General features: G+C 39.8%; 43 protein-coding genes. 23 read left to right on the forward strand and 20 right to left on the reverse strand.

Annotated elements, in window-relative coordinates:
• The coding region (locus E4661_RS17470) for a BspA family leucine-rich repeat surface protein (protein WP_136468760.1) at positions 1–1008 on the forward strand (1008 nt) is incomplete at its 5' end.
• A gap of 115 nt (positions 1009–1123) precedes the next feature.
• Here E4661_RS17470 and E4661_RS17475 read toward each other — a convergent pair.
• Genes E4661_RS17475 through E4661_RS17490 form a run of 4 tightly spaced genes read right to left on the reverse strand, consistent with a single transcriptional unit; the run spans position 1124 to position 4994 of the window.
• Positions 1124–1870, reverse strand: a complete 747-nt coding sequence (locus E4661_RS17475; RefSeq protein ID WP_136468761.1) for a succinate dehydrogenase/fumarate reductase iron-sulfur subunit — start codon at positions 1868–1870, stop codon at positions 1124–1126.
• Positions 1871–1909: 39 nt separating this feature from the next.
• A complete protein-coding gene (locus E4661_RS17480) occupies positions 1910–2287 on the reverse strand; it encodes a four helix bundle protein (RefSeq protein WP_136468762.1) in 378 nt (125 codons plus the stop codon).
• A 32-nt stretch (positions 2288–2319) separates the two neighbouring features.
• Positions 2320–4323, reverse strand: coding sequence for a fumarate reductase/succinate dehydrogenase flavoprotein subunit (locus tag E4661_RS17485; protein WP_136468763.1), 2004 nt, complete (start codon positions 4321–4323; stop codon positions 2320–2322).
• 2 nt (positions 4324–4325) lie between these two features.
• Positions 4326–4994, reverse strand: a complete 669-nt coding sequence (locus tag E4661_RS17490; protein WP_136468764.1) for a succinate dehydrogenase cytochrome b subunit — start codon at positions 4992–4994, stop codon at positions 4326–4328.
• A 196-nt stretch (positions 4995–5190) separates the two neighbouring features.
• Between E4661_RS17490 and E4661_RS17495 the strand changes: the two genes are divergently transcribed.
• The 3 genes from E4661_RS17495 to E4661_RS17505 are packed head-to-tail and all read left to right on the forward strand — an operon-like array spanning position 5191 to position 7624.
• On the forward strand, positions 5191–6081 hold the full coding sequence (locus E4661_RS17495; protein ID WP_136468765.1) for a RimK family alpha-L-glutamate ligase: 891 nt from the start codon (positions 5191–5193) through the stop codon (positions 6079–6081).
• Positions 6059–7030 (forward strand): succinylglutamate desuccinylase/aspartoacylase family protein, encoded by a 972-nt coding sequence (locus E4661_RS17500; protein WP_136468766.1) that lies wholly within the window; start codon positions 6059–6061, stop codon positions 7028–7030. Before E4661_RS17495 ends, E4661_RS17500 begins: the two co-directional genes overlap by 23 nt.
• 6 nt (positions 7031–7036) lie before the next feature.
• Positions 7037–7624: a 3-keto-disaccharide hydrolase gene (locus E4661_RS17505; RefSeq protein WP_136468767.1), complete on the forward strand. Its 588-nt coding sequence runs from the start codon at positions 7037–7039 to the stop codon at positions 7622–7624.
• On the opposite strand, the gene E4661_RS17510 is transcribed toward E4661_RS17505, so the two are convergent.
• The 8 genes from E4661_RS17510 to E4661_RS17545 all read right to left on the reverse strand — a co-directional run bounded on the left by E4661_RS17510 (position 7544) and on the right by E4661_RS17545 (position 16113).
• Positions 7544–8071: a hypothetical protein gene (locus E4661_RS17510; protein WP_205728979.1), complete on the reverse strand. Its 528-nt coding sequence runs from the start codon at positions 8069–8071 to the stop codon at positions 7544–7546. The two genes, E4661_RS17505 and E4661_RS17510, sit on opposite strands and share 81 nt — an antisense overlap.
• Before the next feature lie 111 nt (positions 8072–8182).
• Positions 8183–8704, reverse strand: a complete 522-nt coding sequence (locus E4661_RS17515) for a hypothetical protein (RefSeq protein ID WP_136468768.1) — start codon at positions 8702–8704, stop codon at positions 8183–8185.
• 35 nt (positions 8705–8739) lie between these two features.
• Positions 8740–9861: an acyl-CoA dehydrogenase family protein gene (locus E4661_RS17520; RefSeq protein WP_136468769.1), complete on the reverse strand. Its 1122-nt coding sequence runs from the start codon at positions 9859–9861 to the stop codon at positions 8740–8742.
• Between the two features lie 121 nt (positions 9862–9982).
• A complete protein-coding gene (locus tag E4661_RS17525; protein ID WP_240751522.1) occupies positions 9983–10843 on the reverse strand; it encodes a helix-turn-helix domain-containing protein in 861 nt (286 codons plus the stop codon).
• Between the two features lie 48 nt (positions 10844–10891).
• Entirely contained in the window at positions 10892–12070 is a 1179-nt protein-coding gene (locus E4661_RS17530) for an acetyltransferase domain-containing protein (RefSeq protein WP_136468770.1), read from the reverse strand.
• Positions 12071–12202: 132 nt separating this feature from the next.
• Positions 12203–12820 (reverse strand): hypothetical protein, encoded by a 618-nt coding sequence (locus E4661_RS17535; RefSeq protein ID WP_136468771.1) that lies wholly within the window; start codon positions 12818–12820, stop codon positions 12203–12205.
• 60 nt (positions 12821–12880) lie between these two features.
• On the reverse strand, positions 12881–13270 hold the full coding sequence (locus E4661_RS17540) for a DUF2721 domain-containing protein (RefSeq protein ID WP_136468772.1): 390 nt from the start codon (positions 13268–13270) through the stop codon (positions 12881–12883).
• The gene (locus tag E4661_RS17545) at positions 13270–16113 is read right to left on the reverse strand and encodes a beta propeller repeat protein (protein WP_136468773.1); all 2844 of its coding nucleotides are present in this window, start codon (positions 16111–16113) and stop codon (positions 13270–13272) included. Before E4661_RS17545 ends, E4661_RS17540 begins: the two co-directional genes overlap by 1 nt.
• A 177-nt stretch (positions 16114–16290) precedes the next feature.
• Here E4661_RS17545 and E4661_RS17550 point away from each other — a divergent pair, with 177 nt between their 5' ends.
• The 5 genes from E4661_RS17550 (at position 16291) to E4661_RS17565 (ending at position 22001) form a co-directional block, all read left to right on the forward strand.
• On the forward strand, positions 16291–16572 hold the full coding sequence (locus tag E4661_RS17550) for a hypothetical protein (protein ID WP_136468774.1): 282 nt from the start codon (positions 16291–16293) through the stop codon (positions 16570–16572).
• A gap of 95 nt (positions 16573–16667) precedes the next feature.
• Positions 16668–17960 carry an aminopeptidase P family protein gene (locus tag E4661_RS17555; RefSeq protein ID WP_136468775.1) on the forward strand — a complete coding sequence of 431 codons (1293 nt, stop codon included), beginning with the start codon at positions 16668–16670 and terminating at the stop codon, positions 17958–17960.
• A 67-nt stretch (positions 17961–18027) separates the two neighbouring features.
• Positions 18028–18201 (forward strand): DUF4448 domain-containing protein, encoded by a 174-nt coding sequence (locus E4661_RS19170; RefSeq protein WP_168796416.1) that lies wholly within the window; start codon positions 18028–18030, stop codon positions 18199–18201.
• 63 nt (positions 18202–18264) lie between these two features.
• Entirely contained in the window at positions 18265–20529 is a 2265-nt protein-coding gene (locus E4661_RS17560) for an amidohydrolase family protein (protein ID WP_136468776.1), read from the forward strand.
• 344 nt (positions 20530–20873) lie between these two features.
• Positions 20874–22001 (forward strand): leucine-rich repeat domain-containing protein, encoded by a 1128-nt coding sequence (locus E4661_RS17565; RefSeq protein WP_168796417.1) that lies wholly within the window; start codon positions 20874–20876, stop codon positions 21999–22001.
• Positions 22002–22170: 169 nt separating this feature from the next.
• Here E4661_RS17565 and brnQ read toward each other — a convergent pair whose 3' ends face one another.
• A complete protein-coding gene (brnQ, locus tag E4661_RS17570; protein ID WP_136468778.1) occupies positions 22171–23442 on the reverse strand; it encodes a branched-chain amino acid transport system II carrier protein in 1272 nt (423 codons plus the stop codon).
• 270 nt (positions 23443–23712) lie between these two features.
• Between brnQ and E4661_RS17575 the strand changes: the two genes are divergently transcribed.
• Positions 23713–23967 carry a hypothetical protein gene (locus tag E4661_RS17575; RefSeq protein WP_136468779.1) on the forward strand — a complete coding sequence of 85 codons (255 nt, stop codon included), beginning with the start codon at positions 23713–23715 and terminating at the stop codon, positions 23965–23967.
• Positions 23968–24092: 125 nt separating this feature from the next.
• On the opposite strand, the gene thiL is transcribed toward E4661_RS17575, so the two are convergent.
• Positions 24093–25139 carry a thiamine-phosphate kinase gene (gene thiL, locus E4661_RS17580; protein ID WP_136468780.1) on the reverse strand — a complete coding sequence of 349 codons (1047 nt, stop codon included), beginning with the start codon at positions 25137–25139 and terminating at the stop codon, positions 24093–24095.
• A gap of 64 nt (positions 25140–25203) precedes the next feature.
• Here thiL and E4661_RS17585 point away from each other — a divergent pair, with 64 nt between their 5' ends.
• Complete coding sequence (locus E4661_RS17585; protein WP_136468781.1) at positions 25204–26463, forward strand: choice-of-anchor B family protein; 1260 nt, start codon at positions 25204–25206, stop codon at positions 26461–26463.
• Between the two features lie 11 nt (positions 26464–26474).
• The gene (locus E4661_RS17590; RefSeq protein WP_136468782.1) at positions 26475–27812 is read left to right on the forward strand and encodes a hypothetical protein; all 1338 of its coding nucleotides are present in this window, start codon (positions 26475–26477) and stop codon (positions 27810–27812) included.
• A gap of 3 nt (positions 27813–27815) precedes the next feature.
• On the opposite strand, the gene E4661_RS17595 is transcribed toward E4661_RS17590, so the two are convergent.
• On the reverse strand, positions 27816–28226 hold the full coding sequence (locus E4661_RS17595) for a DUF302 domain-containing protein (RefSeq protein WP_136468783.1): 411 nt from the start codon (positions 28224–28226) through the stop codon (positions 27816–27818).
• Positions 28227–28399: 173 nt separating this feature from the next.
• Here E4661_RS17595 and E4661_RS17600 point away from each other — a divergent pair, with 173 nt between their 5' ends.
• The 9 genes from E4661_RS17600 to E4661_RS17640 all read left to right on the forward strand — a co-directional run bounded on the left by E4661_RS17600 (position 28400) and on the right by E4661_RS17640 (position 35462).
• Positions 28400–28729: a HesB/IscA family protein gene (locus tag E4661_RS17600; RefSeq protein WP_136468784.1), complete on the forward strand. Its 330-nt coding sequence runs from the start codon at positions 28400–28402 to the stop codon at positions 28727–28729.
• Between the two features lie 33 nt (positions 28730–28762).
• A complete protein-coding gene (gene sufB / locus E4661_RS17605) occupies positions 28763–30208 on the forward strand; it encodes a Fe-S cluster assembly protein SufB (RefSeq protein ID WP_136468785.1) in 1446 nt (481 codons plus the stop codon).
• Positions 30209–30222: 14 nt separating this feature from the next.
• Positions 30223–30975 carry a Fe-S cluster assembly ATPase SufC gene (gene sufC, locus E4661_RS17610; RefSeq protein ID WP_136468786.1) on the forward strand — a complete coding sequence of 251 codons (753 nt, stop codon included), beginning with the start codon at positions 30223–30225 and terminating at the stop codon, positions 30973–30975.
• A gap of 77 nt (positions 30976–31052) precedes the next feature.
• Entirely contained in the window at positions 31053–32369 is a 1317-nt protein-coding gene (gene sufD, locus E4661_RS17615) for a Fe-S cluster assembly protein SufD (RefSeq protein ID WP_136468787.1), read from the forward strand.
• A gap of 35 nt (positions 32370–32404) precedes the next feature.
• Positions 32405–33631, forward strand: coding sequence for an aminotransferase class V-fold PLP-dependent enzyme (locus tag E4661_RS17620; protein WP_136468788.1), 1227 nt, complete (start codon positions 32405–32407; stop codon positions 33629–33631).
• A gap of 71 nt (positions 33632–33702) precedes the next feature.
• Entirely contained in the window at positions 33703–34125 is a 423-nt protein-coding gene (locus E4661_RS17625) for a SufE family protein (protein WP_136468789.1), read from the forward strand.
• A 6-nt stretch (positions 34126–34131) separates the two neighbouring features.
• The gene (locus E4661_RS17630; RefSeq protein WP_136468790.1) at positions 34132–34461 is read left to right on the forward strand and encodes a DUF59 domain-containing protein; all 330 of its coding nucleotides are present in this window, start codon (positions 34132–34134) and stop codon (positions 34459–34461) included.
• A 91-nt stretch (positions 34462–34552) separates the two neighbouring features.
• Positions 34553–34930 (forward strand): four helix bundle protein, encoded by a 378-nt coding sequence (locus tag E4661_RS17635; protein WP_168796418.1) that lies wholly within the window; start codon positions 34553–34555, stop codon positions 34928–34930.
• 28 nt (positions 34931–34958) lie between these two features.
• Entirely contained in the window at positions 34959–35462 is a 504-nt protein-coding gene (locus E4661_RS17640) for a DUF2480 family protein (protein WP_136468792.1), read from the forward strand.
• A gap of 62 nt (positions 35463–35524) precedes the next feature.
• On the opposite strand, the gene E4661_RS17645 is transcribed toward E4661_RS17640, so the two are convergent.
• From E4661_RS17645 to E4661_RS17655, 3 genes are all read right to left on the reverse strand, one after another.
• Positions 35525–37051: an IPT/TIG domain-containing protein gene (locus E4661_RS17645; protein WP_136468793.1), complete on the reverse strand. Its 1527-nt coding sequence runs from the start codon at positions 37049–37051 to the stop codon at positions 35525–35527.
• A gap of 205 nt (positions 37052–37256) precedes the next feature.
• Positions 37257–37622 carry an IPT/TIG domain-containing protein gene (locus E4661_RS17650; protein ID WP_136468794.1) on the reverse strand — a complete coding sequence of 122 codons (366 nt, stop codon included), beginning with the start codon at positions 37620–37622 and terminating at the stop codon, positions 37257–37259.
• Between the two features lie 125 nt (positions 37623–37747).
• Positions 37748–38110 carry an Ig-like domain-containing protein gene (locus tag E4661_RS17655; RefSeq protein ID WP_136468795.1) on the reverse strand — a complete coding sequence of 121 codons (363 nt, stop codon included), beginning with the start codon at positions 38108–38110 and terminating at the stop codon, positions 37748–37750.
• Between the two features lie 154 nt (positions 38111–38264).
• On the opposite strand from E4661_RS17655, the gene E4661_RS17660 reads away from it, so the two are divergent.
• The gene (locus E4661_RS17660) at positions 38265–39197 is read left to right on the forward strand and encodes a DUF3078 domain-containing protein (protein ID WP_136468796.1); all 933 of its coding nucleotides are present in this window, start codon (positions 38265–38267) and stop codon (positions 39195–39197) included.
• Positions 39198–39466: 269 nt separating this feature from the next.
• On the opposite strand, the gene hflX is transcribed toward E4661_RS17660, so the two are convergent.
• The gene (gene hflX, locus E4661_RS17665) at positions 39467–40678 is read right to left on the reverse strand and encodes a GTPase HflX (protein ID WP_136468797.1); all 1212 of its coding nucleotides are present in this window, start codon (positions 40676–40678) and stop codon (positions 39467–39469) included.
• A 94-nt stretch (positions 40679–40772) separates the two neighbouring features.
• Between hflX and E4661_RS17670 the strand changes: the two genes are divergently transcribed.
• Complete coding sequence (locus E4661_RS17670) at positions 40773–41717, forward strand: endonuclease/exonuclease/phosphatase family protein (protein WP_136468798.1); 945 nt, start codon at positions 40773–40775, stop codon at positions 41715–41717.
• Positions 41718–41853: 136 nt separating this feature from the next.
• Here the strand turns inward: E4661_RS17670 and E4661_RS17675 are convergent.
• Positions 41854–42930 (reverse strand): BspA family leucine-rich repeat surface protein (locus E4661_RS17675; protein WP_136468799.1); only part of this gene is annotated, 1077 nt, incomplete at its 5' end.

The following is a 42930-nucleotide window of genomic DNA, read 5'->3' on the forward strand; positions in this document are numbered from 1 at the left end:
AACATAGTTGTACAGATCAGCGACGGGGAGCTTACCGCGGATATCGGTGTGGCCATTACCGTTAAGAACATTGTTGAAACCCTGGCAGAAGACCCAAACTCCTTTGTCACCACTTGGGAGACCACTATGGCCAATGAAAAAATTGCTATTGGCATAGACCCTAATTACACTTATGATTTTACGGTGGATTGGGGCGATGGTGAGATAGAGCAAATAAGCATCTCAGGAGAAATTGGTGTTTCCCATTTTTACGAAACTTCTGGTGTTTATACGGTAGCCATTTATGGTGATTTTCCTGCTATTTATACGACACCAATTCAAACAACGCCATCCAACCTTAAGAGCATACAGCAGTGGGGCACTATTGAATGGAGGAGTATGAACAGTGCATTCCGTGGATGCGTCAACATGGTCTATAATGCCAAGGATGTACCCGACCTTTCACAGGTTTCTTTCTTTAATCAAATGTTTCAAAGTTGCTATAACTTTAATGGTGACCTGAGTGGCTGGAACCTAAATGGCCAAAACATAGGTATGGGCAACATGTTCTTTGATGCATCTTCTTTTGAGGGCATTGGGCTGGAAACCTGGAATACTGAGAATGTGATTAATATGCTGGCTATGTTTAATTTAGCCAAAGCCTTTAACGGTGATATCGGCAATTGGAAGACCCAAAATGTGACGACCATGCAAAATATGTTCACTGGTGCAACTGCATTTGACCAAAACCTGGGCAATTGGGATATTTCAAGTGTGACCAATATGGAGAATATGCTGAACAATACGGCAATGTCCACGGATAACTATGGCAACACCTTGATAGGCTGGGCCACTTTGGATCAAGGCGAGGCACAAATACCAACAGGTATTGAATTGGGAGCTGTTGGGCTCCAATATTCTTGCGACCTTACCCCAGGGGCAGAAGATGCTCATGATACTTTAAGCGCCGACCCCTATAATTGGAATATTCAAGATGAAAGTCCTGTTGATTGTGGAGGGGGACTCTAATTAAGAGCACATATATACTATTAAAAACAGCGTAGGCCTAGGTTTGCACATGAATTTAAAAGCCCAAACTCCATTCGAGTTTGGGCTTTGGTATTTGTTATTTAAGCTTTGGTTTTTATCCTTTCATCGAAGCGGAAAGATATTCCCTGTTCATACGTGCAATGTTCTCCAAAGAAATGCCTTTAGGGCATTCGATTTCACAAGCCCCGGTATTGGTGCAATTTCCAAAACCTTCCAAGTCCATTTGGCGCACCATGTTTTGTACACGATCCACAGCTTCCACTTGACCTTGGGGCAACAAAACAAATTGAGAAACTTTTGCTGAGGTAAACAGCATGGCACTTGCATTTTTACAAGCCGCCACACAGGCTCCACATCCAATGCAAGTGGCAGCATCCATGGCTTTGTCTGCATCTTCTTTTCGAATTGGAATGGCATTGGCATCCACCGTATTTCCAGAAGTGTTCACCGAAATATAACCCCCAGCTTGTTGAATACGGTCAAAAGAGCTTCTATCTACAATCAAATCTTTGATAACCGGGAATGCTTTTGCCCTAAAAGGCTCAATAACAATGGTATCTCCATCATTGAATTTTCGCATGTGCAACTGGCAAGTGGTTACCAATCTATCTGGGCCATGAGGCTCTCCATTGATTTGTAATGAGCACGTTCCACAAATACCTTCCCTACAATCATGGTCAAATTCCACAGGCTCTTCTCCTTTGGAGATAAGCTCCTCGTTTAGGATATCGAGCATTTCCAAAAAAGACATATCTCCTTCAACGCCGTCGAGGGTATAGTCTACCATCTGTCCTTTTGAAGAAGCGTCTTTTTGACGCCATATTTTTAATGTTAGCTTCATAACTTCGTTATTCTTAGTTATAGGTTAATGGGTTAAATGTTATTTGGAATTATCTGCTTTTACCAAATAATTGATATACCCATTTAAAATTTTGAGACAATCAAAAATCATAACTCTTAACTCATTATATTTTTCTTTGTCGATGTATTCTTCATCAAGTGCGACCAATATTTGGTCCAATAATTCATAAACTGAACCTCTGGAAGTTCTGCAAAATTGTGCGTTCTCTTTAAAATGAAAACGACCATAGCCTTCGGCGATATTATGAGTAACAGACCTAGAGGCTCGTCTCATTTGAGAGGTTAACTCATATTTTTCATAATCTGGGAACACTTTGATGACTTTGGAGATTACTTTTCGCAACTTTGTGCCAGATTTCCAGCATTCCAAATCTTCAAATGTTTTTATGTCACTCACCGTTAACATTTAGCTTTTAACGAATAATCAAGTTACTTGTAACTTCTCGTTTTTAATTCAATGTTTTCGTAAACCAAATCCTCCTTGTGTAATTCAGCATCTTTAGGTTCACCCTTAAACTCCCAAGCGGCTACATACTTAAAGTTTTTATCATCACGAAGCGCTTCTCCCTCTTCGGTCTGGTACTCCTCACGGAAATGTCCCCCGCAAGACTCGTTTCTGTGCAATGCGTCTTTGGCGAACAGCTCGCCAAGCTCCAAGAAATCGGCTACCCTTCCGGCTTTTTCTAATTCTTGGTTCTTTGAATCCACGTTGCCCGGAACTTTTACGTTTTCCCAGAAATCCTTTCGTAACGCTGCAATCTCTTTGATCGCCTCTTTCAATTCCTTTTCATTTCTGGACATACCGCATTTGTTCCACATGATTTTACCAAGCTTCTTGTGGTAATGGTCAACGGAGTGGATTCCAGTGCCGGACATCAATTTTTCCATACGGTCACGAACGGCTTTTTCTGCAGCATCGAATTCAGTCGAATCGGTAGAAATCTCCCCAGTTCTAATATCGTTGGATAAATAATCACCAATGGTATAGGGTAATACAAAATAACCATCAGCCAAACCTTGCATCAAGGCCGAAGCACCCAAACGGTTAGCTCCGTGATCACTAAAATTTGCCTCGCCGGCACAGTAACAACCTGGGATGGTGGTTTGAAGGTTATAATCCACCCAAAGTCCACCCATGGTATAATGTACCGCAGGATATATCATCATTGGGGTTTTATAGGGATTTTCATCCACAATTTTTTCATACATCTGGAAGAGGTTTCCATATTTGGCCTCAACCACTTCTTCTCCCAATTTGGTAATGGTTTCCTTGTCGGGGTCTTTAATACCAGATGTTAGGGCCTTTTCCTTTCCATAACGTTCTATTGCCGAGGCAAAATCCAAATAAACCGCTTCTCCGGTCTTGTTCACACCAAAACCTGCATCGCATCGTTCTTTGGCGGCTCTTGAAGCTACATCCCTTGGAACAAGGTTACCAAATGCCGGATATCTTCTTTCCAAATAGTAATCACGTTCATCTTCTGAAAGCTGGGTTGGTTTCAACTTGCCTTCTCGAATGGCAACGGCGTCTTCCATGCGTTTGGGTACCCAAATACGACCGTCGTTCCTCAGCGATTCGGACATCAAGGTCAATTTGGACTGATGCTCTCCTGAAACCGGAATACAAGTTGGGTGGATTTGCGTATAGCATGGGTTTGCAAAGAATGCTCCTCTTCGGTGAGCTCTCCAAGCTGCCATCACATTACTTCCCATTGCGTTAGTGGATAGGAAGAAAACATTTCCGTACCCTCCCGTAGCCAAAACTACTGCATGGGCACTATGTCGTTGAATTTCTCCTGAAACCATATCCCTCGCGATAATTCCCCGAGCTTTTCCATCGACCAAAACTAAATCCATCATTTCATGACGGTTGTAGGCTTGAATTTTACCACGATTTATTTGACGGTTCATGGCTGAGTAAGCTCCTAATAAAAGCTGTTGTCCAGTCTGTCCTTTGGCATAAAAGGTTCTGGAAACCAAAACCCCTCCAAAAGAGCGGTTGTCCAAAAGACCGCCATATTCGCGGGCAAAGGGAACCCCTTGAGCCACACACTGGTCAATGATGTTTGCCGATTCTTCAGCCAAACGGTACACGTTGGCCTCCCTAGATCTATAGTCACCACCTTTTATGGTGTCATAGAATAAACGGTATGGGCTGTCCCCATCACCTTGATAATTTTTAGCAGCATTAATACCTCCTTGCGCAGCAATAGAGTGTGCACGCCGTGGGGAGTCTTGATAGCAAAAGGTCTTTACGTTATAACCCAACTCGGCCAATGTAGCCGCAGCAGCTCCACCTGCCAAACCAGTTCCAACTACAATAACATCTATGTTACGTTTGTTGGCTGGGTTGACCAGGTTAATATCATTTTTATGTTTGGTCCATTTATCGGCCAAAGGACCGGATGGGATTTTTGAATCCAATATGCCCATAATTAATGTGTTATTGGGTTAAAGTGGTGATATAATGCAATAAAGGCAAAAGCTAAAGGCACTACCACAGCAAATAGCTTTGTGAATGTTTTTAAAGCGGGGGTATACTTGTTGTTTACTCCCATACTCTGAAGTGATGAAGAAAAGCCATGCCATAGATGCAAGCTCAACAGTACAAAGGAAATTACATAGCCAATGGTACGTACAGGGTCTGCAAATTTTTCAACTGTTTCAGCGTAATAGCGCGTTGGATTTTCTGGTTTTGCCTCGATGTATTTGTAGGTCATTTCATGAATCCAAAAATCATAAAAGTGCACTAACAAAAAAGCCAAAATCACAAGCCCGGAGTAAATCATATTCCTTGAAACCCACGAAGCATTTGCACTTCCTTTATATTTTACATAGCTGACTCCTCTTGCCTTTTTGTTTTGGATTTCAAGAACAAAACCCATAACAAAATGAACAATAACACCTACAATCAAAATAGGTTGCATAATGTACTGTACCAAAACATTGTATCCCATAAAATGGGAAGCTTCGTTAAAAAAATCAGGTGAGATAACAGAGGCAAGGTTTATGGTAACATGTAAAACAAGAAAAGTAACTAAAAAAAGACCCGAAAGTGCCATCACTACTTTACGGGCTATCGAAGATTTTATCAATCCACTCATTAGCATTGGTTTTATCCACAAATTTACGGCACAATGAGTTTTTAACAAACTTTCAACATTCCAAAGAAGGTTATTTAGATTGATTTTAAGCTGTGGCGCTTTTCTTTGATTTTTATCATTTAAAAATTTGAGTATCAATCCATAGTTTGGGATTTTTAACCGATATTAAGGTCGTTTTTAACATAAACCAAACTAAGTGGATATCGCCATATTATCTGTAAGCCTTAACGTGCATTCCACAAAAAGAATTGTTGAGGAAGCACAGAACGCGGGACACTACGTGGAACTGATAGACCATACCAAATGTTCTGTAAAATTGGGAGAGGGCAAACCCCAAATTTATTTGGGAGAAGAAAATGTCACTGACGAGTTTGATGCCATCATCCCACGAATTGGGGCAAAGGTGACACGACATGGTGCCGCCATAGTGAAACAATTTGAAATGAACAATGTTTTCAGTACGGCAAGATCGTTGGGAATTACCCGGGCAAGAAACAAGGTTCGAACATTGCAGATTATGGCGCGAAAGGGGATTCCAATTCCGGAAACTGTTTTTTCCATTAACCCAGATAATATTGGTGAGCAAATCAAACTATTGGGCGGGCCACCGGTAATCATTAAACTTCAAGAAGGAACACATGGAAGCGGAGTGATTCTCGCAGAGACGCAAAAATCTGCTAAATCCATTATAGACACTTTGTATAAAATGGACACCAGTATTTTACTTCAAAAATATATTGAAGAGGCCAACGGAGAAGATATTCGAATCATTGTGGTGGGCAACAAAGTGGTAGCGAGCATGAAGCGAATCAGTGATTTGGACGATTTTAGGTCCAATGTGCATCGCGGCGCTAGTACGGTAGCCATAAAACCTACTGCCAAAGAGCAGTTTATTGCCTTAAATGCAACAAAATATTTAGGTTTGGGAGTGGCAGGTGTTGATCTAATGCGCTCTAGAAAAGGCCCTGTTTTAATAGAAGTTAACGCTTCTCCCGGACTTCAAGGGATTGAGGCCGCTTCAGGTGTTAATGTGGCCAAACACATCATACAATTTGTGGAAAAAAATGGACGTAGACGAAGAAAATAAAACCATAACCATAAATGGCGAAGTTATTTCCCCTGGACAGAATAGCCTGGTTCGAATAGGAATATCACGCTTGCCCACCGGAACACTTATCGATATTCCGGTACATGTGTTTAATGGAAAAAAAGCGGGCCCAACGGTTTTGGTTCAGGCGGGATTGCACGGTGATGAGATCAATGGGGTGGAGACCTTGAGACGAATGCTCCAAGAGAATGCGTTCAACATTAAAAAAGGAGCGGTCATAGTGGTGCCCATTCTTAACATCTTTGGCTTCATACATTTTTCAAGGGATGTTCCCGATGGAAAGGATGTAAACCGGAGCTTTCCTGGCACTCGTGCAGGTTCTTTGGCTAGCCGGATTGCCCATACATATACTTCTGAAATTCTGCCTCAGGTTGATTTTGGCATTGATCTACATACTGGTGGAAGTCAGCGACACAATTTTCCACAGATTCGATATTCGGCTGAAGATGCTAAAAGCAAGGAGTTGGCAGAAGTTTTTAATGCACCATTTCATTTTGCTTCTCGACAAATCAATGGCTCATTCAGAAAAACGACATTCAAAATGGGAATCCCTACAATTGTATTCGAAGCAGGGGAAAGTATGCGGTTTGATGAAAATTCCATCCAAAAAGGGATGGAAGGCATCCAAAATGTGATGGGGGAGTTTGGAATGATATCCAAAAAAGGACTGGCAAAACAAAAGCCGTCCATACATTTAAATCATACCAGATGGATCCGTGCTCCTAGAGCTGGAATGTTTGTTCCCGAAGTTGATAATGGAAAGCTCGTTACCAAAGGGCAAATTTTGGGGCTGGTAACCGATACCTATGCCAAGAAAAACAAAAAGATAAAGGCCCCTTTTGAGGGCTACGTTTTTTGTATCAATAATCAAGCGGTCGTTAACCAAGGCGACGCCTTGTTTCATATAGGAAGTTTAAACACAAAATAAAAACAAATGAAAAAACCAATCCTTTTTATGGGAGCGCTGCTTGTTGCGGCTTCCGTTATTTTTTCTCATGGATGCAAGTCTAAAGAAGCCAAAACAATATCACTTTTTGAAGAAAATAGTGACGCATGGTTTGTAGACGGAGATTCAAAATGGGAATTTGTGAACAACGAACTTATTGGAGTAGCTGATAGTACTTCTGGATTTGTAATTACCCATGATCGATATAAAAATTTTGAATTGAGTTTGGAATTCCAACCCGATAGTACTATCAATTCAGGGGTATTTGTGCAATGCGCAAGACCGGAAATGTCGGCCGAAGATTGTCATGAACTCAACATCTGGGATTTGCACCCCAATCAGGATTTTAGAACAGGATCTATTGTGACCAAGGTGAAACCCTATGAAATTGTTGAAACCTTAAACAAATGGAACAGCTACAAGGCGGTTACGGACAACGGAAATATAAAAGTCTATGTGAACGATGTGCTCACCTCTAGCATAGAAAAGGATACCTTAATGGAAGGACACATTGGGCTTCAGGCCATGGGGAACGGGACTATTAAATTTAGAAATATAAAGCTTAAAAAGAAGTAGATTTCTTTTACTTTTCAACCAAAAGTCTTTTTTCTTAGCTATTTTGGCCATGCTCCATTCAATGGCATCCTCGAGCTTGGAAAACTGTTGGATGCCGTTGCGAAAGAATATCTTTTCCAAAATAAGACTGGCAAACCCACTTTTATTCTGGCTTACCACGGAATAAAATTCCAGCTGATGTCTGTGTATATAGAATTTTAACCAGTCAGCGGGCACTACAGAGTACGTGTTGATCCTATTCGAAATGTAGGCAATAGGAACATCCTTTCCTATTACCTCATAAGCAACAGAGATAATTTTTTGTGCCATGGACCAATTAAAGACCACCCCTTCCTTGACTTCAGAAATGACCAGACCATCAAAAAAATAGAAGACTCCAAATTCGCACTCCCTAACTTCTTTGATATTCTTAAAAAACGCTATGTCTCTTACCGATTGCACACTCAAAATAACATTCCGATGTTGTTTCTACAATCGGAAGGGGTTAAGAGTATTAAAGATAGGAAATTCCATTAAAGAAATCGCACATGACCTTGTACGGCCACATGCGATATCATTTTATACGGGTAATTTTAAAACCCTTTTTTTACTACTATTTAAGATTTGAACCTTAAAAGCTATATTGATTTTTCCTTTTTTTCTGTATTTGATGATTAACGTACTATTTTTAAAAGACCACCCAGGGTATCGAATGGCAATTTCACGACCTAGATTTTGAGGGACTTTTACATTTGTATGACGTTCGATAGTACTTATTAAATTGCCAAAAGCGTTATACTTTGCATAAATCGAAGAGTTCTTTTCACGAAAAACCACCGTATATGTTGATGGCTCATTTACATCATATTCATCCAGTTGGGTAATGTCAAAACGTGCTATTCTTTGTTGTAGTGAACCTACTTGGTTGGAATGCGAGATTGGGCCAACTTCTTTCCAATAGTGATTACTCTTATGCCTTTTTACTATTGCTTTTTCAACGTTAAAATTAGTATGATAGGCTAACAGGTTCTTTTCCTGGGCATTCAACCCTCTTGCTAGGCTTAGGCAAAAAAGAGATGCGTATAAAATGGTACTTTTCATAATTTCTGATTTTTTTAATGCTTGTTTTTGTATAATTAATCTGTGCTGATAAGCTGTTTTCCTGTAAACTCATACTGGTTCCATTTTGGTAGCGAGTGAAATTGAGAGGCTTGAACATCTCTAAACAATCGTTCTAGAAGATGCTTCTTGTAAAAACTTTGGCCACCTGTAATTTCCAGAGCTTGGCTTACCGTTTCTCTTGCTAAATCGGATACATTGGTTTTTAGGGAAAGTATATCCGCTGTGCTTTTCGATGAAGGAGTAAAATCAAAATTATTGGTCAGGGCTTGCATTGCTAACCACTGCGATTTACACCCCAAAAAGGTGTTGTGAAGCTTCCCTATGGCATAGGGCAAATGGTTTTGACCGGCTTTTTGTGCAGCAGTAATGGACAACGCTTCTGCTTTTTGGGCAATTCCAACGTAAGCGGACATAATTAAGGGCATGGCCACCGTTAGTACTACATTCCAAACCGGATGAAATTCGTTTCTTTCCCTTTTTAAGGCAATAGCTTCTTCAGGAACAAAGACGTCTTCAAAAACAATGGTCTGTGAGCCCGTTGCGCGCATGCCCAAAGTGTTCCAGTCATCTAATAAAGAAACTCCATCTTGCTTTAGCGGTGAAGAAAAATGTAATACCGATGAACTTCCATCTGCATTAGCAAGTACGGAGCTGGTCACTGCAACATCTCCCACAACCGATTGACTTGCAAAATATTTCTTGGCAGAAAACAAATATCCGCCATCGACCTTTTTTAAAGTTCCATTGGAACCCAACCAATCTTTGGCTCCGGTACTCACCAAAACCAATTGATTTGCTGCAATCTTAAGGAGTGTTTCGGCTGCTTCCCCTTTGGTTTTGTATTTCCAAACGGCGGCGGCCACCAAATGCTGATGCATAGAGAAAGCCAAAGCAGTTGAGCCACAATATTGTCCAAAAACGGAGATGATCTGGCACATTTCGGAATAAGAAATACCTGCTCCGCCAAGTTCTGTTGGAATTAGGGCTGAAAAAAAACGTTCAGCCTTTAACTGATCATAGTTTTCATGAACAAATGTGGCCTGATTGTCATTTAAGCTGGCTCTTTGGGCAAAGTCTTTACCCAAAGTATGGGCAAGCTGAATCCAGTTTTTTGTTTTGATAGTTGTTGTTTCCATGGTTTTGCTTTTTGATTACATTGCAAAATTGGAACAACCATGCTGCACTGGGTTTTCTTAAAAGTTCAAACTATTTGTTTTGAAGCTCACATTATAAACTAATAGTCAGTAGGATAAATGCTTATTGAAGTGAAGCCCTGAACTGCTGGGGAGGCAGATGATATTTTTCTTTAAAGGCCTTGTTAAAGTGAGAAGGGTTCTTGAACCCACTTTCGTAACAGATTTCGTTGATGGTAAGCGATGATTGGTTGAGAAGTGTTTTGGCACATTCAAGGCGCTTGTTCCTAATCCAATTCCCAGGAGTTTCCTTAAAATGTGCCTTAAAATCCCTTTTGAAAGTAGACAGACTTCGCCCGCATAACCGAGCAAATTCATCCAGTCCAAGATCATACTGAAAATTTTTTAGCATTATGTATTCCATATCTGTCTTTTCCCTATTGTAAAGGGAAAACAGATATTCTGCCAACAATCTGTTCTTTGGATTCAAGAAGATGTTGAACATGAGCTCACGAAATTTGATTTCCACCAAGCTCTTGGGAATTTCCCCTCCTTGTTTAAAATAGGAGAATAGACTTTGAATCAAAGATTCAAATGAATCATTTACATCAATGCGATAAATCTGATTGAAGTCGCTGTTTTGACTGTTAAACTTAAGTGTAGGATGCTCTTGTAAAAAGTTGGCCACAAAGTCGTCATTGATAAAAAAAAGGATGACACAATAATCCACTTCTAAATACTGTCGTGTTGTATAGACGCCCTTTCTAACAAATAGTGCATCCCCTCCTTGTATTTCAAAAGTTTCATCCGGGCCAAACCAATCTTTTTTTCCACTTATGACATAATTAATGATATGATGGTCTGTAAAAAGTTGAAATTTTTCAACATCAATAGGACACTTATATTCCACAAATAAGTAATCGTCCCCAACCAGTTTGTTAAACCTCGGATGTCGTTTAAAATAGTTTTGAATATCGACTATCATCAACTAAAAATACAAATTAAAAAATGGTAGTCCCTGAAAAATAGAGCGTTACAAATAGGTGAGCCACCACTTTTCGCGATGGGCCGTCTTGTAATCATTATACCAACTACAAATGGGATATAGTGCAATCACCAAAACAATCCAAACGAGATAAACCACCCAAAGCTGAAAACCATATCCTTGAAGTTCAGGTTGCAGTGTTATCCAGAGATCTATAACCATATCTGAAAAGGTAAATCCGGTCAGTATAGCGGCAATTGCTCCCAATAAGTGAATTACATAAAGATGTAGTATGTAGAAAAACATGGGCACTCGACCAATGACCACTAATTTTTCGGTCAACCAGTTTTGCCAGTTTTCGGCCCAGGCCAAAAACATGATGGAAGGCCCCAAGGTTATTAGCAAATATTGTAAAGACGGAGGGTATTTGGCAACGTTAAAAAAGGAAGCGATGGTCATTCCCATGGATTCTTGTTCTGACCAAGGGACTAGGTCACCATAAATATTGATGGCGCGAAATGCGAAAAACAATAAGGTTATTCCCAATCCCATTTGGAACAATCGCTTGATTCTTAATTTTGAATCTACCGTGGGCCTATAAAGTTCACCAAAATAATATCCAAGGGGCATTACAAATATCCAGGGAATCATAGGATAACCCACAAAAACTTGAAAACTGCCAAAATCCACAAGGTTAAATACATGCAAAAAGGTCCAAATACCAGAAGTAATCGGGTCGCTTGGCGCTACTCCATCCAATAGGTTATGTCCAAAAACGGCAATCAAGGATAGGCCGATCACCAGTTTTTTAGGTAGATGGATAAACCCTGCTAAAAAAATCATACTTATACCCAATACCCAAATCACCTGGAGTACAATCGAGGTGTAGTCCAGTTTAAACATCCAGGCCAATTTGATGATGGTAAGTTCCGCAATTACCAGCCAAACACCTCTCTTGAGCAACCAAATGGACAAGGATTTCTTATTCCTTCGCTGTCCCACAAAGAAGGCAGAGGTTCCCGCCAAGAAAACAAAAACCGGGGCACAAAAATGGGTTACGAAGCGAGTCCAAAAAAGCGCCACATTGGTTTTGGTCATATCTGCTGGGTCAAAAAAGTAAGCGTCAAAATGAAAATAATCGCGGACATGGTCTAGGGCCATAATGACCATGACCAGCCCTCTTAACATATCAATTGATTTGATACGATTTCTTCTGTTGGTTTGCATAACAAAAAATACAGTTGGTGTATCTAAATGCGGTCTTTCATATGGACTTATTCAATGTCCAATGCAGTGGTCAACTTCTCCAAGTTAAAATTATTAAGAAAGAACCGTTTGTATTGTACGGATTCTTACGCTTTATTCTTCAATAGGGTAACCGTAAACCTCAACCCAATCCAATCTTGAGCAAGCATCTGAATTGCCTCCTGTCATCAAATCGGTCCAGCCTATCGCTTCTACTTTGGTCAAATCTGGTTTTTTTACTGCTTTTGTTTCTGCAATTAGTTTCATATCCAGAGCCTTCCATTTGATATCCGAAATATTGAATTCCCGAATTCTCCAATCTGTTGACGGACCATCTGAAACGTCGCTTACCAACCAAGAGCCATCTGCAAGTTTCAGCACAATATGAAGTTGACGAAAACCAGATTGTTTGGACCTCCATTTTATTTTTCCAAATTTGGAAAGGTCGACAAATTTTGAACGATGCTTTAAGGTGACTGCCCAGGTGCTTCTGCATAATCCTGACCAAACATAGTAAGGGTCATCCTTTGGGGTGTCATGATGGCTTTTTTTGAGCTGGCCCGAATCTTCTCCAAACAATTCGATAACCACTTCTGCATTATTGATGTGCTTCTGGCTTACCGGAATTTCGGCTGGGGTTTCCTTAAAATCTTCACGAAAGAAAAGTTGGGGTCGTTCTTGCGCGTAAAGGGCACACTGAAAGAATGCGAAAATCCATAAAAAGTATCTCATTACTCTATTTTAAATTCAATCTTTATGCTTTTTGGCCAGATTAAATGTATTTATAAAAAGTCATTTTTCCATATTGCTTAATTGAATCCCCAAAGCTTTTGTTGAAAGTTGTACTTCGATCAATGAGAGTATCAAAGAAATCATAAGGAAAACCAAGCTTATCCCAAAAATCACATTGGCCCAGACCATGAGCTCCACATAAATGAGAAACATTGTAACAGCAGCAAGCAAGAAGCTGACTATGGCACTGGCTTGCATATTTTTGATGATGCTCAATCTTTTGCGAAGTGAATGGATTTGTTTTTTTAATGGGGAAGCTTCGGTCTCTTCAAATTGTTTATGCAATTGACGAATTAGCGCTGCAATGGCCAAATACCTGGCGTTATAGGCCAGCATGGTCAATGAGATTGCTGGAAAAAGGAGTGCGGGAATACTAAGGGTCAGTTCCACTATTCTATCTTAAATTCGATGGTTTCACTACTTCCGTTGCTGGAAATTTTTACCTCATAGTTTCCTTTGGGTAAATAGGTTTTTCCGTTTTTGGCTGTTTCCAACTTCATTTTATTCTTTTTGAGAAAGTTACTTTTTCCTTTTTTGGAAAAGGCTAGGTCATAAGACAAAATGTTCAACCCTTTGTCCGCTTGTATTTCTGTTGAACTTACTTCAGTGCCATTTAAGGTCATCACTTTAGCAGTGCAAGGTCCGGCGGCGGAACAATAAAAATTGACATCCAATCCTGGAGTGTTGGGTTTGGACCAAGTGTACGACGTATTTCCCCAATTTTTGGAATGTTGAATGTTTTCCACATCAAAGACTACTAAATCCTTCGAAAGGACATCGGATTTCATCTGCTGCAGGGTTGAAATATCTGCTTTATAAATACTTCTACCATGTGTGCCCACCAACAAATGCTTCGCTTCGGGTTGAATTACCAAATCATGAACCGCCACATTGGGAATCCCATTTTGGAACAATTCCCAAGATTGTCCCCGATTAAAACTTGCATATAGGCCGTTATCCGTTCCCACAAACAACAAATTTTCATTTTCAGGATCTTCTACCAATGCGTTAACAGGAGATGTTGGGATATTGGCAGAAATATTCTTCCAATTTTTGCCATAATCCTCACTAACATATATATAAGGAGTAAAATCGTCCCAGCGGTAACCGTTCAATGTTACGTATACCCTTCCTTTTTTGTGCTTAGAAGCTGCGACCTCACTGACCCACAAATCTTTCGGAAAGGAGTTGGATATTTTTTCCCAACTACCTCCTCCGTTTTTTGAAATGTGGACCAATCCATCATCACTACCGGTATAGAGCAAACCAAACTTAAATGGAGATTCTGAAATAGAGGTCAAGGTGCCGTAGGCTACATTTCCTTTTCGCCCACCCTTGGTCAAATCATTGGAAATGGCTTCCCAACCATCGCCTTGGTTTAAGGAACGATGCAATTTATTACCTCCCAAATACAAAATGTCTTGATTGTGTTGGGAGAGCAAAATAGGCGTCTGCCAATTGAATCTGTAAGGAGATTCGCCTAATTCATGTTTGGGTTGAATATACTTTTGACTACCATCATCAAGATTCAATCGGTAATAATTTCCAAATTGAAAACCGGTGTAAACGATATCCGAGTTTCTATTGTCAATCTGAACCTGCATGCCATCACCACCCATAATCATCTTCCACGGATTTTTCCCGGTTTGGTGCCATTGCCTGTTTTCTTTGCTGTTATGGGCTCCTTTCCATACACCATTATCCTGTAACCCACCATACACATTATATGGTTTTTCATTGTCTATGTTGATGGCATAGAATTGGCCTACGGTCGGGGAATTGTTCTTCATCCAATTATCACCATCATCATACGTAATGTTGACCCCACCATCATTTCCGTTAATAAGATGACCTGCTTTATTGGGGTTTATCCAAAGTGCATGATGATCCGCATGCACATTCTCCTTGCCAATGGATGTATAAGTATTTCCTCCATCCTCGGATTTGATCAAGGGCACGCCGGCCAAATAAATACGGTCTTTGTTATTGGGATCAACCCTAATCTGTGCAAAATAATATCCATAGCTATAAAAGAGGTCGTCTATGTAGTCTTGGTTCATTTTTTGCCACGAAGCGCCTGCATTGTCGCTACGGTATACTTCTGCTCCAACCACTGGAGTATCAAACAAAAGTGAATTGGCATTTTCCAAGTATTTGGCCAAGTCAATGGGTTTTACAGCCCCACTTCGGACCATCTGTTTTACATTTTGCGCTCTGTATTTTTCCTGAAATCCATTTGTTTTCAGATAATCATTTAGTTTTTTATCCTCCAAGGCGAGAAAAGTTTTGGTGCTCATAGATTTAAAATCATCCTTGGTCAGGCCGTCCTCCTTCTTTTCCGATTTTTTGTCCCGCCTAAATTGACTGTCATGTACGGCATAAACCGTATTGTCATCAAAAACTGCCAACCCAATTCTGCCAACACCATCTCCGGTTGGAAAACCACTTCCTTCCTTTGTCATTAAAGTCCAATTGGCACCTCCATCAACACTTTTGTAAATACCGGAAGTGGCACCATTGCCTGAAAAATTCCACGCCTTTCTATCTTTTTCCCAAGCTGCTGCGTACTGGATATTGAAGTTGTTGGGAGAATTGGCAACATCTATGATTCCGGTGCCATCATTTACAAAAAGGGTTCGGGTCCATGTGTTTCCACCGTCCATGGTTTTGTAAACTCCCCTTTCCTGGTTTGGGGAATACAAATGACCTGTAACGCCCACCACAATATCATTAGGATTGTTTGGGTTGATTAAGATTCTGCCAATGTGGTGGGAATCATGAAGACCCATATTTTGCCATGTTTTTCCTCCATCTGTGGATTTTAAAATTCCTATTCCAGCGTAAGAAGAACGGGAGGAATTGTTTTCGCCTGTCCCCACCCAAATTGTTCCAGTTTTCCAATCGACAGCAATATCTCCAATATTTTGAGTGTTCGAGTTATCTAAAATCGGGTCGAACGAGATCCCATTCGAAGTCGTATGCCATAATCCACCAGAAGCATAGGCTACATAGAACTCCGTTGGATCGTTTGGATTTACCTCCAAATCAACCACACGTCCGCTCATCACAGAAGGTCCAATGTTTTTTATGGCAACATTCTTCACTAATGAAGTCTTGGCCATTTCAGCCTTTTTGTTTAAGGCTTGCATAACCTTGCCGCCGGCAGTTGCGGATTGCTGTGAGATTGCATTTTGGAAAAATAAAATGAAACAGAAAAAGAAGAGTTTTTTCATCAAAATCAAGGTTTATTTCTTTTGGTCAAGGTATGAATAAGTAACCGCAAGGGCAAACTGCGGAAACAGAATCATTTAGGATTCAAAATTGATAAAATGAAATTTTATAGCTTCTTATTTTACCATATTCATAAAAAATTGACTATTTTTTATGGATTAACCATTTAAACTATAAATATGGAAGAGTACTTACCGTTGATTATTCAACTTATTTCAGGTGCCGTTGGTGGTAACTTAGCAGCAAAACTTTTACCTAAACTTAATCTGGGGACACTTGGCAACTCCATTTCGGGAATCTTGGGTGGTGGATTGGGTGGATACCTTTTAGGTATGCTCAATCTCGGCACCGATGGAGGAATGGATGTATCAGGAATTATTGGTAGCATTGCTGGTGGTGGCGTTGGCGGTGGTGTTATTATGGCCATTGTTGGGGCGATAAAAGGTGCCATTTCCAAATAAGTGAATTTTTAAAGTATAAAAGGAGCCATAATGGCTCCTTTTTTGTTTGTAGCCGATATTCAAATTTTTACATTTGAAACAAATAGCTTATTTCTATGAAGTATCATCCAATCAGCAACGAACTCTTTATCAAAAACCGCAAAAAATTTGTGGCCCAAATGAAGCCCAAAAGCATTGCGGTATTTAATTCCAATGATATTTATCCAATAAGTGCAGACAGCACCATGGCTTTTGAACAGCACCGAGATATATTTTATTTAAGTGGAGCTGATCAGGAAGAGACCATGCTATTGCTCTTTCCCGATGCTATCGACAAAAAGCATCACGAGATTTTGTTTGTACGAGAGACTAACGAGCATATTGCTGTTTGGGAAGGGGCTAAACTGACCAAAGATCAGGCTACCCAGGTTTCAGGAATTGAAACGATTTATTGGTTGACGGATTTTGACAAAGTGTTTTTTGACTTGATGACGGAAGCCGATACGATTTATTTCAATACCAATGAACATTATCGTCAGGCTGTGGAAACCCAAACCCGCGAAGATCGTTTTATTGAAAAATGCAAAAAAGAGTTTCCGGCACATCAATGGGCAAAGAGCAATCCAATACTTCAAGAAATCAGAGGCGTAAAAGAGCCTGAGGAAATCGCGCTGATGCAACAGGCTTGCGACATTACCGAAAAAGGATTCCGAAGAATTTTGAAGTTCACCAAGCCAGGGGTTTGGGAGTACGAAATGGAAGCGGAGTATTTGCACGAATTTGTTCGAAATAGATCTAAAGGCTTTGCCTATACCCCAATTATTGCAGCAGGGAACAATGCCAATGTATTGCACTACATTGAGAACAACCGACAGCTAAAGGAGGGAGATTTGGTCTTGATGGATGTTGCCGCAGAATATGCGAACTATTCGAGCGACATGACCAGAACCATTCCGGCAAATGGTAAGTTCACCCCTAGGCAAAAAGCAGTTTATAATGCTGTTTTGCATGTAAAGAATGAAGCTACAAAAATGCTTGTTCCAGGAACCCTATGGGCCGAATACCATAAAGAAGTGGGCAAAATAATGACTTCGGAATTATTGGATTTAGGACTTTTGGATAAGGCTGATGTTCAAAATGAAGACCCCAATTGGCCCGCTTACAAAAAATATCTTATGCATGGCACCAGTCATCATATAGGTTTGGATACCCATGATTACGGAGCGTTGAAAACTCCTATGAAGCCCAATATGATCTTTACTGTGGAACCTGGAATTTATATTCCAGAAGAAGGATTTGGCATTCGTTTGGAAGATGATGTGGTCATTCAAGAAAGCGGAGAACCTTTTAACCTGATGCGCAATATTCCGATTGAGGCCGAGGAGATTGAAGAATTGATGAATGGTTGATGGTTCTTAGGGTCATTTCGAACGGTCAGACTGAGCGAAGTGGAGGTAAGAAATCTAAATTTACGTAATGAATAAATTGATTGTTCTTTTACAACAACCCGACATAGAGCAAAAAATGCAGGAAGCGCCGGACAGCGCCTATGAAATTGGGGTTGTTATTGGCTCGTATCTTCCTTTTGTAGTTTTAGTGGGGGTTGCCTATGGGATTTACCATTATAATAAAAAGAAACGAGGGTCTTGACCAATTTATCTGGCCTACATTTTTGGATTAAAAACCTGTTCGCTTATAGGTGCATATGAAATAATGAACAGCATACTCAAAACAATATCACTACTAGCTCTTTTTATTGCCACACAAGGCTGTGCTCAGAAACAAGAACCGACCATACAAGCCTCAAAAGTTGATTTATCAGACTATACCCAAAGTTTTGTTTCTCTTGATACTTCAAAAGTTGCCCTTCTAAATGTTAAGGTATTAGATGGAACGGGAAATCCTTCCAAAGATTCCCAAACTGTACTTATAGAAAATGGAATAATTGCAGCTATAGGAAATACCAATGACATTCCTGTCGAAGTTGATTTTTATCAAATAGATTTAACAGGCAAGACCATCATCCCTGGAATTGTGGGAATGCATAACCATATGAGAATTCCAAGGTCGGCAATGCTCTCAACATCACCAAAGCTATATTTAGCATCCGGTGTAACCGTCATTCAGACATGCGGAACCGGAAATCCTTATGAAGAATTAGCAATTGCAACATCAATTAACAAAGGAGAACAACCAGGACCGGAAATCATTAATTCAGGTCCTTATTTTACTGGACCGAAAGGCAAAACAAATTTTATAAGATTTACTGATGAGGAAACGGTTAGAGACACCATTCGGTATTGGGCAAAAAAAGGAGTGAAATGGTTGAAGGTGTACCGTAATACTAGACCATCAGACTTACAGGTCATTGTTGACGAAGCACACAAAAATAATTTGAAAGTAACTGGGCACCTTTGTGCTACAACGTATTCCGAAGCGGCCGAAATTGGCATTGATGCCATAGAACACGGCTTCATTCACAATTACGACCACGCAACAGAAAGAGAAACTGATGTTTGCTCTGGCAATACCGATTTCAGGACAAATCTTGACATCGAAAGCGATGATGTGAAAAAAGTGCAACAAATACTTATAAAAAACAAAGTTGCTTTAGGTTCAACCCTAGCTATTTTTGAAGCTCAAGCTAACGTCAGGGCTGATGCCAGAGACCTAGAGGTGATGGCCCCATTTCATCAGGATGCATACCACCAACGTAAGATACGTAAACAAGAGCAAGGTGAAGATTGGTACTTTAAAAAGGAATGGTTAACCAAAGCGATGGCATATGAACTTCAATTTTTCAGAAAGGGAGGACTACTGGTAGCAGGTCTCGACCCCGGTCTTCATAATATGCCCGGATTTGGGGACCAAAAGAATTATGAATTATTCATAGAAGCGGGATTTAAACCGGAAGAGGCCGTACAGATTATGACATCTAACGGTGCAAAGCTTTTAGAAAGAGCGGATATCGGTACGATTGAAATGGGCAAAACCGCAAATATTGTAGTCCTTGATGGAGATTTGGAAAGTAACCCAAAAGTTATTCGGGAAGTAGAAACGGTTTTCAAAAATGGAATTGGTTACGACCCAAATAAGCTGATCAATTCGGTAAAGGGGAATGTAGGTTCGGAAACGGACAATGCGATGACCTATTTTGGGCAAAAGCTACCTTTTACAAAACCAGAATTATTTGCACCTAATATTATTTCAAAAGCCGATAGACATGAGTTCGGATGCACGTTATCCAATGATGGAACAGAATTTTATTTCGGGGTAGATAACAATGGGATTATGGAAATCTATTTTTCTAACTTAATAGATGGTGTATGGTCGCCTCAAAAAAAGCTTTTTGAATCCGACTCCATAAGTTATAATGACCCAATGTTATCACCTGACCAAAAAAGATTGTACTTCATATCCAATCGGTCACTTGATGGAAAAAAAACAAAAGAGGATATAGACATATGGTACATAGAGAGAGAAAGCAAAAAATCGGAATGGTCTGAACCCTTTAACTTGGGATTACCCATCAATGGTCCGTTGAACGAATATTATGCTTCTTTCACAAATGATGGCACACTATATTTCTCATCAAAAGATAAATCGGAAGCTGCGCCACGTTATGCTTTTGATATATATCGTTCCGAATTTAAAAATGGACAGTTCATACAGCCAGAAATTTTACCCGAATCCCTAAATACCAATAGATACGAAGCGGATGTGTATATCTCGCCCCAAGAAACTTATATGATTTTTTGCTCCATTCGTAAAAATGGGCTAGGACGCGGTGATCTATACATTAGCTTTAAGGATGAAGCAGGAAATTGGTCCGAAGCCGTAAACATGGGGGAATCCATAAACACGGAAAAGCACGAATTATGCCCTTTTGTAACTGCCGATGGGAAGTATCTTTTTTACACGAGCAATCAAGATATATATTGGATTAGTGCGAGTATATTAGAAAATTACAGAAAATAAAAAATAACATGAGCTATACGCTATGCGGATAATTCGGCATTATAAACTCATATCTAAAACCCCGTGCTTAGCTCAGCCAAGACCTAAAATGCACTCTAAAAACTTACCTTCCCATTTGTCCACTTAAATTACCCAACACAAAAACCTTTAATGCCGGCAACACCCAACCGATGCGATATTCCCTTAAGGGAATACTACGCAGGTCAATTGCAGATAGGGATTGATCAAGCCAAAAGAGGCATTCATTAATTTGCGTTGAATTTTTAAACAGAATTTTCCAAACTTCACTTATCGGACGATATAATTCATTAAAAACAAATCATATCTTAAACGTTACCACACATTTGAAAAAAACGATATTGAGTAAAACAAACTACATACTAATTGTTCTTTTGACTTTAACAAATCTATCAATAGGTCAAAGTATAGAAAGTATTTTTGAAAAGGAATATTCAGATTTCAATGCTAATCCAAATCTTGAAAAACTTGAGGACAGCATAAACGTAAAGTTAAATTCATTAGATAAAGTCCTAAAATATGGAGAGAATAGTTCGCAGGCAAACTTAATCCTTTTTCAATCAAGAATTTTTGAATTGTCAGAAAAGCATTTTACTGATAAAAAAGGTTTAATTCTGACTTGGGGAACGAATGGTAATTGTGGCAGATATGGAGAATGGTTTGATGAAATAACATCAAAGTTTGGTTTCAAATATGCAAGTGTAAATTGTTCGTGCATTGTTGGGAATATTCCAGAGTTAGTTGAAAGTTATAATAAATATTCAACTGAATATCTTAATACAAAATATGGAAAGGATTGGCTGAAAAAAATAGAAAATGAAATACTTACTAAAAAAAGAAAAATTGAATTTGATTACACCGAGGAGGAAATAAAGAAATTGACAGAACTACATCTTGAGGCGAGAGAATTAATCGAATACCCAAAAAAAATAGAGCAATTCTATAATCTGGAAATTTTGTACTTTAATATTAACAATTTAACAGAAATTGATGAATCTATATGCCAACTTAAAAAATTAAAAACTTTAGGGTTACATAGTAATAAATTCAGGGAGTTTCCAAAGGAGATTACTTGTTTAGAAAATCTGAAATATTTAGGAATAGATTTGAATGAACTTAAAAGCATTCCTTCTGAAATAGGAAAATTAAGAAAATTAGAGAAGTTAGTAATCTCACAAAACAAAATAAAAGAACTTCCTATAGAATTCTGTGAATTAGAAAATTTGGAATGGTTCGATATTCGAGAGAATGAACTCTCTGATTTACCAAAAGGTTTTGAAAATTTGAAAAACCTAAAAACCCTAATTCTCTGGGAAAATAAGTTTGAGACAATTCCAAGTTCAGTTTATAAAATGAAAGAACTGGAAAAAATTTCTATAAAATGGGGAAATAATATTTCAGAAGAAGAAATTTCTGAATTACAAAAAGCATTGCCTAACACGAAAATCAAATAAAAACATGTGGTAACAACGTATATATCTCATAGCTATTTAGTTGCTTAATCCAAGTTAAGGCGTATTTGGAAATTGCCAAATTTAAAAATCTGGCTTGTGCTTAATCCGAAAATGATTTTCTAATTTACACACTACAAGCCATATACAAAACCGATAAGTGCACTAGAAATCACTCCCTATTTTGCTGACTGAAATTACCCAACACAAAAACCACCAAAGCGGGCAACACCCAACCCATATGATATTCCCTTAAGGGAATCCAAGAAGTAAAAGAAGCTATTACATCTCCATAACCTATGCTGCCCAAAAAGTCAGGAATACTAAACACAATAGTTGTCAGCACCACCCATTTAAAGATTTTGGGTGAAGCGTATTGCTCGGGAACCACGTTCAAAAGAATCAATACAATTGTGATGGGATAGATGAACATCAAAGCCGGAATGGCCACTGCAATAATATAACCCACATTAAATTGGCCCATTAGTACACCAAGTACGCAACCGATAATTGCGGTTATGACATAAGCTCGTTTGGAATCATTGAATCGGCCTTTTATAAAATCTGCGGTTCCTGTCACTATTCCAACGGCGGTGGTAAAGCATGCTAAACTCACTAAGATACTGAGCAAAAGGGTAGCGGTATTGCCCCAAGTTTTTAAACTGATACCACTTAAAAGTGCTGTACGGGAAACATCTGCATCAAAAGAATTTCCGAACAACGCTCCGGTGAGGATCAATCCTGCATAAATCAAGAATAATCCAAGCCCTGCAAACCAGCCGGCTTTTCTAATCAAGCTTTTCTTGGTTTCATAAGATGCCTTTGTATCTTTTATATTGATGGAAATAATGATCACACCACCCACTACCACGGCACCAATAGCATCAAAAGTCTGGTAACCTTCCAAAACACCATGCGTAAATGGGTTTTTGAATTCGGCAGCTCCAAAATTGAAATCAATATTAAAAATTGCAGCCCCAATAATTAATAGGAGAACTATTAAAATTCCGGGAGTAAGGAACTTGCCAATAACATCAAGAATTTTGGATCGATTAACCACAAAAACATAGACCAGAGCAAAGTAAATGATACTGGTCAACAAAGAAGAGGAATTCCAAATTGGTTGAATCGCCATTTCATGAGTGACCGAAGCAGTTCTTGGAGAAGGCAGTGCAATGGAAATAGCATATATAATATAACAATATACCAAGCTGAATGTGGGAGAGACCTTTTGGGCAAAATCGAACATAGTTCCCTGTAGTTTGGCATGTGCCAATATTCCCAAAATCGGTATTAGAACAGCAGATAAACAAAACCCAATGGCAACCAGCCACCATAAATCACCGGATTTAAAACCTAGCTGAGGTGGAAGAATGAGGTTTCCTGCGCCAAAGAACAACGAAAAAAGTGCGAAAGAAGTAACCGCAATGGTTTTTTTACTCATAAATTGTTAATAAATTTTTGGCAAGATAAATCAAAGTGTTATATTTCAAACAAGTATTTCAACCAGTGAAAATGGCTTTTTGCCGAATATTGTGCATTTCATCGAAAAATGGCATTTCAAAAAAAGTTTGTAAAATAAAAAGTTATTAACACTCGTTGCTTAAGTGATAGTCTAAATGTAAATATTAAAAATTATAAAGTAGAATTACAAAATTTTAGGCATTATCGATCCCCAAATCGTACCAATGCTCCATCCAAACAACACCGGCTTATGAAAACAACCACTACTCCCCATGGCAACAAATTCTCTTCTTTCTTCTGTAACTTGTTCGGGCATCACTACGTAGTATCAAAAAAGGTGACCAAACACATTAAGGAATACAAATGTGTTCATTGTCAAAAACAGGTTACCACCGATGTAAGTGGAAAACTCTCAGCACTGACACCTCAAAGGCGTGACATTAACAGTACTTTGGAGGATATGTACAGAAAAAGACGAGGCAGACAAGTACAACATGTAGCCTAACTCGTTTCTTGTATTCCCTTAAACGATATTTAAGATTATCCCGGAGATTAAGAAGCTGCTAGCTCTATTCAGTCCAGTGCCCCAAGACCGTTTAGGAAGAAAGCTCTTGTTTTCGGGATTTTGTTTTATTCTGAAAACGAATTCCAGCCCTGCGCCGTCAACCCAATTTTTGTATCTCCCCTTGTTATTAAGTGGGCGCCTTCCTGCTTGTCAACCATGTGCCCAATAACCGTTAAATTAGGGTTGGCCTTGATTTTTGGATAATCTGCCTGATCTATAGTAAATAATAGTTCATAGTCCTCACCACCACTAAGAGCAATGGTTGTGGAATCCATTTTAAATTCTTCTGAAGTCGAAATTACCGTGGGGTCTAACGGGATTTTGTCTTCGAACAGATTGCAACCCACTGAACTTTGTTCGCATAAATGCAAAATTTCGGAAGAAAGCCCATCACTTATATCAATCATAGCTGAAGGTTTCACTTCCAATTTTTCAAGAAGTTCCACAATATCTTTTCGGGCTTCAGGCTTCAGTTGCCTTTCCACGATATAGGAATAAGGTTCAAGGTCTGGTTGGCTGTTAGGATTCACTTTAAAAACTTCTTTTTCCCGTTCCAAAACTTGAAGTCCCAAATAAGCACCACCCAAATCACCGGTCACCACCAAAAGATCATTGGTTTTTGCACCACTTCTCATTACTATTTCATCTTTCTCAGCCACTCCAATGGCCGTAACGCTAATCAGCATCCCTTTGGTTGAGGAGGTAGTATCCCCGCCGACCAAATCCACATTGTACATTTTACAGGCCAAAGCCATTCCGGCATAAAATTCTTCTAGAGCCTCTAAGGGAAATCTGTTGGAGACCGCAATCGAAACCGTAATCTGGGTAGCTTTTGCATTCATTGCATATATGTCCGAAAGATTTACAACAACCGATTTATATCCCAAATGCTTTAAAGGCATATAGCTTAAATCGAAATGCACACCCTCCACCAGTAGATCTGTGGACACCACAGTTTTTTTTTCGCCAAAATCCAAAATAGCGGCATCGTCTCCTATGCCATGCACTGAGGATTCATGTTTCAACTCAAAATGCTGGGTCAGGTGTTTGATCAATCCAAATTCCCCCAAATTTTCCAAGGAAGTCCGTTGCGGACTTTTATCTTCTAACATTCCGCAAAAATAGCTAGGATAATTATAAGTTGTATCTTTAGTTAAAACTTAAAATTGCTATCATATGCCAAGAGTTGTTCTTCAAATAGTTCTTGTGGTGTTCATAGCTTTTGGATGCTCCAGCGATAATGGTGACGGTAATAATCCAGGAAATAGTAATGGCAACCAAGGCCAAGACATAGGAACGGGAGAAGTTGCCCGAGGAGCTACTCCATGTGAAAGTGGAATGGCGGCCATTTACCCTTGCGATGGATATGATCTTTTATTTCAAATGGATTTAACCTCGTTCGCGGCTGATGGAGGAAATGATATTTGGGGTTGGACTGACTCCTCAACCAATAACGAATATGCTGTTGTTGGCCTTGATAATGGAACCGCTTTTGTTGACATCACTGATGAAGAAAACCCAGTTTACCTTGGCAAATTGCCAACGGCTACTGTGCCCAGTGGATGGAGAGATGTTAAAGTATATGGAGATTTTGCTTTGATAGTCTCAGAAGCTGCTGGTCATGGCATGCAAATTTTTGATTTGAAAAGATTGAGAAATGTCACCAATCCGCCACAAGAGTTTACTGCGGATGCTCGCTATACAGGAATTGGAAATGCACATAATGTGGTGGTGAACGAATCAGTAGGATTTGCATACCCTGTGGGAACTGCTAGAAACGATGCTTTCAACGGAGGAGTTCATTTTGTGGATATTCAAAACCCCACGAGTCCTAATGGTGTTGGGGGATATGGAACCAATGGTTATACACATGATGCTCAAGTCGTAACGTATAATGGGCCTGATACTGATTATACGGGGAGTGAAATTTTCATCGGAGCGAATGAAAACCTGATAGCCGTCGTGGATATTACAGATAAGTCTAACCCTAGTCAAATCAGTACTATAAATTACAGCAATATAGGGTATACCCACCAAGGATGGTTCACCGATGACCACAGGTACTTTATACTTGGAGATGAATTGGATGAGACCGACTTTGGATTTAATTCTCGAACCTTGATTTTTGATATGACCGATTTGGACGCCCCGCAATTGCATACCACGTACACTGGCCCCACAGCAGCAATAGATCATAATGGCTATGTGGTTGGCGATGAGTTTTTTCTTGCAAACTATACAGCTGGGATGAGGGTCTTGGATATTTCGGATATTGAAAACCAAAACATTACTGAAAAAGCTTTCTTTGACACTTACCCATCAAACAACACGGCCAGCTTCAATGGGGTTTGGAGCGTGTATCCATTTTTTAGCAGCGGTAAGATTATCATAAACGATATCAACTCGGGATTGTTCGTAGTGCAAAAATCAAATTAACCAAATCTTTTATGAAGCATATATTGAGGTTTCTGCTATCTGTTGTTGTCCTTTCATGCTCAAATGACAAGGATCAAGATATGATGGAGCCTATCACCTTCTTGGGAGAAGTGGATTGGGTCAAAAACTATGGCGGCTCAGGGGAAGACACTGCTCAATCAGTCATTCAAACAGCAGATGGGGGGTATGCAGTTTTAGGGTTCAGTAACAGTATGGATGGGGATATCGTTGGAAAGACCACAAACGTAAATGACTATTGGTTGCTGAAACTGGATACCGAGGGCAATTTAATATGGAACAAAACCTACGGAGGAAGTAAGGATGATCGTGGGCAGTCTGTTGTCCAAACCAAGGATGGAGGATATGCAATCGTAGGATATGCGATGAGTGATGACGGTGATGGAAGCAATAATGAAGGCTTTCATGATAATTGGATTTTGCGGTTAGATGCCAATGGCAACATCCTTTGGGAAAAGAGTTTTGGCTTTTCGGGACATGACCATTCCTATGATGTGGTGCAGACCGATGATGGTGGATTTTTCTTTTCCGGCTTTTTGGATGTAACCTCTTCCGGTGGAGAAGGAAACACGGGTAAAGGAAGTTACCTGACTCGGCACGGTGTTGGGGAGTTTTGGGGAACAAAATTGGATGCAAACGGCAATCTGCAATGGCGAAGATATTTTGGAGGCACAAACAATGACCGTTCGTATGGAGTGGTTCAATCCGATGATGGGGGGTTTGTTCTTGCAGGTTCTTCGGAAAGCGACGATTTTGACATTACTGACCCTAAAGGGAGTTATGATTTCTGGGCGCTTAAAGTAAGCGCTTCGGGTGTGCTTCAATGGCAGAAATCTTTTGGAGGAACGGGAATTGACAAAGCATATGACATTGCCAAAACCAATGACAATGCTTATGTGATTGTTGGAAATACCTTCAGCACCGATACTGATATTACAAAAAACAATGGCGAGTCGGATGTTTGGCTCATCAAAATTGATGACAATGGAAATCTGATTTGGGAAAAGAACTATGGTGGCACATTGTTCGATGCAGCCAGAGGGGTTAATCTGACAGCAGATGGCGGCTTTGTCATTGCTGGGAATTCTAAAAGTATCGATGTTGATGTTGCCGAAAATCTAGGTGAAAACGACCTTTGGATTATCAAAACAGATGCCCAGGGAAATGCTGAATATCAAAAAACATTTGGAGGGTCAGGCATTGATTTTGGGTTTGATGCCATTCAAAACGACGAAGGAAGCCTAATTTTAGTGGGTGAAACAGCCAGTAATGACTTTCCCGAACTCCAATCCAAAGGGTTGACCGACCTTGTGGTCATCAAAATCAAATAATTGCTACTGGGTCGCCTTTTGGCTTATACTTGATAGTGCTTTGGATACCAATTCCGCAATGTCATCCTTATTGGTAATATGATGTCGTTTCAATAGATAGTTAGGGTCATTATAGGTTAGAAAAACCTTTCCTTCTGTATCTTCCCAAACCAATATTTTTTGAGGCAGGTCAATTGCGATAGTCCTCGACGACTGCATTAAAGGAGTTCCAAGATTTGGGTTTCCAAATAGAATCAGTTTAGTTTTTGGAAGCTTTAAACCTACCCTTTTAGCATTACTGCTGTGGTCAACTTCAGCAAGTATTCCAATTTTCGGATTGTTTTCCAACACATCCCGTACGAGTTGATAGGTTTTTTCAAAAGATTGCACACTAGTTAACTGAATAAGACCTTGATTTGATTCTTGACTACTCATTTTAAAAAAGATTGATTTTGTTCAATGATTGAATATTCAACTTAAAACAGAGCAGTAGTCGCTAAAAATAGAGAAACCTTATTGTAAGATTCGTTATTATAATGTTAGGAAGTGAGGTAAAACGCCACTAAAGACCTATATTTGTAGGCTATTTAGAATAAATCCAAGTAAGAATGATTAAAGTTTCAGAAACTGCCAAACAAAAAGTGGTGACTTTGATGACAGAAGAAGGCTTTGACGCTGCTACGGACTTCGTTCGTGTAGGAGTGAAGAGCGGGGGTTGTAGTGGATTGTCTTATGAGTTAAATTTTGATAAAGCAGCTTCAGAAACCGACAAGGTTTTTGAAGATAACGCGGTGAGGATTATCGTTGATAAAAAGAGCTTTTTATACCTAGTTGGCACCACTTTGGAGTATTCGGGCGGATTAAACGGAAAAGGATTTGTTTTCAACAACCCAAATGCACAGAGAACCTGCGGTTGCGGAGAAAGTTTTTCATTGTAAAATTGACCATTGGTCATTGATCAATTGAGCACTATGGCTTATACAGAGGAAGAATTAAAAAAAGAACTGGAGACCAAGGAATACGAGTATGGTTTCTATACCGATATTGAATCTGAGACCTTTCCCAAGGGGTTAAGCGAGGATATTGTTATTGCCATTTCACAGAAAAAGCAAGAGCCAGAATGGATGACCGAATGGCGTTTGGAAGCTTTTCGGGTTTGGAAGGAGATGGAAGAGCCAGAATGGGCCAATGTTACTTATGAAAAACCAAATTTTCAGGACATTTCTTATTATTCGGCTCCAAATAAAAAGCCCAAATACAACAGTTTGGATGAGGTAGATCCCGAACTGCTGGAAACTTTCAAAAAATTAGGCATCTCTTTGGATGAACAAAAGAAATTGGCCGGAGTGGCAGTGGACATCGTGATGGATTCGGTTTCCGTGGCGACCACTTTTAAAAAGACACTTGCGGAAAAGGGGATTATCTTTTGTTCCATTTCGGAGGCTATTCAAGAACATCCTGAGCTCGTCAAAAAATATATTGGAACTGTGGTTCCACAAAAGGACAACTTTTATGCAGCTTTAAATTCCGCAGTATTTTCCGATGGATCATTTTGCTACATTCCAAAAGGGGTGCGTTGTCCAATGGAGTTATCCACATACTTCCGTATTAATCAAGCCGGAACAGGTCAGTTTGAAAGAACCCTTGTCATTGCCGATGAAGGAAGTTATGTAAGTTATTTGGAAGGGTGCACCGCACCATCTCGAGATGAAAACCAATTGCATGCCGCTGTGGTAGAGTTAATTGCCTTAGATGATGCCGAAATCAAATATTCTACAGTTCAAAATTGGTTCCCTGGCGATAAAGAAGGAAAAGGAGGAGTATTCAATTTTGTGACCAAGCGTGGAATCTGCGAGAAAAACGCTAAGATTTCTTGGACCCAGGTTGAAACCGGATCAGCGGTAACTTGGAAATACCCATCTTGTGTATTGAAGGGTGATAATTCAATCGGCGAATTCTATTCCATCGCGGTGACCAATAATTTTCAGCAGGCCGATACCGGAACTAAGATGATTCATTTAGGAAAGAACACCAAGAGTACCATCATTTCTAAAGGAATTTCTGCTGGACAATCGCAAAACAGCTATCGGGGATTGGTACAGGTAAACAGTAGGGCCGAAAATGCCCGGAACTTTTCACAATGTGACTCCCTGTTGATGGGGAATAGATGTGGAGCCCACACTTTCCCATATATAGAAGCAAAAAATAAGACCGCCCAAATTGAACATGAGGCCACAACCAGTAAAATTGGTGAGGATCAGATTTTCTATTGCAACCAAAGAGGTATCGATACCGAAAAAGCAATAGCGCTGATCGTGAACGGGTTCAGTAAGGAGGTATTGAATAAACTCCCTATGGAGTTTGCTGTAGAAGCACAAAAATTATTGGAAATAAGCCTTGAAGGCTCTGTAGGATAAAAAATAAAATAAGAATGCTAGAAATAAAAAATTTACACGCAAGCGTTGAGGATAAAAAGATCTTGAAAGGGATTAACCTCGAAGTAAATGCAGGAGAGGTACACGCCATTATGGGGCCAAACGGTTCGGGAAAAAGTACGCTCGCTTCAGTGATAGCAGGAAAAGAAGAATTCGAGATAAAGAAGGGAAGCATAGCTTTGGATGGTGAAGATTTGGAAGAATTGGCTCCCGAAGAAAGAGCGCACCAAGGTATATTCCTTTCATTCCAATACCCAGTGGAGATTCCCGGGGTTACGGTAACCAATTTTATGAAGACCGCCATCAATGAATCTAGAAAAGCTAAAGGTTTGGAGGATATGCCCGCCAACCAAATGCTAAAATTGATTCGTGAGAAATCAGAATTGTTGGAAATCGATAGAAAATTTTTATCCCGTTCCTTAAATGAAGGGTTCTCAGGTGGGGAGAAAAAACGAAACGAGATTTTCCAAATGGCGATGATGGAACCCAAGTTGGCCATTTTGGATGAAACAGATTCTGGATTGGACATTGATGCGCTTCGTATTGTAGCCAATGGAGTAAACAAATTACGAGGAAAGGACAATGCCATTATCGTGATTACCCACTATCAGAGATTGTTGGAGTACATAGTCCCAGACTTTGTTCACGTACTGCACGATGGTAAGATTGTAAAGTCGGGAACAAAAGAATTGGCTCTCGAACTGGAAGAAAAAGGATACGACTGGATAAAGCAGGAAACGGTAGTATAAAAGAGGTAAGATTTCAGAAGTCAGATATCAGGAAACTGACAACTGACAACTGGAAGCTGACAACTGAACAATGAAAAATGGATTTAAAAGATAAATTACTTTCTTCGTTTATAGCTTTCGAGAACAATGTGGACTTGAACCACCCTGTGCATGAAATCCGTTCCGAAGCCATAAAGAATTTTGAGGCTAAAGGATTTCCCTCCAAAAAGGAGGAAGCATGGAAATACACCTCATTGAACAGTATCCAAAAGATGGATTTCAGTGTTTTTCCAAAACAGGAAACCACATTGGATTATAAGGACATAAAAAAATACTTCCTTCATGAAATAGATACCTATAAGATTGTATTTATTGATGGGGTTTATAGTTCATACCTCTCTGAGACAACCCATGACGGAGTAGATGTATGTTTGATGAGCTCAGCGTTCAACAAACCCATGTATCGACAGATTATTGAGCTTTATTTTAATAAAGTGGCATCCAAGGATGAATCTTTGACCACTTTGAATACTGCTTTTAGCAAAGAAGGGGCTTATATCTATATCCCGAAGAACAAGGCTCCAAGAAAACCGATACAAATACTAAACTTTGCCACAGGAAATGAAGCGGCTTTAATGTTGCAGCCACGTAATTTGGTTATTGTTGAAGAAAATGCCGAGGTTCAGATTATTGAAAGGCACCAGAGTTTGACCGAAAATGAGGTTTTTACCAATTCGGTTGCCGAAATCTTTGCAGCTAAGGATGCCATTGTCGATTACTATAAGGTTCAAAATGATAGGGACAATGCTTCTTTAATAGACAACACCTATATCTCCCAGAAAAATAACAGCGTGGTTCGTGTCCATACCTTCTCTTTTGGTGGAAAGTTGACACGGAACAACCTAAATTTTTATCAAAATGGAGAGCGTATTGATTCTACCCTTAAGGGCGTGACCATTTTAGGCGAAAAACAGCATGTGGATCACCATACTTTGGTACATCATGCACAGCCTAACTGCGAAAGCCATCAGGATTATAAAGGAATTTTTGGTGAAAAATCCACGGGTGTTTTCAACGGGAAAATCATAGTGGATAAAATTGCCCAGAAAACCAATGCCTTCCAGCAGAACAACAATATTTTGATTAGCGATAAGGCTACCATCAATACCAAACCCCAATTGGAAATTTTTGCGGATGATGTAAAATGCTCCCACGGATGTACCATTGGGCAATTGGATGAAGATGCTTTGTTCTATTTACAATCGAGAGGGATTCCAAAAAAGGAGGCTACCGCATTGTTGATGTATGCTTTTGCCAATAATGTCTTGGAAAGCGTTCGTATTCCTGAGCTGAAGACCAGAATCAATAAGATTATTGCCAACAAGTTGGGTGTTCGAGTAGGGTTTGAGCTCTAGGTTAATCGACACACAAAGACTAATCCCTGGTAAAAATGGTGCAATCAACATTGGACATACAAACAATTCGTAAAGACTTTCCCATTTTAAATCGAAAGGTAAATGGGCAACCTTTGGTGTATTTGGACAATGCGGCTACTTCGCAGACACCCCAACAGGTGATAAATGTAATTGTTGATTACTACCATGGTTACAATGCCAATATCCATAGAGGTGTACATAGTCTTTCCCAAGAGGCTACAGATGCATATGAAGCGGCGCGTGGGAAAATCCAAAAACATTTCAATATTGCAAAACCATATGAAGTTATTCTGACTTCAGGTACCACTCACAGCATAAATTTGGTGGCCAATGGGTTTTCTTCTTTTATAAAAGAAGGAGATGAAATTTTGGTGTCTGCAATGGAACACCACTCCAATATTGTGCCGTGGCAAATGCTTTGTGAAAGAACAGGTGGGGTTTTGAAAGTAATTCCTATGAACCAAAATGGGGAGTTGGTCATGGAGGAATACCATGCCTTACTTTCTGAAAAGACCAAACTGGTTTTCTGCAACCACGTTTCGAATGCTTTGGGAACTATAAATCCTATTGAAGAAATTATTGAGGCAGCCCACAAAGTTGGAGCTGCTGTTTTAATAGATGGTGCACAAGCTGCTGCCCATATCAAACCTGATTTGCAAGCCTTAGACGTGGATTTCTACACAGTTTCCGCTCATAAAATGTGTGGCCCTACTGGAGTAGGAATGTTGTATGGCAAAGAAGAATGGTTAAAAAAGCTACCTCCGTACCAAGGTGGTGGTGAAATGATTGAAGAGGTCACTTTTGAAAAGACCACCTATGCTGATTTACCACATAAATTTGAGGCAGGAACTCCGAATATTTGTGGGGGCATAGCTTTTGGTGCGGCATTGGATTATATGAATTCCATAGGATTTAATGCGATTGCACAGTATGAAGATGAGTTGATTCGCTATGCTACCAAACATTTATTGGAAATTGAGGGATTGCGAATTTATGGAACCGCTGAGCATAAGACCTCCGTCATTTCATTTAATATAGAAGGCATCCATCCCTATGACATCGGAACCATTTTGGACAAATTGGGGATTGCCGTGCGTACCGGTCACCATTGTGCACAACCTATCATGGATTTTTACGAAATCCCGGGTACGGTAAGGGCCAGTTTTAGCTTTTATAACACTAAAGAAGAGGTAGATGTTTTGGTAGCAGGGGTGAAGCGAGCCAAAAACATGCTTCAATAGCCAGAAGTTATCTTTCTCTTAAAGGTTTGATTAGCAATAGCCCGAGTTGTACTTTTGAACAAAATTGAAACATGACCATAGTAGAGATTCAGGAAGAAATTGTAGATGAGTTTTCCATGTTCGACGATTGGATGCAGCGGTATGAATACATGATTGAGTTGGGAAAATCATTGCCGTTGATAGCGGAGCAATACAAAACTGAGGATAACATTATAAAAGGGTGCCAGAGCAAGGTTTGGGTGCATGCCGAGCTTGATGACGATAAACTGGTTTTTACTGCAGATAGTGACGCCATTATCACCAAAGGAATTATCGCCATCTTGATTCGTGCCTTCAGCAACCAGAAACCACAGGATATTATCGATGCAGATACGGATTTTATTGATGATATCGGACTTAAAGAGCATTTGTCTCCTACCCGCGCTAACGGTTTGGTAAGTATGGTAAAGCAGTTGAAATTGTACGCCATTGCCTATCAGACCCAATTAAATTAAATAGTAATGAGCGAAGAAATCACCATAGACACACAAGAACTCGGAGAGAAAATCGTAAGAGTACTCAAGACCATTTATGACCCGGAGATTCCGGTGGATATTTATGAATTGGGATTGATTTATGATGTGTTCGTGAATGAAGACAGCGATGTCAAGATCTTGATGACCCTTACTACGCCAAACTGCCCAGTAGCAGAAACCCTGCCGGTTGAGGTTGAGGAAAAGGTGAAATCCCTTGATGAGTTAAATGACGTTGAAGTGGAAATAACCTTTGACCCTCCTTGGACGCAGGAATTGATGAGTGAGGAAGCGAAATTGGAGTTGGGATTGTTGTAAATAAGAAATCAGATGTCTGAGCTCTGATATCGGACATCAGAAATCTGACATCTAAAATAAGAAAGCGATATCATAACCTCGGGTATCTCAAATGGTAATTACTATCATGGATAAGGGGTTTGAACAGATTATTTCTTGGAAGAAAGCAAGAAAATTAAACCAAGAGATTTATAGATTAACGAAGCAAAAAGCTTTTTCGAAAGACTTTGCACTAAGAGATCAGGTAAGAAGAGCGTCCATTTCAATTTCTTCCAATATTGCTGAAGGCTATGGAAGAAAAACAAACAAAGAGTTTATTTATTTCTTAAATGTTGCTAAAGCTTCATGTTATGAAGTAAAATCTCAACTCTATTTAGCTTTAGACGTAGATTATGTTGAGGTGGATGAGTTTGAAGAAGTTTATGGTATTTGTGATGAAATTTCAAAAACCATTCATGGGTTGATTAAACATCTAGAAAGCAAACTCTGACATCTGATATCTGATAACTGAACAACTTATGTCTGAAATAAAAAATCGCGTAGCGGAGAGCAAACTGATCACCTTTGACTTAGAGGAATTGTATCCAAAAGGCCGAAGAGAAGTTCTGGATATTAAAGATTGGCTTTACGAAGGCATTATTTTAAGGGAGAAGGAATTCCGTGGGGCATTGGAAGGTTATGATTGGTCTAGCTATAAGGATGCTTATGTAGCTTTGACCTGTTCTACCGATGCCATTGTTCCTGGATGGGCGTTTCTGTTGGTCGCATCCAAACTACAACCCTATGCTCGAAAAGTTGTTGTTGGGAGTCTTGAGGATTTGGAAACCTCACTTTACCAACAAATTCTGGAAGATTTGGATATTTCACAGTTCAAGGATAAACCCATCATCATTAAAGGATGTTCCAACAAACCCATTCCGGAAAATGCCTACATCATGGCGATGTCCAAAATCCAAGAAGTTGCCAAAAGTGTGATGTATGGTGAGGCTTGTTCTGCTGTTCCATTGTTTAAAAAGAAATAAAAAAACAAAACCCCGACCTTTTCGATCAGGGTTTATCCCTTTAAATTCTCAATATTGTTGAACTATTTTACAAAAACCGAGAGTACGGCCGATTCTTCAGCTCCCTCGGTAAGTTCAAGTGCTATAGGTTCTGTATTTTTCCAAACACTCGCTTTGGGAATCGCTCCTTCGTATACACTTCCTCCTACATAAACATCCCCATCATAAATGTATACCGAAGATGCTGCTGACCCAATGCCATATTCAGTAGGAGAGGCATTTTTCCAAACAACAGCTTGGTCTTCATCCTCCGTATTTCCATATACTATACCCGCAACATAAACATCTTCTTCCTTCACAAATATGGAATAGGCCTCAGAATCCATAACATCATCCGTTAAATCAATGACTTGTCCATTTATCCATATTTTGGCCACACTATTTTCATTTTCTCCTTCTTCATAACCTGCTATGTATATATCAGAGCCGTTGGCATATAATGCTTGAGCCCGCCCGTGATACAACCCTTCGGTCAAATCTTCTTGAACCATATCTCTCCATAATTTTGGTGTACCATTTTCCTGTTGCTCACTTTCTTCAAATCCGGCAGTATATACTCCCGTTTCGTTTACAGAGATTCCATATGCTTGAGATCCTACCCCACCATCCATTAGTGAAGCATACGTTTCCCCATTTTTCCAAATTTTAGCTATGGCAATCTCATCTTCGTCAGTTTCGCTACCTGCTACATACACATCTCCATTATATACATAAATGGAATGGGCATTGCCATAATTGCTTGGGTCAGACAATGTATATAATAGTTCTCCGTTTTTCCATACTTTGGCCGAAGGGAGCTCATTGTCGTTTTCTTCAATACCGCTTACATAGATATCCATACCGTCAACAAACACAGATGTTGCACCTGCAAATTTGGTGTCATCGGTAAGACTTGTAGCCACACCATTTTTCCAAAATTTAGCGACTGACGTGCCATTGACTTCTTCATATCCTACGGCAAACACACTTGGACTTACTTTTACAATACAATTTGTGCTTACCTCTTCGCTTATAAAAGCAGTAACATGGGCGCTTCCTTCTGCTACGCCAGTAATTTTTCCGTTGTCATCCACTATGGCGATACTTTCATCATCTGAGCTCCAAACAATATCTTCAACATTTACGTTTCCTGTAATGGAAACTTCGAGGGTTTCACTGTCCAAGGTAAATAGCTCCACGGTATTTTTATTTAAGGAAATACCAGCATGGTCAGTACTTTCAGTAACCGTAAACGTTCCGGCAGTATCTGTCTTGCCATCCACCGTTACACTTATGGCTCCCGTAATGGCCCCTTCGGGCACTGTGATAAAGATCTCGGTCTCTTTGGCGCTGGTCACCGTGGCAACCGTGTTTCCAATTTTTACGGTATTGTCCGCTGCTGTGCTGCTAAAGTTTTTCCCTGTTATCCAGATAGTTTCACCAACCGGGCCTTCGGTAGGACTAAAGCTTGTAATGTCGGGGGCGTTTTCAGGATTGGCCGGATCTTCATCCTTGCTACACGAAAAAACCAATAAACAAAATGCTATTGGCAAAAGCATTATTTTTTTCATGACTTAAGATTTGTGGTTAAACCCCAAAGGAAAAACCAAAAAAGCTATTGAGACCCAGTCAATTGACGGATGCCCCTTTTGGATTGACGGATAGATAAAATACAATCATACACTGTCAGTCGGAGGAGTGTAGAAAAGTAAAACCCTGACCATCGAATCAGGGTTCATATTTTTCGAACCCTCAACCTTGAAAGGGTCTATGCATTTATTTAAGGATATTCCAGAGTGAGTTGCTTTCAATAACAGTAAAGGTCTCAGCTGTATCCGTTTTACCGTCAACGGTGATGCTTATTGGTCCGGTGGTGGCCCCTTCGGGCACGGTGATAAAGATTTCGGTCCCTTTGGCGCTCTTCACCGTGGCAACGGTATTTCCAATCTTTACGATATTGTCGGTTACAGTACTGCCGAAGTTCTTGCCCATTATCCAGACAGTTTCCCCAACTCGACCTTCCAGTGGACGGAAGATTATAATCTCTGGCTTTGCTACTACCAGTTCTATTGGGGTGTTATCTTTTCCGCAAGAAAAAATCAATAAGCAAAATGCTATTGGCAAAAGCAATATTTTTTTCATGACTTAAGTTTGTGGTTAAACCCCAAAGGAATATCTAAAAACCCCGTTTGGATTAGGTCAATTGACGGATGCCCATTATCAATTGACCTATGGGCACTTTGAGGTGATGCGTTTTTGTTTCCCTTCTACTGATATCTATGTAAATCTTTTACTTTGTTATTATTGGGTTCAATTACAACAGTACAGGTGCCAGATGCCTTTCCAACGGAGGCGGTAAGAGAAACAACTCCCCCTTTAAGAGCTGTTACCTTGCCTTTATCATCTACTGTGGCTATTTGTGGATCTGAGGATTTCCATACAACGGATCCTGGGTTTCCATTGCCCGTAACCGTTGCGACCAAGATATAGGTGTCGTTGACTTCTAAACCCAAAACAGTGGTATTTAGAGTAATTAAAGTTGCATTGGGATCTTCGTAATTATCCTCTTTTGCACAACCTAACCATAAAACCATGAGCAATAAAAAGGAGAAGTAGGTGTTCTTTTTCATTTTGAATTGATTTGGAAATTTATTCGGGCAAGAACATTAAAAAAGCGCTATGCCAACATGCAGAATTGACGAAACCCTGCTTTCAATTGACGGTTGGCGTTTTTTCACAGTGACATTTTTTATTTTTGCGTTTCTAAACACAAAACTCCATACTATGAAAAAACTACTTTTTGCTTCGGCAATGCTCTTGTGCTCTGTTGCGATATTGGCTCAGACCGAAGAAGAATTAAAAGCCCATATTGCCCCCAAAAAAGACTCCATTGCGGCCATTCAAGGTCGTGTAAATGCCCTTCAGGCCCAGTTAGACGCCCTTCCGGGCTGGAAAGTGGGTGCTTTTGGAACTATTGGCGGAAGCTTTTCAGGGTTCAACAATTGGTTTTCGCAAGGAATTCCTAACAACAGTTCTGGAACCATTGGATTTACAGTAAATGCATTTGCCAACCAACAAGAGGAAAAATTCTTTTGGCGAAACGCCATGAACATCAACCTAAACTGGGTGAAATTAGATGATAAAGATGACCCCAATGATGAAGACGGTTTTCGAGAGTCAACAGATGTATTCAACATCTCCTCTCTTTATGGTTATAAGTTAAACGACAAGTTTGCCGTTTCGACCATGGGAGAGTACCGAACCACCATTTTGAGCAATTTTAATGATCCCGGCTATTTAGATGTTGGTGTTGGTGGTACCTGGACGCCCATTACAGATTTAGTAGTTGTCATACATCCGCTGAACTATAATTTTGTGTTTAGTAATGAGGATACGATTTTTAATTCTTCGCTTGGTGCAAAGATTGTTGCGGATTATACCAAGCAAATTGGTGCGGTAAGCTTTAAGAGCAACTTGTCAATGTTCCAAAGCTATGAAAGTGGAGATTTGAGCAACTGGACATGGACCAATTCCTTTGCTTACACCTTATGGAAGGTCATCGGTGTTGGATTTGATTTTGGACTGCGTAACAACAAGCAAGAAACGCTCAATTATGTCGTGAACAATGCCCCCAATCCAGATCCAAATGCTACTTTCGATACCATCGATAACGAGTTGCAGACGTATTGGACTTTGGGGTTGAGTTATTCGTTCTAAAAATTACCATTCAAAAAATAAAAAAGCCCCGGAATTCCGGGGCTTTTTTATGGGGTTAAATACGAAATTTGGGGTGTATTCAAAACCAAGTTATAAGTAGGTTAAGTTTATAGTGACTTGGCCGTAACACTTTCGTTTAAAAACAATATGAAAGTAGTTTTTCTGTGGTTAGAGCCTAAATTTTTGTTGTGAACGGTCAAAAAGTTGTGGTAGAAATTGTTAACGATTGTATTTCATCGGAAAACCAAAACACATCGTCTAAAGCGCTTTTAATAACCATCTAGGTTTTCTGGATACAAAAAGTTGTTGTACGGAAACCGGGTCACATGAATATCCCGGACTTCGCTGTATACACGCTCCCTAAAATCATCTAAATTTTCTTTGTTCAGTGCCGAAATAAATAGTGCCCTGTCACCTATTTTATTGTACCAGGTTTTCTTCCATTCATCCAAAGTAAAATGCGCTTCCGTTTTTTCCGTTACCAAATCATCTTCATCTATGGTTTCAGGTTGGTACTGATCAATTTTATTGAAGACCATAATGGTCTTTTTATCCGCGCTTTTGATCTCGTCCAAAATTTGGTTCACTGAAGCGATGTGTTCCTCGAAATTAGGGTGCGATATATCCACCACATGCAACAACAGGTCCGCCTCACGGACCTCATCCAAAGTACTTTTAAAACTTTCTACCAATTGTGTGGGTAGTTTTCGGATAAATCCTACCGTATCACTTAACAAAAAGGGAAGGTTTCCTATCACAACTTTGCGAACCGTGGTATCCAAAGTCGCAAAGAGTTTGTTCTCGGCAAAAACGTCGCTCTTGCTAATGACATTCATTAAGGTGGATTTACCAACATTCGTGTATCCAACTAAAGCGACCCTTACCAAAGCCCCTCGGTTACCTCGCTGGGTTTCCATCTGGCGGTCAATTTTGGTAAGTTTCTTTTTTAAAAGGGCAATTCGGTCACGAACAATACGTCTATCCGTTTCAATCTCGGTTTCCCCTGGTCCCCTCATCCCAATACCACCACGTTGTCGTTCCAAGTGCGTCCAAAGACCTGTCAATCGAGGTAAAAGATATTCGTATTGGGCGAGTTCTACCTGGGTACGGGCATAACTGGTCTTGGCCCGTTGGGCAAAAATGTCCAGAATCAAACTGGTTCGGTCCAAAATTTTGCACTTGAGGATTTTTTCGATATTGTTCTGCTGTGCGGGTGAAAGTTCGTCATCAAAAATCACCGAACCGATTTCATTGCTCTTCACAAACCTTTCCACTTCCTCCATCTTACCGCTTCCAATATAGGTTTTTGGGTTGGGTACATCCATACGTTGCATAAAACGATTGGTAACCTCACCACCCGCGGTGTAGGTAAGAAACTCCAATTCGTCCAAATACTCCTTTACCTTATGCTCATCCTGCTCACGGTTGATTACCCCGATAAGCACCGCCTTTTCATAATTGGTGACCTTCTTTTCTAACATTGAATCAAATAAAATGCAAATCTAATCAATGTTTACGAAGCGGTTTTGTACATTGGATTTTTATACCTTTAGAAATACACTAAACCATTTTACATTGAGCATCTTAAAAGACCGGTACACCATTGCCTTTTATAACCTTGAGAACTTTTTTGATACCACCAATGACCCATATACCTTGGATGACGACTTTACACCCGAGGGAAGAAAGGCATGGAACGAAACCAAATTTGGAAAGAAGGTAAAAAAAATGGCCAAGGCCATTGCACAGATAGGATTGGAAGAAAGCGAGCACCCTCCAGTGCTTATTGGTGTAGCCGAAGTGGAGAACAAAAAAGTAATCGAGGCTTTATTGGGCGCAAAAACACTTAGAGATGAGGATTATTCCTATGTACATTTTGATTCCCCAGATGAGCGCGGAATCGATACCGCCCTGATTTATCACCAAAAGCATTTTAAGGTGTTGGATGCTGAAACCATACCATTGATGATACATGAAGAGGACGGAGACCGGGATTTGACCCGGGATATTTTATATGTTCATGGGCAATTGCACCAAGAAGAGGTTCATGTTTTTGTGAACCACTGGCCTTCTAGAAGGGATGGTGCAGATGAAACCCAACACAAACGAATCAAAGCTGCAGAGACCATCATACAAAAATTGAACACTTTGGAGGTTGAGAATCCCAATTATATTATTATGGGGGATTTTAATGATGATCCAAACTCAGAGAGTATCCAACGATTAATGGAAACTGGTTTGTTCATCAACCCGATGCAAAAGTTGTTGTCTCCTGATTCGGGCAGTGCCAACTATAAGGGTGAATGGAGTCTGTTTGATCAAATTTTGATTTCCCATAGTTTTCTCAATTATGAAGAAGGCACTCATAGCTTTAAAAAGGCCAATGTGTTTTCACCTCATTTTCTAAAGGAATGGAAAGGCAAATACAAGGGCAATCCGTTCAGAACTTTTGTTGGGAAAAAGTACTTGGGTGGCTATAGTGATCACTTTCCTGTCTATGTGATTTTGAAGGAGAACTAGTGTTCTTTTTTGGACATCAGACATCAGACGACTGACTTCTGACTGCTGAGGTCTGACCACTGATTTGAATAAAAAGAAACACCGCAAACCCAAGCCTACGGTGCTTTTATTATAATGATTTTCCGAGCTGTAATTATTAATCAGGGCAGTTAACAGGCTCGTCACCTTCAATATTCCAATTTAAATCCAATAAGGCTTGTCTTGCCTCTAAAACTCCTTGAATATTTTGACAATATCCCATTCCTTGTTGATCGGAAAAGTCCAAACCCTGTGGTATCTGCGTTTCGCCTTGATTTAAAGTGGCCCAGCCTACCAAGGTGGCACTATAGTTTTCATCGGACATTCCAGAGTTTTTGAACATCCCGTCTATATCGGTTACGTTTAGGACATTCCATTCACTTAAATTCCCTTGAAATTTATATGCACCAGCGAACATGGTGTTCATATTAGTTACCTTTTCAGTATTCCAATTACTAAGGTCTCCATTAAAATTGTCTGCACTATAAAACATTTGACTCATGTTGATCACATTCTCGGTATTCCAAGTTTCAAGCCCCTGACCGGTAAAGAACTCTGCACCTGAAAACATATTCTGCATAGTAGTTACCTTTTCAGTATTCCAATTACTAAGATCTCCATTAAAATTACTTGCTCCTGAAAACATACGCTCCATATCAATCACATTGGCGGTGTTCCAATCGTTTAAATTTCCGTCAAATAAGGTACAATCTTGAAACATTCTTGACATATTGGTCACTAGGGACATATTAGGTTTATTTGCTCCTGTTACATTATAAACCATACTAGTGCATAATCTGAATGCACTGTTCATAGATTGCCATTGAATAGCCCCCCATTGTTCAATACTCTTAAGCTTAGCACGTAATTCCACGTTAACCCCTGTCATTTTAATAGCAGGAAAATCACCATAAATCGCTACCGTGTGAACACCAGAATCTTCGTAAATATGAATAAAATTACTTTTTTCAGAGATACTCCTTTGCTCCACAGTACCATCGCCCCAATCCACTGTAAAATCATAAGTGTAATTAGGGTCTATGCCAATAGCAATTTTTTCATTGGCCATAGTGGTCTCCCAAGTGGTCACAAAGGAGTTTGGGTCTTCTGCCAGGGTTTCAACAATGTTCTTAACGGTAATGGCCACACCGATATCCGCGGTAAGCTCCCCGTCGCTGATCTGTACAACTATGTT

This window comes from Flagellimonas onchidii (genome assembly GCF_004804315.1).
Classification (GTDB): Bacteria; Bacteroidota; Bacteroidia; order Flavobacteriales; family Flavobacteriaceae; genus Flagellimonas; species Flagellimonas onchidii.

What these genes read in the sequence shown, in the direction of transcription:
- E4661_RS17560 (WP_136468776.1), top strand. Translation starts at nt 18,265, where the DNA reads ATGAACAGCATACTCAAAACAATATCACTACTAGCTCTTTTTATTGCC.
- E4661_RS17530 (WP_136468770.1), bottom strand. Translation starts at nt 12,070, where the DNA reads ATGCAAACCAACAGAAGAAATCGTATCAAATCAATTGATATGTTAAGA.
- E4661_RS17545 (WP_136468773.1), bottom strand. Translation starts at nt 16,113, where the DNA reads ATGAAAAAACTCTTCTTTTTCTGTTTCATTTTATTTTTCCAAAATGCA.
- E4661_RS17640 (WP_136468792.1), top strand. Translation starts at nt 34,959, where the DNA reads ATGTCTGAAATAAAAAATCGCGTAGCGGAGAGCAAACTGATCACCTTT.
- E4661_RS17475 (WP_136468761.1), bottom strand. Translation starts at nt 1,870, where the DNA reads ATGAAGCTAACATTAAAAATATGGCGTCAAAAAGACGCTTCTTCAAAA.
- sufD (WP_136468787.1), top strand. Translation starts at nt 31,053, where the DNA reads ATGGATTTAAAAGATAAATTACTTTCTTCGTTTATAGCTTTCGAGAAC.
- E4661_RS17485 (WP_136468763.1), bottom strand. Translation starts at nt 4,323, where the DNA reads ATGGGCATATTGGATTCAAAAATCCCATCCGGTCCTTTGGCCGATAAA.
- E4661_RS17620 (WP_136468788.1), top strand. Translation starts at nt 32,405, where the DNA reads ATGGTGCAATCAACATTGGACATACAAACAATTCGTAAAGACTTTCCC.
- E4661_RS17575 (WP_136468779.1), top strand. Translation starts at nt 23,713, where the DNA reads ATGAAAACAACCACTACTCCCCATGGCAACAAATTCTCTTCTTTCTTC.
- E4661_RS17650 (WP_136468794.1), bottom strand. Translation starts at nt 37,622, where the DNA reads ATGAAAAAAATATTGCTTTTGCCAATAGCATTTTGCTTATTGATTTTT.
- E4661_RS17595 (WP_136468783.1), bottom strand. Translation starts at nt 28,226, where the DNA reads ATGAGTAGTCAAGAATCAAATCAAGGTCTTATTCAGTTAACTAGTGTG.
- E4661_RS17590 (WP_136468782.1), top strand. Translation starts at nt 26,475, where the DNA reads ATGAAGCATATATTGAGGTTTCTGCTATCTGTTGTTGTCCTTTCATGC.
- E4661_RS17555 (WP_136468775.1), top strand. Translation starts at nt 16,668, where the DNA reads ATGAAGTATCATCCAATCAGCAACGAACTCTTTATCAAAAACCGCAAA.
- hflX (WP_136468797.1), bottom strand. Translation starts at nt 40,678, where the DNA reads ATGTTAGAAAAGAAGGTCACCAATTATGAAAAGGCGGTGCTTATCGGG.
- E4661_RS17625 (WP_136468789.1), top strand. Translation starts at nt 33,703, where the DNA reads ATGACCATAGTAGAGATTCAGGAAGAAATTGTAGATGAGTTTTCCATG.
- E4661_RS17550 (WP_136468774.1), top strand. Translation starts at nt 16,291, where the DNA reads ATGGAAGAGTACTTACCGTTGATTATTCAACTTATTTCAGGTGCCGTT.
- E4661_RS17635 (WP_168796418.1), top strand. Translation starts at nt 34,553, where the DNA reads ATGGTAATTACTATCATGGATAAGGGGTTTGAACAGATTATTTCTTGG.
- E4661_RS17515 (WP_136468768.1), bottom strand. Translation starts at nt 8,704, where the DNA reads ATGAAAAGTACCATTTTATACGCATCTCTTTTTTGCCTAAGCCTAGCA.
- E4661_RS17660 (WP_136468796.1), top strand. Translation starts at nt 38,265, where the DNA reads ATGAAAAAACTACTTTTTGCTTCGGCAATGCTCTTGTGCTCTGTTGCG.
- E4661_RS17600 (WP_136468784.1), top strand. Translation starts at nt 28,400, where the DNA reads ATGATTAAAGTTTCAGAAACTGCCAAACAAAAAGTGGTGACTTTGATG.
- E4661_RS17525 (WP_240751522.1), bottom strand. Translation starts at nt 10,843, where the DNA reads ATGATAGTCGATATTCAAAACTATTTTAAACGACATCCGAGGTTTAAC.
- E4661_RS17500 (WP_136468766.1), top strand. Translation starts at nt 6,059, where the DNA reads ATGGACGTAGACGAAGAAAATAAAACCATAACCATAAATGGCGAAGTT.
- sufB (WP_136468785.1), top strand. Translation starts at nt 28,763, where the DNA reads ATGGCTTATACAGAGGAAGAATTAAAAAAAGAACTGGAGACCAAGGAA.
- E4661_RS17585 (WP_136468781.1), top strand. Translation starts at nt 25,204, where the DNA reads ATGCCAAGAGTTGTTCTTCAAATAGTTCTTGTGGTGTTCATAGCTTTT.
- E4661_RS17490 (WP_136468764.1), bottom strand. Translation starts at nt 4,994, where the DNA reads ATGAGTGGATTGATAAAATCTTCGATAGCCCGTAAAGTAGTGATGGCA.
- E4661_RS17520 (WP_136468769.1), bottom strand. Translation starts at nt 9,861, where the DNA reads ATGGAAACAACAACTATCAAAACAAAAAACTGGATTCAGCTTGCCCAT.
- thiL (WP_136468780.1), bottom strand. Translation starts at nt 25,139, where the DNA reads ATGTTAGAAGATAAAAGTCCGCAACGGACTTCCTTGGAAAATTTGGGG.
- E4661_RS17535 (WP_136468771.1), bottom strand. Translation starts at nt 12,820, where the DNA reads ATGAGATACTTTTTATGGATTTTCGCATTCTTTCAGTGTGCCCTTTAC.
- E4661_RS17630 (WP_136468790.1), top strand. Translation starts at nt 34,132, where the DNA reads ATGAGCGAAGAAATCACCATAGACACACAAGAACTCGGAGAGAAAATC.
- E4661_RS17645 (WP_136468793.1), bottom strand. Translation starts at nt 37,051, where the DNA reads ATGAAAAAAATAATGCTTTTGCCAATAGCATTTTGTTTATTGGTTTTT.
- E4661_RS17505 (WP_136468767.1), top strand. Translation starts at nt 7,037, where the DNA reads ATGAAAAAACCAATCCTTTTTATGGGAGCGCTGCTTGTTGCGGCTTCC.
- E4661_RS19170 (WP_168796416.1), top strand. Translation starts at nt 18,028, where the DNA reads ATGAATAAATTGATTGTTCTTTTACAACAACCCGACATAGAGCAAAAA.
- sufC (WP_136468786.1), top strand. Translation starts at nt 30,223, where the DNA reads ATGCTAGAAATAAAAAATTTACACGCAAGCGTTGAGGATAAAAAGATC.
- brnQ (WP_136468778.1), bottom strand. Translation starts at nt 23,442, where the DNA reads ATGAGTAAAAAAACCATTGCGGTTACTTCTTTCGCACTTTTTTCGTTG.
- E4661_RS17655 (WP_136468795.1), bottom strand. Translation starts at nt 38,110, where the DNA reads ATGAAAAAGAACACCTACTTCTCCTTTTTATTGCTCATGGTTTTATGG.